54 protein-coding genes (1 of these 54 running past the window's edge) are annotated in these 57,503 nt (G+C 56.6%); 38 read left to right on the top strand and 16 right to left on the bottom strand.

Annotation, left to right across the window (positions count from 1 at the left end; genetic code table 11):
* Positions 1 to 225 carry the 3' portion of a hypothetical protein gene (locus INT33_RS13760; protein WP_193092163.1) on the top strand. The gene continues 105 nt to the left of window position 1, outside the view, so 225 of the gene's 330 nt are visible here — the last part of the coding sequence; its start codon lies beyond the left edge, outside the window; the stop codon is at positions 223 to 225.
* Positions 222 to 536 (top strand): hypothetical protein, encoded by a 315-nt coding sequence (locus INT33_RS13755; protein ID WP_193092162.1) that lies wholly within the window; start codon positions 222 to 224, stop codon positions 534 to 536. The genes INT33_RS13760 and INT33_RS13755 overlap by 4 nt, the downstream gene beginning before the upstream one ends.
* Here INT33_RS13755 and INT33_RS13750 read toward each other — a convergent pair.
* Positions 531 to 1,880 carry a tyrosine-type recombinase/integrase gene (locus INT33_RS13750; RefSeq protein WP_193092161.1) on the bottom strand — a complete coding sequence of 450 codons (1,350 nt, stop codon included), beginning with the start codon at positions 1,878 to 1,880 and terminating at the stop codon, positions 531 to 533. The genes INT33_RS13755 and INT33_RS13750 overlap by 6 nt on opposite strands.
* 701 nt (positions 1,881 to 2,581) lie before the next feature.
* Between INT33_RS13750 and acuR the strand changes: the two genes are divergently transcribed.
* Both acuR and acuI read left to right on the top strand, forming a co-directional pair.
* A complete protein-coding gene (gene acuR, locus INT33_RS13745; RefSeq protein WP_193092160.1) occupies positions 2,582 to 3,214 on the top strand; it encodes an acrylate utilization transcriptional regulator AcuR in 633 nt (210 codons plus the stop codon).
* A 45-nt stretch (positions 3,215 to 3,259) separates the two neighbouring features.
* A complete protein-coding gene (acuI, locus tag INT33_RS13740; protein ID WP_193092159.1) occupies positions 3,260 to 4,240 on the top strand; it encodes an acrylyl-CoA reductase (NADPH) in 981 nt (326 codons plus the stop codon).
* A 104-nt stretch (positions 4,241 to 4,344) separates the two neighbouring features.
* Here the strand turns inward: acuI and INT33_RS13735 are convergent, their stop codons facing one another.
* A complete protein-coding gene (locus tag INT33_RS13735) occupies positions 4,345 to 6,354 on the bottom strand; it encodes a sensor domain-containing diguanylate cyclase (RefSeq protein WP_193092158.1) in 2,010 nt (669 codons plus the stop codon).
* 1,085 nt (positions 6,355 to 7,439) lie between these two features.
* A complete protein-coding gene (locus INT33_RS21665; protein WP_456065590.1) occupies positions 7,440 to 7,616 on the bottom strand; it encodes a Pepco domain-containing protein in 177 nt (58 codons plus the stop codon).
* A 637-nt stretch (positions 7,617 to 8,253) separates the two neighbouring features.
* Between INT33_RS21665 and INT33_RS13730 the strand changes: the two genes are divergently transcribed.
* The 21 genes from INT33_RS13730 (at position 8,254) to INT33_RS13630 (ending at position 26,924) form a co-directional block, all read left to right on the top strand.
* Positions 8,254 to 8,922 carry a beta-ketoacyl synthase chain length factor gene (locus tag INT33_RS13730; protein ID WP_319643932.1) on the top strand — a complete coding sequence of 223 codons (669 nt, stop codon included), beginning with the start codon at positions 8,254 to 8,256 and terminating at the stop codon, positions 8,920 to 8,922.
* A complete protein-coding gene (locus INT33_RS13725) occupies positions 8,919 to 9,707 on the top strand; it encodes a lysophospholipid acyltransferase family protein (RefSeq protein ID WP_192539375.1) in 789 nt (262 codons plus the stop codon). Before INT33_RS13730 ends, INT33_RS13725 begins: the two co-directional genes overlap by 4 nt.
* Positions 9,679 to 9,954, top strand: a complete 276-nt coding sequence (locus INT33_RS13720) for a phosphopantetheine-binding protein (protein WP_192539376.1) — start codon at positions 9,679 to 9,681, stop codon at positions 9,952 to 9,954. Before INT33_RS13725 ends, INT33_RS13720 begins: the two co-directional genes overlap by 29 nt.
* Entirely contained in the window at positions 9,944 to 10,210 is a 267-nt protein-coding gene (locus INT33_RS13715; protein WP_192539377.1) for an acyl carrier protein, read from the top strand. Before INT33_RS13720 ends, INT33_RS13715 begins: the two co-directional genes overlap by 11 nt.
* 2 nt (positions 10,211 to 10,212) lie before the next feature.
* On the top strand, positions 10,213 to 10,737 hold the full coding sequence (locus INT33_RS13710) for a COG4648 family protein (protein ID WP_225736285.1): 525 nt from the start codon (positions 10,213 to 10,215) through the stop codon (positions 10,735 to 10,737).
* The gene (locus tag INT33_RS13705) at positions 10,698 to 12,431 is read left to right on the top strand and encodes an AMP-binding protein (RefSeq protein ID WP_226940195.1); all 1,734 of its coding nucleotides are present in this window, start codon (positions 10,698 to 10,700) and stop codon (positions 12,429 to 12,431) included. The genes INT33_RS13710 and INT33_RS13705 overlap by 40 nt, the downstream gene beginning before the upstream one ends.
* On the top strand, positions 12,424 to 13,179 hold the full coding sequence (locus INT33_RS13700) for a glycosyltransferase family 2 protein (protein ID WP_193092157.1): 756 nt from the start codon (positions 12,424 to 12,426) through the stop codon (positions 13,177 to 13,179). The genes INT33_RS13705 and INT33_RS13700 overlap by 8 nt, the downstream gene beginning before the upstream one ends.
* Positions 13,176 to 14,117: an LpxL/LpxP family acyltransferase gene (locus INT33_RS13695; RefSeq protein ID WP_192539916.1), complete on the top strand. Its 942-nt coding sequence runs from the start codon at positions 13,176 to 13,178 to the stop codon at positions 14,115 to 14,117. The genes INT33_RS13700 and INT33_RS13695 overlap by 4 nt, the downstream gene beginning before the upstream one ends.
* Positions 14,101 to 15,672 carry an HAL/PAL/TAL family ammonia-lyase gene (locus tag INT33_RS13690; RefSeq protein ID WP_226940194.1) on the top strand — a complete coding sequence of 524 codons (1,572 nt, stop codon included), beginning with the start codon at positions 14,101 to 14,103 and terminating at the stop codon, positions 15,670 to 15,672. Before INT33_RS13695 ends, INT33_RS13690 begins: the two co-directional genes overlap by 17 nt.
* Complete coding sequence (locus tag INT33_RS13685) at positions 15,662 to 16,102, top strand: acyl-CoA thioesterase (RefSeq protein ID WP_018917628.1); 441 nt, start codon at positions 15,662 to 15,664, stop codon at positions 16,100 to 16,102. Before INT33_RS13690 ends, INT33_RS13685 begins: the two co-directional genes overlap by 11 nt.
* Positions 16,099 to 16,677, top strand: coding sequence for a LolA-related protein (locus INT33_RS13680; RefSeq protein ID WP_193092156.1), 579 nt, complete (start codon positions 16,099 to 16,101; stop codon positions 16,675 to 16,677). The genes INT33_RS13685 and INT33_RS13680 overlap by 4 nt, the downstream gene beginning before the upstream one ends.
* Positions 16,674 to 18,971, top strand: coding sequence for an MMPL family transporter (locus INT33_RS13675; RefSeq protein WP_193092155.1), 2,298 nt, complete (start codon positions 16,674 to 16,676; stop codon positions 18,969 to 18,971). The genes INT33_RS13680 and INT33_RS13675 overlap by 4 nt, the downstream gene beginning before the upstream one ends.
* Entirely contained in the window at positions 18,971 to 20,287 is a 1,317-nt protein-coding gene (locus tag INT33_RS13670) for an NAD(P)/FAD-dependent oxidoreductase (RefSeq protein WP_226940193.1), read from the top strand. Before INT33_RS13675 ends, INT33_RS13670 begins: the two co-directional genes overlap by 1 nt.
* Positions 20,284 to 20,874 carry a DUF3261 domain-containing protein gene (locus tag INT33_RS13665; protein WP_193092154.1) on the top strand — a complete coding sequence of 197 codons (591 nt, stop codon included), beginning with the start codon at positions 20,284 to 20,286 and terminating at the stop codon, positions 20,872 to 20,874. The genes INT33_RS13670 and INT33_RS13665 overlap by 4 nt, the downstream gene beginning before the upstream one ends.
* Positions 20,875 to 20,885: 11 nt before the next feature.
* Positions 20,886 to 22,052 carry a beta-ketoacyl-ACP synthase gene (locus INT33_RS13660; RefSeq protein ID WP_192536549.1) on the top strand — a complete coding sequence of 389 codons (1,167 nt, stop codon included), beginning with the start codon at positions 20,886 to 20,888 and terminating at the stop codon, positions 22,050 to 22,052.
* Positions 22,045 to 22,539 carry an ApeP family dehydratase gene (locus INT33_RS13655; RefSeq protein WP_192536548.1) on the top strand — a complete coding sequence of 165 codons (495 nt, stop codon included), beginning with the start codon at positions 22,045 to 22,047 and terminating at the stop codon, positions 22,537 to 22,539. Before INT33_RS13660 ends, INT33_RS13655 begins: the two co-directional genes overlap by 8 nt.
* Positions 22,536 to 23,261 (top strand): 3-oxoacyl-ACP reductase FabG, encoded by a 726-nt coding sequence (fabG, locus tag INT33_RS13650; protein ID WP_192536547.1) that lies wholly within the window; start codon positions 22,536 to 22,538, stop codon positions 23,259 to 23,261. The genes INT33_RS13655 and fabG overlap by 4 nt, the downstream gene beginning before the upstream one ends.
* On the top strand, positions 23,261 to 24,520 hold the full coding sequence (locus tag INT33_RS13645; RefSeq protein WP_193092153.1) for a beta-ketoacyl-ACP synthase: 1,260 nt from the start codon (positions 23,261 to 23,263) through the stop codon (positions 24,518 to 24,520). The genes fabG and INT33_RS13645 overlap by 1 nt, the downstream gene beginning before the upstream one ends.
* A 73-nt stretch (positions 24,521 to 24,593) precedes the next feature.
* Complete coding sequence (locus tag INT33_RS13640; RefSeq protein WP_192536545.1) at positions 24,594 to 25,043, top strand: excinuclease ATPase subunit; 450 nt, start codon at positions 24,594 to 24,596, stop codon at positions 25,041 to 25,043.
* Positions 25,040 to 25,630 (top strand): 4'-phosphopantetheinyl transferase superfamily protein, encoded by a 591-nt coding sequence (locus INT33_RS13635; protein WP_192536544.1) that lies wholly within the window; start codon positions 25,040 to 25,042, stop codon positions 25,628 to 25,630. Before INT33_RS13640 ends, INT33_RS13635 begins: the two co-directional genes overlap by 4 nt.
* A gap of 148 nt (positions 25,631 to 25,778) precedes the next feature.
* On the top strand, positions 25,779 to 26,924 hold the full coding sequence (locus INT33_RS13630; RefSeq protein ID WP_319643931.1) for an MFS transporter: 1,146 nt from the start codon (positions 25,779 to 25,781) through the stop codon (positions 26,922 to 26,924).
* Positions 26,925 to 26,988: 64 nt separating this feature from the next.
* On the opposite strand, the gene INT33_RS13625 is transcribed toward INT33_RS13630, so the two are convergent.
* The 9 genes from INT33_RS13625 to INT33_RS13585 all read right to left on the bottom strand — a co-directional run bounded on the left by INT33_RS13625 (position 26,989) and on the right by INT33_RS13585 (position 39,240).
* Positions 26,989 to 27,768, bottom strand: a complete 780-nt coding sequence (locus tag INT33_RS13625; protein ID WP_018917656.1) for a sulfite exporter TauE/SafE family protein — start codon at positions 27,766 to 27,768, stop codon at positions 26,989 to 26,991.
* A gap of 40 nt (positions 27,769 to 27,808) precedes the next feature.
* Entirely contained in the window at positions 27,809 to 30,142 is a 2,334-nt protein-coding gene (locus tag INT33_RS13620; RefSeq protein WP_226940192.1) for an ATP-dependent DNA helicase, read from the bottom strand.
* A complete protein-coding gene (locus INT33_RS13615; RefSeq protein ID WP_192536542.1) occupies positions 30,139 to 31,830 on the bottom strand; it encodes a VRR-NUC domain-containing protein in 1,692 nt (563 codons plus the stop codon). Before INT33_RS13615 ends, INT33_RS13620 begins: the two co-directional genes overlap by 4 nt.
* 51 nt (positions 31,831 to 31,881) lie before the next feature.
* Entirely contained in the window at positions 31,882 to 32,256 is a 375-nt protein-coding gene (locus tag INT33_RS13610) for a hypothetical protein (RefSeq protein WP_192536541.1), read from the bottom strand.
* A 56-nt stretch (positions 32,257 to 32,312) separates the two neighbouring features.
* A complete protein-coding gene (locus INT33_RS13605) occupies positions 32,313 to 33,356 on the bottom strand; it encodes a histone deacetylase family protein (protein ID WP_192536540.1) in 1,044 nt (347 codons plus the stop codon).
* A 77-nt stretch (positions 33,357 to 33,433) separates the two neighbouring features.
* The gene (locus tag INT33_RS13600) at positions 33,434 to 33,715 is read right to left on the bottom strand and encodes a GIY-YIG nuclease family protein (RefSeq protein WP_192536539.1); all 282 of its coding nucleotides are present in this window, start codon (positions 33,713 to 33,715) and stop codon (positions 33,434 to 33,436) included.
* Positions 33,716 to 33,724: 9 nt separating this feature from the next.
* Positions 33,725 to 37,696 (bottom strand): sensor domain-containing phosphodiesterase, encoded by a 3,972-nt coding sequence (locus tag INT33_RS13595; protein ID WP_193092152.1) that lies wholly within the window; start codon positions 37,694 to 37,696, stop codon positions 33,725 to 33,727.
* A gap of 37 nt (positions 37,697 to 37,733) precedes the next feature.
* On the bottom strand, positions 37,734 to 38,723 hold the full coding sequence (locus tag INT33_RS13590; RefSeq protein WP_193092151.1) for a Bug family tripartite tricarboxylate transporter substrate binding protein: 990 nt from the start codon (positions 38,721 to 38,723) through the stop codon (positions 37,734 to 37,736).
* Between the two features lie 37 nt (positions 38,724 to 38,760).
* Complete coding sequence (locus INT33_RS13585) at positions 38,761 to 39,240, bottom strand: YchJ family protein (protein WP_192536536.1); 480 nt, start codon at positions 39,238 to 39,240, stop codon at positions 38,761 to 38,763.
* Positions 39,241 to 39,426: 186 nt separating this feature from the next.
* Between INT33_RS13585 and INT33_RS13580 the strand changes: the two genes are divergently transcribed.
* Positions 39,427 to 39,738 (top strand): hypothetical protein, encoded by a 312-nt coding sequence (locus INT33_RS13580; protein ID WP_193092150.1) that lies wholly within the window; start codon positions 39,427 to 39,429, stop codon positions 39,736 to 39,738.
* 248 nt (positions 39,739 to 39,986) lie between these two features.
* On the opposite strand, the gene argE is transcribed toward INT33_RS13580, so the two are convergent.
* The gene (gene argE / locus INT33_RS13575; protein WP_193092149.1) at positions 39,987 to 41,156 is read right to left on the bottom strand and encodes an acetylornithine deacetylase; all 1,170 of its coding nucleotides are present in this window, start codon (positions 41,154 to 41,156) and stop codon (positions 39,987 to 39,989) included.
* Positions 41,157 to 41,357: 201 nt separating this feature from the next.
* On the opposite strand from argE, the gene ugpB reads away from it, so the two are divergent.
* Positions 41,358 to 42,686 (top strand): sn-glycerol-3-phosphate ABC transporter substrate-binding protein UgpB, encoded by a 1,329-nt coding sequence (ugpB, locus tag INT33_RS13570; RefSeq protein WP_193092148.1) that lies wholly within the window; start codon positions 41,358 to 41,360, stop codon positions 42,684 to 42,686.
* Positions 42,687 to 42,720: 34 nt separating this feature from the next.
* Here the strand turns inward: ugpB and INT33_RS21365 are convergent, their stop codons facing one another.
* Positions 42,721 to 42,849 carry a hypothetical protein gene (locus tag INT33_RS21365; protein ID WP_264298940.1) on the bottom strand — a complete coding sequence of 43 codons (129 nt, stop codon included), beginning with the start codon at positions 42,847 to 42,849 and terminating at the stop codon, positions 42,721 to 42,723.
* Between INT33_RS21365 and ugpA the strand changes: the two genes are divergently transcribed.
* The 8 genes from ugpA to INT33_RS13530 all read left to right on the top strand — a co-directional run bounded on the left by ugpA (position 42,848) and on the right by INT33_RS13530 (position 49,670).
* Positions 42,848 to 43,732: a sn-glycerol-3-phosphate ABC transporter permease UgpA gene (ugpA, locus tag INT33_RS13565; RefSeq protein WP_193092147.1), complete on the top strand. Its 885-nt coding sequence runs from the start codon at positions 42,848 to 42,850 to the stop codon at positions 43,730 to 43,732. The genes INT33_RS21365 and ugpA overlap by 2 nt on opposite strands.
* A gap of 18 nt (positions 43,733 to 43,750) precedes the next feature.
* Positions 43,751 to 44,599, top strand: coding sequence for a sn-glycerol-3-phosphate ABC transporter permease UgpE (gene ugpE / locus INT33_RS13560; protein WP_192536531.1), 849 nt, complete (start codon positions 43,751 to 43,753; stop codon positions 44,597 to 44,599).
* Between the two features lies 1 nt (position 44,600).
* Positions 44,601 to 45,656 carry a sn-glycerol-3-phosphate import ATP-binding protein UgpC gene (locus INT33_RS13555; RefSeq protein ID WP_193092146.1) on the top strand — a complete coding sequence of 352 codons (1,056 nt, stop codon included), beginning with the start codon at positions 44,601 to 44,603 and terminating at the stop codon, positions 45,654 to 45,656.
* A 73-nt stretch (positions 45,657 to 45,729) separates the two neighbouring features.
* Positions 45,730 to 46,533 (top strand): inositol monophosphatase family protein, encoded by an 804-nt coding sequence (locus tag INT33_RS13550; protein WP_193092145.1) that lies wholly within the window; start codon positions 45,730 to 45,732, stop codon positions 46,531 to 46,533.
* Between the two features lie 221 nt (positions 46,534 to 46,754).
* Entirely contained in the window at positions 46,755 to 47,972 is a 1,218-nt protein-coding gene (locus INT33_RS13545) for an RNA polymerase sigma factor (RefSeq protein ID WP_193092144.1), read from the top strand.
* A 116-nt stretch (positions 47,973 to 48,088) separates the two neighbouring features.
* Complete coding sequence (locus tag INT33_RS13540) at positions 48,089 to 48,931, top strand: VOC family protein (protein WP_193092143.1); 843 nt, start codon at positions 48,089 to 48,091, stop codon at positions 48,929 to 48,931.
* Positions 48,928 to 49,305 carry a YciI family protein gene (locus INT33_RS13535; RefSeq protein WP_193092142.1) on the top strand — a complete coding sequence of 126 codons (378 nt, stop codon included), beginning with the start codon at positions 48,928 to 48,930 and terminating at the stop codon, positions 49,303 to 49,305. Before INT33_RS13540 ends, INT33_RS13535 begins: the two co-directional genes overlap by 4 nt.
* Positions 49,302 to 49,670: a DUF1428 domain-containing protein gene (locus tag INT33_RS13530; RefSeq protein ID WP_193092141.1), complete on the top strand. Its 369-nt coding sequence runs from the start codon at positions 49,302 to 49,304 to the stop codon at positions 49,668 to 49,670. The genes INT33_RS13535 and INT33_RS13530 overlap by 4 nt, the downstream gene beginning before the upstream one ends.
* Before the next feature lie 81 nt (positions 49,671 to 49,751).
* Here the strand turns inward: INT33_RS13530 and INT33_RS13525 are convergent, their stop codons facing one another.
* A complete protein-coding gene (locus tag INT33_RS13525) occupies positions 49,752 to 51,398 on the bottom strand; it encodes a bifunctional metallophosphatase/5'-nucleotidase (RefSeq protein ID WP_193092140.1) in 1,647 nt (548 codons plus the stop codon).
* Between the two features lie 173 nt (positions 51,399 to 51,571).
* A complete protein-coding gene (locus INT33_RS13520; RefSeq protein WP_193092139.1) occupies positions 51,572 to 52,252 on the bottom strand; it encodes an SDR family oxidoreductase in 681 nt (226 codons plus the stop codon).
* Between the two features lie 241 nt (positions 52,253 to 52,493).
* Between INT33_RS13520 and fdhF the strand changes: the two genes are divergently transcribed.
* From fdhF to INT33_RS13505, 3 genes are all read left to right on the top strand, one after another.
* Positions 52,494 to 55,460: a formate dehydrogenase subunit alpha gene (gene fdhF, locus INT33_RS13515; RefSeq protein WP_193092138.1), complete on the top strand. Its 2,967-nt coding sequence runs from the start codon at positions 52,494 to 52,496 to the stop codon at positions 55,458 to 55,460.
* Complete coding sequence (locus tag INT33_RS13510) at positions 55,460 to 55,993, top strand: DUF1641 domain-containing protein (protein WP_193092137.1); 534 nt, start codon at positions 55,460 to 55,462, stop codon at positions 55,991 to 55,993. The genes fdhF and INT33_RS13510 overlap by 1 nt, the downstream gene beginning before the upstream one ends.
* Before the next feature lie 93 nt (positions 55,994 to 56,086).
* Positions 56,087 to 57,166: an aldo/keto reductase gene (locus INT33_RS13505; protein ID WP_192536524.1), complete on the top strand. Its 1,080-nt coding sequence runs from the start codon at positions 56,087 to 56,089 to the stop codon at positions 57,164 to 57,166.
* Positions 57,167 to 57,503: the final 337 nt, after the last annotated feature.

The following is a 57,503-nucleotide window of genomic DNA, read 5'->3' as shown; positions in this document are numbered from 1 at the left end:
CTCTACCTAGATCGCCGCCGCCGGTTTAAACACCAGCTTACAGTCGAGCAGCTCGCCGACGGCACCCACAACGCAGAAGATGCCCGCGACTGGTTAGTGCGTGCCTGCAAAATCACCAGCCGCGCCGAGCTGGATAGCAACCAAGCGGCGTGCCAAACGTTTCGCATGATCCGCAACCGCTTCAACCGCTGGCGAGCCAAGCAAAAGGGAGATAAGAGCCAATGAGCACTGAAAATCGAGATATAGATAAAGAGTTAAAAGACGCCCTAGCACGCGCTCAAGCTGGCGTTGATCTAGCCATGATTGAGCTATCGGACGTCGTTGTATTTCCTCGACTGATTCCAGCCATGCCCGCGACAGCTCGAAAAGCTCGCAGCACTGGCCAGCTACTGGGTAGGCCTGGGCCTAAATTCGTGAAGCGTGGCCACCATGTCCGTTATCGCTTATCCGATGTATATGCATGGCTGGAATCAAGCGACAGCTATTCAAGCACCGCCGAAGCGTCAATGCACTGCGGTACATCCATCGCCTCATAATGGCTTGCTTATGACCTCTTCCCCCTGCCCGATCTGAGCGAATAACTGAACCGCGTTTCGCTTATGGTCGGGCTGGAGGTGAGCATAATATTTGATCGTGGTCTGTATATCCGTGTGAGCCATCAATTTGCTAACGGTAAGAAGATCCACCCCCGCCATCACCAATTGACTAGCAAAGTTATGGCGCAGCGTATAAAGCACCATCCCCTCATGTAATCCCGCCAGTTGTCGAACGCGCTTCCATGGCCCTCGCATAGCATCTTTACCTAGCCGCTTGCCAGTCACCGGCGAAGGGAAAACAAAACCGCTATTGGGCTGGCCGTGCTGCAGCCACCAGCTTTCCAACACCTGAAAGGCTTGATCCGAGAGCGGGAACGTTTGCGGCTCGGGCGATTGATGTGCTGTTTTTTCGATGATTTTTCGAATGCTTTTAAACTCAAAGTTAACGTGTGACCAACGCAGCCCAAACAAGTCACCTGGGCGGAAGCCTGTGTAATACATGAGCAATAACCATGGTGCCGCGTGGTCAACATAAGCGACTGAATCAAGGTCGGGTAAATATCGCCTGCCGTGGGCGCGGCTGCTTCGGCGCTGGGCACGCTTCTCTTCCTGGTAAGCATCAAGGCCCATAAAAAAGGCTTCACGCTCGCTGTTTTCGAGGTAGCGGCGGCCTTCATCGGCTTCAAGCTGGTCACTGGTAAGCGCTGGCTTTTGCAGCTTGATATCTTTTAACGGGTTTTTGCTGATAACGCCGCGCTTCGCTGCATGGTTAAGCAGTGTTTGTAGCGCGCCGTAGGAGCGTTTCAGAGTTTCGTAGGCCTGGGGTTTGATCGGCGGTGTTGAATCCGGGGCTCCCGATTCCTTTTGAGATTGCCAGCGCTCCACATCGCCCATGCTGAGAGTGTCCATTGGCTTATCCAGCCAATCGCCAAAGCTATTTTCGATACGTTTAAGGGTAGCGCCGCCATCCTTGCGCCGTTTCTGGTGGTCGGCATAATCAGTCTGAAGGTAAGATCTAAGCGTTTGTTGCTGTCGGTGTTCCGCTTCGGCTTTCGATTCCTCAATCACCGCGCGGGGATCACCGCCTTGAGCAACTATCGCTAAGGCATCGCGCGCGGCTTCACGCGCTTGGGCAGCGGTATAAACGCCGTACTTCCCAATCGTGAGAACGCGCTGTTTACCCGACTTAGCCCGGTAGTAGAGGCGAAACGATAACCCACGATTACCGTGGCGAACGTGATAGCCTGCCAGCTCGGTATCAAAGACATCATTTCCAGGTGGCGATTTGCTAAGCTCTGATAAAAAACGCGCGGTCAGCTTAGCCTTATCCGTGCTTTTGCCCACGAAAACTCCAAAGGTAAAAACTAGGTAGCATATAGGTAGCAAGGTGAGGATAAAGGCAGGCAAAGCCAGCAACAAGTAGAACGGCAAATAAGAACGTAAGCTATTGATTGTTAGAATATAGAGTTATCCACACTATTCTGGGGATATACCGAGTTATCTTATACACAGGCCTTCGGGAGGCAGAGGTCGTAGGTTCGAATCCTGCTATTCCGACCAAGAACACTATTAAAAACGGCCACTTAGCTATTTCAGCAAGTGGCCGTTTTTTGTTGAATTGGCTCTAGGTTCCATGGGTCACCAATTACGGCTACATCAGTTCTTGCTGAGCCATTTTCATGATAAATCAGCCACCCACCGAATCACTAAGGTTTAGGCATTTCTAGGGCCTTTATGGCTTATGCAGTTGGCTAGTAAGGGCTCACCAACCACATACCGAAAAACTTCCTGTATAGCGACAACACATCTGTAGACGCCATCTCTCCCGGAAGCTTTAATGCAGCTCTCAACGAATCGTACAGCTTGTCATTTGAGCCCCAATGAGCTGTACATACGCCAGAAATAGGTTCAACCACCACTTGAAGTGAAGGGTGGCCAGAGAGGAGCCAGCTGCAAGATACCATTTCATTAATGACGTCTGATGCATCACTCAACATAACCGGCCAGGGTTTTATTTTATAGACGATCAGTCTATATTGTTTTTTATGAACCCTTCATCTTCCATCAAGCGGCGTGGCCGTCCCCCTAAGCATTCACTAAACAATGTGGATGTCCGTGCTGCGCTTATCAGAAGCGGCATCGAAGTATTGACGGAACAGGGGTTTGCCAGTGCGGGTATCGATGGCATTCTCAAACGCGTTGGTGTGCCCAAAGGGTCTTTTTATTACTACTTCTCAAGTAAAGAGGCATTCGGTTACACCATTCTAGAGCATTATGGCGCCTATTTTGCCAAAAAACTGGACCGCCATTTGCTCAACGATACGCTGCCGCCTCTGTTACGCATCAGCGCCTTCGTGGAAGATGCTAAGAAAGGTATGCAGCGTCATAAATTTCAGCGCGGTTGTCTGGTCGGTAACTTAGGACAGGAAGTGAATGGTCTTCCCCAAGGTTATCGCACATGCCTGCAAGCGATACTGATCGATTGGCAACAACGCATAGCCGTGTGTTTGCGTGAAGCCCAGCGATTAGGAGCCATCCCTGCATCAGCAGACTGCGGCCGCCTAGCAGAAGCTTTTTGGATTGGCTGGGAAGGCGCTGTCATGCGTGCCCGGCTTGAAGTTCAAATACGCCCGCTGGATACCTTCCTTGATACTTTTTTGGATGGAATATCCAGGTAATTTTTTTATTAATTTATAGACGACCGTCTATAAAAGAGGTGAAGCATGTTTAAGGCAATTTTTATTGATAAGCCAGAAGATAAGCAACAGGCAGCGATCAGATCATTGGACGAGTCGTCGTTACCTGAAGGCGATGTTACCGTTAACGTGCATTGCAGCACGCTCAACTATAAAGATGCACTGGCCATTACAGGCAAAGGGCCTGTGGTGAAACAGTTTCCTATGGTGCCCGGTATTGATCTATCGGGGGTAGTCGAGCATTCCGCATCACCTGATTTCAAGCCCGGGGATACGGTGCTGCTGAACGGCTGGGGTGTGGGCGAAAAGCATTGGGGCGGGTTGGCCGAGAAGGCGCGCCTGGACAGCCGCTGGCTCATTCCACAGCCTTCAGCGTTTACGCCTTATCAGGCTATGGCCATTGGCACCGCAGGCTATACTGCGATGCTAGCGGTCATGGCACTTGAAGAACACGGTGTTAAGCCTGACCAAGGAGAAATCTTGGTAACAGGCGCCAGCGGCGGCGTGGGCAGCTACGCGATTACGCTGCTTGCTCGCTTGGGTTATCGCGTCGTTGCCTCTACGGGGCGTCAAGAGGAAGCGCCGTATCTTGTCGAGCTTGGGGCCGAAAATATCATAGACCGCCGTGAACTATCCGAGCCTGGACGCCCCATGGCCAAAGAGCGATGGGCAGGCGCCATTGACTCTGTGGGCAGTCATACTCTTGCGAATGTGTTGGCCACCACGAAGTATGGTGGCACCGTGGCCTGCTGTGGTTTAGCACAGGGGATGGATTTGCCCGCTAGCGTTGCACCCTTCATTTTACGCGGTGTCACCCTCGCGGGTATCGATAGCGTCATGAGACCTTTGGCTCACCGTGTAGAGGCTTGGCGGCGTTTAGGAGAGCTACTAAGCCCTCATCAATTAGAGGCTATCACTAGACCCATCAACTTAACGCAAGCCATCGGCGTCGCGGATGACCTGTTAGCGGGTAAAGTCAGGGGAAGAGTGGTCGTCCAAGTGGCCTAACCGCCCCATGAGGGAGGCATCCTGCATAGCGTTGATGGGCGGACCGCACGGCGTTTAGATGAGCGCCCTGTGGCCCGGCCGCTCACATAGGTGAGTGATGTCTGCTAGACGTCGACATCACTCTCGACCTTATTACGTCCACTTTGCTTTGCTCGATAGCTCGCGACGTCAGCACGACTGAGCACATCGTCGATCGTTGTATCCCCATGGCGGAAATGACTTACTCCAATACTGGCGGTGACTTGCCATTGACGTCCTTCCGCTTCGAGGAAGCTTGCCGCAATACTGGCACGTAAAGACTCGGCAATGGTCAGCGCACGTACTGGCGTACAGCCTGGCAGTAACACGGCGAATTCATCCCCGCCTTGGCGAGCTGCATAATCGCTGCTGCGAATTTCACTTTGTACGATGCTCGCGATCTGCTGAAGCATCTGATCACCTAAAGCATGCCCCCCTTGATCATTGACGGGCTTGAAATGATCTAAATCAAAAAGAATGATGGCTGTCGGTTTGTCCGTTGACTGCCATTGAATAAGTAACTCTTCGAGATGCCTTGTCAGGCCGCGACGATTGAGCAAACCAGTTAGAGAATCATGTTCTGCCTCCCAGCGCTTTTGAGCATAGTCGTGGTGGTGCTGTGTTATATCGCGTACCGTACCCACGGTCCCGATAAACTGATCATCAACTCGTACAGCCGCTGCCTGCACATCTAACCAGCACATGCCTTGGTTGACACTCAAGAAGCGGAATTGACGTGCAAAATCTGTTTGTTTTGCGAGACTGCGTAACCAAGCTGTCCGAACATCCTGGCGGTCATCCCGATGAATTTGGTCGCTCCAGTCTTGCAGGCTGCTAGGTACTTCATCACCTAAAAGCTCATGCAACGCGTCGTTGATAAATGTCAATTGACCACGCGGGTTGGTGACAAACATGCCTTGAGGAGAAGCGGATAACGTCCCTCTCAGTAGGGCTTCCCGCTCAGCTAAGTCATGTAAGCTCACCTGGCGCGCAGACTCCGTCGCGTTAATCACATCAATGACGCGACGAAGTTCATTCGTATTGGTCGGAATGTCCAATACAGAGCGGTGCCCATCTTGAAGCTCTTGTACCTGTCGAGCAAGATGCGCCAAGGGTCGTAACGCCAGCCAAATCACTCCCCACACTAGAGGTAAAACAAGAACGAGCACGCTCCAGACATAAGTGGTGATTTTTTTCATACCCGCAATAAGGGGGGCTTCGGCTTGGACTTGTGGCAGATGCACCCCGACAATCCAGTTTGCAGGCCAAATTTGTCGGTAGGCTACCAGTTGAGGCTCGCCTGATACCGAACGACCTAGACTCTCTCCTTCCCAGCCATCCAGCGCCTGCACTAAGACGGGTGAAATGTTATCGGGTAACGTTACGATGGCTTCTTGTTGGTGAGGGGCGTAAACGCGCTTACCCGTCGCGGTCGTGATAGTGACATAGCCGCCGTCGCCTAAACGAATTTGACCAAAATTGTTGAATAGTCGGCTTTGCTTAATATTAACCAACCCTCCTAAAAAGCCTGTATAGCGCCCCTCGTCATATAGGGGGACGAGCATAAGTACCAATGGTGTGCTGGTGATGCGTCCAATGAGGGGTTCACTGACATAAGGCATTTTAAAAGCATGCATAAACTGAGCATATTCACGGTCAGCGAAACTGTTACCGCTGCGCCCTCCGTCGATCGGCCATTCATCAACGACTTGGCTGCTCAGGTCAAAAATCAGCAGCGCTTCGAAGAGAGGCTCCTTCGTATAAGCATGCTGTTCAAGTAGAGCCCCCTCTCTAGGTAACGGAATCCGCTCTGCCAAGCGCTCAAGCTCCCTGAATCGTTCATTCACTTGAAAGGTAATCGAGTTGCTGATGAGTTCAGCCTCATAGCGAAGGTGTTGATGGTTCGTCTCATTGACCAGGAGCCGCCCCGCCTGCCAGCCGAACATTAATATAACAAGGCACAGCAAGCTCCACAGCACCACGGCACCAACGACTAAGCGTCCGCGTAACGTAGCAAAGGGAAACAAGATCAAGCGTACGAACGAGCGTTGAGAACGAAGTCTTGGAGAGGCTTCCCCATTAGATATCAATGTCATGAACGGCACCTAGCAAGCGAAGGTTCAACGCGGTCGCGTATCGCCTATTTTTCATCAAGAAGTGTAGCCATTTTAACAGTTGAAAAAATCTGAATGGAATGTGGTCAATATACAAACCGAAAGAGGCACAGCGCGCCTATTACAAGGCCATTCTGTACCTTGATTTTACAAACAACAGGTCAGACAGAAATACATAAGAGCGATGCCACCTCCTTTGACCTAGACTCCAGCAATGCAGAACTCTGGAAGGAATCGTTACACCAGTTGACCCGACCTTCTTCTGAGACAAAGCGGCTGCGTCTAGCCTTACTACTAGGTCAAGTCATACACAGCCCTGGGGCAACTGGTCACTTTTCTTTCTGGCATTAGACAGCGGTGGCCCTATCTGATGGTGACGCACAGTTGCATAATGCGGTGATTGCAACTCATTGAAACTGCCTGGGCAGACTCAGAATAAACACCCGTCTGACATCAATACTTTCATGCTTGGGCCGTTGATGAAGAAGGGCCCTTGAGCTCAGCTCATGAACATGAGGTAAGGCTTTAGGTAAGCAGTGTATTGAGCATAGAGGGGCCGCGATGCTAATCCTTGACTACACCAGCCAAGAAGTATGTAGATATTGTGTTGGTTCATTGATGGATCACTGGGCAGGCTAGCGTCTGGAAGACGTCGAGGCTGGGTTCATTTCGTTACTGGTTTGCACCGTCGTACTCATCGAACCCACCATTGAGGATGCAAACGCTGAAGTAAATCGGCAGACTCTTTGCTTGAGAGGGGTATCCCGGCCCCGAACGCACTCATAAACAGCTGAAGGTAACTGGCTCGCAGTGTGATGTGATCATGCCTGGCACACGTAAAGGGTCGCATTAATAGAATAAGGGGGTAGTTGTTTTTGATACTTCTAATAGTACTCAGCTGGGATCGTACGGATTTTAAAATTTTAGAAAAACCTGCAGCCACATCAGCATGGAAATAGGAGCCGATGACTCTGCCAATGGGGCAATTATATTTATGCTGCCCAAGAGATTAAACAGGAACTGAACCAAGACAAACTGCCGTATTCTTCTTGGTGGCTGATGAAATATCACCTTCTCTTAAATACCAGTTTCATCCCACCTTCTATACCGGCACTTGTTATAAAAAACCCACCTTCTGCACTGGCCGTGACGTGCAGCTCTATTGTTTCCAGTTCGTAATCACTTGACTGGCTAGCACTCATCAATGCAAACGCCTCCTCAACTCTAACTTTTAAATCAGCCAAGGCCTGAACAGGAATATTTTTAACGTGGGTAAGGACTTTGACTGATTTTGCTAGCCAAGAAGCCTTTAACTAAAAGTGTGTCCTGCTTAAATAGGCATAGCCAGATGGTCTATAGGCTATAGGCGCTCCTCGTCACATCAGGCTGTTTTAGTATAAGGCCTGGAGGTATCTACGAAACCCGAGGCGACTCATGTTTCGTTATTTTTAGCCTGAATTCAATTCAAGTAAACAACTGAAATTGACGCCTCTCCCCATATGCAAACATTCAAATAGAAGCGGGCATTAAGTCGTTTTATTCGTTCACGCTGAAATCCGCCCGAGATAAGAAGCTGTTACTAGCCTTGAATATATCCAGTGTCGATGCTTCATTTTCTCTTTATAAAAATATCGATTATTCTCACAAAATCGATCATTAGCGTTAGTGGCCTTGGGAACTTTGCTGTTCTGACCATGGATAGTACTGCAATATCAGCATCTTGATATTTCCAGCAAACCATTCTTTAGCTGGGCTCATATTGATCGCTTCGTATTGCTGTTGACGCCACCTCAATGGCACATACCATTTATGTAACCCTCTCTTTTCCAGCCTGTCTGATTAAGTTAAAGTAGCCGCCCTTTTGAGCGGGCTATCAGAGCAGTGTCTTTATCATTATTTATCGAAGACTGGCGGGGCTGGCTGCCTAAAGAGGCTGCGGCAACCGTTAAGCCAAGTCGTCTTATCTCTGCTCAGCCAGGTGGCGAACTGCCCGCCATGCTGCGGCGGCGACTCGATGATGCCGGTCGCGCCACCTGCGATATCCTACGAGAACTCGACCCCCTGGCTGATGCCCCTTTAGTGCATGCCTCGCGGCATGGCGATACGATGCATACGCTCGCCATGCTGGAAAGCCTGCAACGTGGCGAGCCGATTTCTCCTACCCGCTTCTCGATGTCAGTGCATAACGCCATTCTGGGCGTTCACTCCATTGCACGGTCGCATCATCGCCCTTTGCAGGCGTTGGGTGCCTGTGGTGATGAATTTGATGCGCTTATTTACGAGTCCCACGGGTATTTGATGGCGGGCTACCCTAGCGTCGTTGCCGTGTTCTCCGAAAGCTCGCTCCCTGCTGCTTATCAAGGCGTTACGGAGCACCCGGGTACGGCATGCGTGGTTGGCATGCGCTTTACCCTGAACCAGGGACGCGCCATTACGGTATCGAAACCAGGCCAAGGCACTTCCCCAACGCCGATCAACGTGCTGAACTGGCTAAACGGAGAGACCGCTTTCCTGGACGGCCGACAGCGCTGGCACCTGGAGCAGGAATGAGCATCAATCGATTGTACCGCGGCGTGGGCACCGCTGTTTCCTTTACAGCTTTCGGGGTCGGTGGGCTTTTCATTGGCCTGGTGATTGCGCCTCTGTTGAATCTCTGTGTGCGCGATACTGAACGGCGCCACCAACTGGCGCGACGCCTTATCCAAGCCTGCTTTCGCGGATTCATCAATTTGATGAAAGGCCTCGGCGTGCTTGATTACCGCTTCAGCAATCCCGAGCGCCTCAAGCGCCCTGGTTTGCTGGTGATTGCCAATCACCCGTCATTGATTGATGTGATTTTCGTGATCGCCTACACGACCCACGCCAACTGTATCGTGAAGGGCCGACTGGCCCGCAATCCGGTTACTCGCGGCCCTATTCGTGCCGCAGGCTATATCACCAACGATGACCCCGAGTCAGTGCTAGAGGCTGCCCGCCAGAGCCTACAAAGAGGTGATTCACTGGTCTTGTTTCCTGAAGGCACCCGCACTAGCCCCAAACGCCCGATCAAGTTTCGTCGCGGGGGCGCAAATATCGCCCTGCGCACCGGCACAGCGATTACCCCTGTCCTGATACGCTGTACGCCGACCACCCTTACCAAGCATGAACCCTGGTATCACATCCCGGCTACCAAGGTTTTAATGGAACTTAACGTGCTTGAAGACCTGGATGTCAACTCAGCTAGCCAACAGCCAACCGGCCAGCTCGCCAGGCAACTAACACAATGGCTGAGCGACCACTTCAACACAGAATTGGAACACTTCCATCATGACCGAAACCTGCAATCAGGCACTTGAACTCGAGCTCAAGCGTCTCATCATCGATACGCTTGAGCTCGAGGATATTACGCCAGCCGATATTGACCCAAGCGCCCCCCTGTTTGGCGAAGGACTCGGGCTTGACTCAATTGACGCGCTCGAGCTTGGGCTGGCCCTGCAAAAGCAGTATGGCATCAAGCTTGATTCCGAAGCCGACGAGACGCGACGCCACTTCGAAAGTCTGGCTGCGCTGCAAGCGCTCGTGGAGGCTCGCCGTGTCAACTGAAACCGCTGACCATCAGCGCGCAGAGATACTTGCTCACATTCGCAAGACACTGGTGGAGCTGTTCGAGATCAATGCCAGCGACATTGAGCCCGACGCCCGCCTCTATGAGGATCTGGATATCGACAGCATCGACGCGGTGGACCTCGTCGTCGAGCTCAAGCAGTTTACCGGACGACGTATCAAGCCCGAGGATTTCAAGTCGGTGCGCACGATCAACGATGTTGTCACTGCCGTCGAACAATTGATGCAGCGGTAACAATGTCCAGATACGCAAGCATGGCGCTCGCGCTGATATGGCCGCTACTGGTACTGCTTTTGCACGATGATATCGGCAGCTGGCCGTTACTGGTCATCGGTGCGGCACTACTCGCCTGGAGAATGCCTCAAGCGCGCTACCTGGCAGCCGCTGCGGCGGTCCTGCTGGTCGCCCTGGGCGGGTTGGGGCACGCGGAACTCGGCATGCGGGGCTACCCCATTGCCGTGAACGCGATCATGCTGGCTATCTTTCTCTCCAGCCTGTGGCGTGGCATGCCGATCATCGAGCGCTTGGCGCGTCTGCGTGAGCCCGAGCTGCCCGCTGCGGGGATACGTTATACCCGGCATGTTACCTGGGCATGGTGCGGCTTTTTTGTGCTCAACGGCGGCATTGCGTGCTGGACAGCACTGTATGCAAGCCTTGCTACCTGGACGTTATACAATGGCGCCATCAGCTATGGCCTGATCGCCATCATGTTTGCCGGTGAATGGCTGTTACGTCACCGGATGCGGAGTCGCCTGTCGTGACCTTTATCTCGCTTACTCAGTTACCCTGGCGTGCGGCTTTTGCCCGCCATGAGTCGCTGCCCAGCCACTGGGTGTGTGGCGCCTCCCTTGCGTCGCATATTGATGCATGGCACCACTGGCTGGCGGACAAACCCACCGGCCGCTGGCTGCTATGCCAACAGCAACCGGTAGCGTTCTGCGCCGCCCTGATCGCCTTGTGGGAAAGCGGCCGGGTCGCCGTACTGCCCGCCGATGATCGCCCCGAAACGCTCTCCCGGCTGGCAAGCGAAGTCGATGGCATCCTGCCCGATGCGCCCAAGCCGCAACTCCCGCAGAGCGCTGAAACACGCCCACGCGTTGCGCCTCTTGATCCGAGCGCTACCGCCGTTGTGCTATCCACCTCAGGCTCCACCGGCAACCCCGTTCAGTTAGCCAAGCGATTTGATCAGTTGGAGGCAGAGTTATCAGCCCACGCCAGGCTTTGGCCACTGGCAGACAGCGGGGTTATTTCCCAGGTCAGCCACCAGCATATTTACGGGCTGCTCACCGGCATACTGCATCCCTTGTGCACAGGCGCACCTTTTTGCGGTGGTAAAAGCCGGTATCCCGAAGCGCTGATGGCCCGTTTGCAGGAAGCCGATGCAGCAGGCCTGCATCCGGTCGTGGTCAGCTCCCCTGCGCAGCTGTCGCGCTTGCCTGAACACCTGCCCTGGCACGCCGCTAAGCCGCCTGCCCGCGTGTTCTCATCGGGTGCGCCCTTGGCACTGGAACATGCGCAGCTTACTGAACGCCTGTTACAGGCGCCGGTCATCGAGATCTATGGCAGCACCGAAACGGGCGGCATTGCCCAGCGTCGCCAAACACGCCGTATCAGCTGGCAGCCGCTGCCCGGCGTGGAGTTAGCATTTCAAGATGGCGGCCTGAGCCTGCGATCGCCGTATCTTGAGATGCCTCAGCAGTGGTGGCATCAGCCTGACCAGGTAGCGCCGGTAGATGACGGCTTCACGCTCCTGGGTCGAGCGGATCGTCTGGTCAAGATTGGCGGCAAGCGCGTTTCACTTGATCATGTGGAGCGCCTCCTTACGGCAGTGGAAGAGGTCAGCGAGGTACGCTGTGTCGACCTTGACCGCGCCGACAGCCGTCTGGGTGCGGTGGTCGTGCTGGATGAAGCATCTCTTCCGCACCAGCGTGAAGCTCGGCAACATTTGATCCAGCGTATGCGCAAATACCTTTTCGATCACCTGGAGCCTATTGCCGTGCCCCGTTATTGGCGCTTTGTCGAAACGCTGCCGAGCAATGCCCAGGGAAAGCTGGACCGCACGCTGATCAACCGCCTGTTTGCCGATCTGGACGATCCCAAAGTGCCGCGCTGGCTGGGCGAGCATCCTCTGGATGCCAACAGCTGCGTACTGACGCTGGAAGTTCCGGAGCGGCTGGTGTTTCTGGAAGGCCACTTCGATCAGTATCCGATCGTCCCGGGCGTGGTGATGGTGCAGTGGGCCATCCATTATGCCCACGATATCTTTGGCCACAGAGGTGTGTTTCTGGGTATCGAGCGCTTGAAGTTTACGCGCGCGCTGCTGCCCGGCACTCGCTTCACCCTAGAGCTGACCCGCCGCGAAGACGGTATCGCGTTTAGCATTGACTCCCAGGAAGGGCGTCACTGCGCCGGGCGGGTTCGCCTGCAAGCACCCAAGGGAGATCAGCATGGCTGAACCAAGGCCCTGTATCCTGATCCCTGTGTACAACCACCCAGCGACGATCACTCCGCTCTGCACGGAACTGGCAGCGCTTGAGATACCGCTGCTGCTGGTCGATGACGGCAGTGATCAGCAGTGCGCCGCCGTTCTGGATCGCCTGGCTGAACAGGGCCATCACCTGCTGCGTCTTGAGACTAACCAGGGCAAGGGGGCGGCGGTACGTGCCGGACTGCGCTACGCCGAGCAGCTGGGGTTCAGCCATGCACTTCAGGTCGATGCCGACGGCCAGCACGGGGTCGACGACCTGCCCGCGTTTCTCGCCACATTAAAGGTGGCTCAGGAAGCGCTGGTAGTGGGTTATCCGCGCTATGACGCCAGCGTTCCCCGAGTGCGCTTCTATGGCCGCTACGCCACTCATATCTGGGTGTGGATAAATACCTTATCGCTGGATATTCGCGACTCGATGTGCGGTGTCAGGCTCTACCCGGTGGTGCCGCTCAACCGAATGCTGGCCCGCCATCCCTGCGGCAATCGCATGACCTTCGATACCGAAGTGCTGGTGCGCTGGCACTGGGCACAAGGTGCCATGATGCACCGGCCGGTACGCGTGCACTACCCCCGCGATGGCATCAGTCATTTTGCCGCATGGCGCGACAACCGGCAGATATCGCTGATGCATACGCGCCTGTTTTTCGGCATGTTGTGGCGCCTGCCGCGCTTGCTCGCCAGGCGCTTTCAGCCACACCGCGAGGCGAGCCCATGAGCCATCACTGGGCGCGGATCGGCGAACGCGGCACGCTGCTGGGAATGACCCTGATGGTGGCTATACAGCGGCGCCTGGGTCGCTGGCCTTTTCGGCTGGCGCTATGGCCGGTGATGCTCTGGTATTTTCTCGTCCACACCACGGCGCGACGCGCTTCCCAGGCTTTTCTGCAACGCCTTTATCCCTCGCTCAAACAGCAGCCTTTCGCCCGTTGGTGGCAAAGCTATCGCCACTTTCTGGCCTTTGGCGAAACGCTGATGGACAAGGTCGAAGCGTGGAGCGGCAATATTGCCGACGAGCGCCTGGTGGGTAGCGGGGTCGAGCGCTTCACTCAAGCGATCGCTGGCGGTCAGGGCGGATTGATCCTTGTCGCCCACCACGGCAATCTTGACGTTGTGAATGCGCTGACCGAACGCCATACCAATCTCGACCTGACGGTCATGATGCACACCCGCAATGCGCGCAAGTTCAATGCCCTGCTTGAACGCGTCACGGGCAAGCCACGCCCACAGATTCTCGAAGTCAGCGAAGTTACCCCGGCCACTGCCCAGACGCTGGCTGAGCGCATTAACGCCGGTGGCTATGTGGTCATCGCCGCCGACCGCCTTCCCCTGTCAGGCGAGCGAACCCAGCCGCTTGATTTTCTCGGCGACCGGGCAAGCTTCCCGGAAGGCCCTTTCCGCCTGGCGACCTTGCTGCGCTGCCCACTCTATACGCTGGCCTGCGTGCGCGATGATGACCACTTCAGGATCGACTTTGAGCTTCTTGGCGACACCCAGAGCCTGCCTCGTCGTCAGCGTGAAACGTGGATTACCGAGACCATGCAGGCGCATGCCGACCACCTGGCCGAACGCGTTCGGCGGCACCCGCTGCAATGGTTCAATTTTTATCCCTTCTGGATAAATGACACTGGATACCTTCATGACGATACTGCGTGACCCGACGGCGGGCCCTTTTACCCGCGAGCCGCTTATTCTGGATGGATCGATGGTCAGCCTTGAAGAGGTGTTGGCGGTTGCCGAAGGTCGCCGCCGCGTCATTCTGTCGACAACCCCCGATTTTCGTAAGCGTATTGCCAAAGGCAATGCCTTTCTCGAGCGCCTGCTAGAGGAAGAGGGCGTTGTCTACGGCGTTACCACCGGTTATGGCGACTCCTGCACCCGCGAAGTCTCCGCCTCCGACCTGGAGCAACTGCCCCGCCAGCTGTACACCTTTCATGGCTGCGGGTTGGGCGAGGCGCTGTCGGTTGAAGCCGCGCGGGCAGTGATCATGGTACGCCTTGTCTCGCTTTGTCGCGGCGTATCCGGCGTCAGCGTCGAACTTCTCGAGCGCCTGACATGGTTGCTTGAACACGACGTGATACCGGTGATTCCTGAAGAAGGCTCTGTCGGGGCCAGCGGGGATCTCACACCGCTATCTTACCTGGCTGCCGTCTTGTGCGGTGAGCGGGACGTATTTCATGACGGCGAGCGACGGCCTACGGCTGAGGTGTTCGCCGAGCACGGGCTTACACCCTATCGCCTGAAGCCCAAGGAAGGTCTGGCACTGATGAACGGCACCGCGGTGATGACAGCGCTGAGCGTGTTCGCCTTCGCCCGCACCACTTATCTGGCGCGGCTGGCCACCCGTATCACAGCGCTTTCCGTGCATGCGCTGAACGGCAACCCCTACCACTTTGATGCCGAGCTGTTCGCCGCCAAACCGCATCCGGGGCAGAACAAGGTAGCCGAACGCCTGCGCGAGGATCTCCACGCGCCCGATACGCCGCGCAACTCATCGCGCCTTCAGGATCGCTACTCGACGCGCTGCGCCCCGCATGTGATCGGCGTAGTGGAAGATGCCCTGCCCTGGTGGCGCCAGTTTCTCGAGAACGAACTCAACAGCGCCAACGACAATCCGTTGATCGACGCCGAACAAGGCAAGGTCATGCACGGCGGCCACTTTTACGGCGGCCATGTCGCCTTCGCCATGGATAGCCTCAAGCAGGCCTGCGCCAACCTCGCGGATTTGCTCGACCGCCAACTGGCGCTGCTGGTGGATGCTCGTTTCAATCATGGGTTGCCCAGCAACCTGAGCGGCGCCGCCCCCGAGCGGGCCAGCCTTAATCATGGCTACAAGGCCGTGCAGATCGGCGCATCCGCATGGACCGCCGAGGCGCTGAAGCTGACCATGCCCGCCAGCGTTTTCTCGCGCTCCACCGAATGCCACAATCAGGACAAGGTCAGCATGGGCACGATTGCCGCCCGCGATGCGCTGCGTGTGCTCACCCTGGTAGAACAGGTCGCGGCCGCCACGCTGCACGCGGCCTGTCAGGGTGTTGAGCTACGCAGCCAGATAGGCGATACGCCACCGTTGCCCGACCGTCTGGCTGAATTTCTGACCGACTGCCGCCTGATCTTTCCGGCACTTGGCGAAGACCGCGCCCTGGAACACGAACTCCGCACCCTGTGTGACGTGATTCGCCAACGCCACTGGAGCCTATATGACGCTTGATGATGGCAAACTGCCCCGCTACGAGACCGAACTGACGATACCGTTTCACGATATCGACATGATGCAGGTGGCCTGGCACGGCCACTATGTGCGCTACCTGGAAATTGCCCGCTGCGCGCTGCTCGATGCGCTCGATTACAACTACCCCCAAATGCAGGCCTCAGGGTTTGCCTGGCCGGTGATCGATTTACGCCTGCGCTACGCGGCACCGGTGCTATTCGCTCAGCGAATCGCAATCGAAGCGCGCCTGAGCGAGTGGGAGAACCGCCTCAAGATCGACTACACCATTCGCGATGCACACACACGCAAACGCCTGACGCGCGCCTGGAGCGTTCAGGTAGCCGTCGGAATTGAAGACCGCGAAATGCGCCTGGAATCGCCCCCCGTTCTGCGGGAACGTCTGCTCGCCTGGCAGGAGGCCAATCAATGATGCGCGCCATTAACCAAGCAGCTTTTTGTGCTCTTGCCCTTTTTGCCCTCACCATGCTGGCCGCCAGCGCCACCGCGTGGGCGGCTCCTGACACTGACGAGCTTGCCGCACGCCTGGCCGACAATGCACCGCAGTGCGGGCGATTCGAGCAGACACGCTGGCTAGCCGACCTTGATAGTCAGTTGGAAAGCCGTGGAACCTTTGAACATCAAGACGCGGGGCTTGTCTGGCAAACGACCTCCCCCATCAATGACCGCGTGGTGCTGAGCGCAGACAACGACGAGCTGCCGATGGGTTTTCAGGCGGTCGCCCCGGTGCTTGGTGGCCTGCTTTCAGGCGACTGGCAGGCGTTGGAGAGATACTTCGCCATCGAACTCAGCGGCACTCAAGATGAGTGGCAAGCCAAGCTTACGCCCAGTGAAGCGAACATCGCCCAACGGCTTGACCATCTGCTGGTTCACGGCAACCAGCAGGTAGAGCGTGTCGAGATCGCGTTCACCAATGATGACCGCCTTGAGCTTGCCTTAAGCGGCGCGGATTGCGAGCGCCTTGAAGACGATAAGCACACACCGTGAGTGAAGCAACGCACCCCGGGCGCCTGGAGCGTCTGGCAGCTATCGGCTGGGCGGGGCTGCTGCTGGGCTGCGCCCTGCTCTTGGCTGGCCTGCTGAGCAAAGGCGCAGCGCTGGATACGCGCATCACCGCGCTGCTCCCGGAAACCCGGCAGGGAGCGCTGCTCGAACACGCCGAACAGCGCTTGACGCAAGCCTTCGAGGACCGCTTCGTGCTGCTGGTGCAGGGCGAAGCGCCGGCTCGGCTGGTTGCGGATTTCAAGGTCCGCCTTGAACAATCGGCCAGCGTTACGGCCTTTGACGATGACATTCTGCACACCCCCGACAGCGACTTGTCAGCGTACCGTTATCGGCTGCTATCGCCCTCGTTGGCCGCTGCCGATAACGACGCCTGGGTACAACGTGGTCTGCGACAGCTGTTCACGCCGGGAGGCGACGCGGACCCACGCCAGGACCCCTTTGGCCTGCTGGATGCTTGGCAGGACCAGCGCCTGGCGGGTCCTATTCGCCTGATCGACGGCCTGCCTGCCGTCAGGGATGAGAGTGGTAACTGGTTCATCGTAAGCGGCCAACTCACGGCCAGCCCCTACGATATGGCCATGCAGCAACGCCTTGTCACGGCGCTTGCGGAGTTTAGCGATGCTCATCCCGAAGCCGAACTGCTGAGAAGCGGGCTGGTGTTTCACGCCGCCGCCGGTGCCGAGCAGGCCAAGCGCGAAACCCTGACCATCGGCACCGGCTCGCTGCTGGGTATCGCCTTGCTGCTCTGGATCACCTTTCGGCGCGGCTCGATACTGGCCAGCCTGTTGCTGCCGGTGGCGTGTGGCGTTCTGTTTGCGCTGCCCTTGACCTGGCTATTGTTTGGTACGCTCAACCTGCTAACGCTGGCCTTTGGCGCTAGCTTGATCGGCATTGCGATAGATTACGCCCTGCATTTTCAATGCGCTCGCCAGCTGGCGCCCGAACAGCCGCTGGCCAGGCTTTGGCCAGGGCTATTACTCGGTCTGATATCAAGCCTCGTCGCCTATCTTGTCCAGCTTGCCACGCCGCTGCCGGGGCTGCGCCAGATGGCCACGTTCGTGGCGCTAGGCCTGATAGGTGCCTGGCTGACAGTGCGCCTTTGGCTGCCATGGTTCACCCCGCGCCCCCATGCCGCCACCGCGCGTATTGCCACGCGGCTGAACCGCCTGCGTTTACCGCTTCACGCGCCCAGGTATTGGGGGCTGCTCGCCCTGCTTGGGGTTCTCGCAGTGGTCATGATCGCCACGCGGCTGTCCGCTGACGATGATCTTCGCCAGCTCAATCCGTCACCTGCCGAGCTGATTACCGAGCAGCAACGCGTGCAGATACTGCTGGATAGCCCGACCGCCAGCCGCTATCTGCTTGTTACTGCCGAGCAGGAAGACGAACTATTGGAGCGCCTTGAAGCGCTGGACGCGGACCTTGCCGATTTAGAGGCGCAAGGGCACTTGACCCACTACCGCCACCTGGCTCAGGCGGTGCCCTCTAAAGCGACGCAAGACGCCAACCTTGAGCGTGTACGCCAGGCCTACCGTAACGCCCTGCCCGAGCTGATCGCCCAGGCGGGCCTTCCACCGGCCTTGCTAGAAACCGCGCAGCGCTCGCTTGAAAGCGTACCGCTGCTGACGATCACCACGTGGCTCGACACTCCGGTGGGGCAAGCCGATGCCATGCTCTGGCTAGACGCAGACGCCGATGACGAGCGTGCAGACATGGCGGCGCTGATAACGCTGGGCGATGCCGACAGTACTGCTCAACAGGCACTGACTCGCCTTGCTGCACCGGAATACGTTCTTTACCAGGACCGAGTGGCAACGTTATCCAGCCACTTGGCACAGCTCCGCGACCAGATCGCCCTGTGCCTGGCCATCGCCGTGGCGGGGCTTGCAATGATATTTGGCGTTCGCTATCGCGGGCGGGCCTGGCGCGTATTATTGCCGCCGCTGGGTGCTCTGCTGGCGACCCTGGCACTGTTGAGCGCACTCAATATCGGGTTGACGCTTTTCCATCTGCTGGGGTTGCTGCTGGTACTGGGTATCGGTCTTGATGCGGGCATCTTCAGCACGGAACACCCGGACAGCGCAGCCGTGTGGCTGGCCATTAGCCTGTCGTGTGCCTCGAGCCTTTTGGCCTTCGGCCTACTGGCGTTCAGTGCCACACCCGCGCTTCACTACCTGGGGCTGACCTGCCTCATTGGCCTTGCATCCGCGTGGGCGCTTGTGCCGTTTGCCAGGGCGGGCGCCCGGCCTCTCTCTTCTCGACAGGACACTCCCTGATGGCGACAGAAGCAACACAGCACATGAAAGCTCAGTCTTTAAAACCCCAGCGTTTGGGAACCCAAGACAGCACCGATGTGGCCATCATCGGTGCCGGCCCTTCCGGCGCAGCGGCGGCGGCCTGGCTTGCAAAGCGGGGTCTGGATGTACGGGTGATCGAGCGCAGCCGCTTTCCGCGCTTCTCCATCGGTGAAAGCTTATTGCCCCAGTGCATGGTGCATCTTGAGGCCTGTGGCCTGCTGGAGGCCGCCAAGGCCGGCGGATTTCAAATCAAGAACGGGGCGGCCTTTACCTGGCGGGATCGCTACGCGGCCATCGATTTTCGCGACAAGTTCAGCCCAGGCCCAGGCACCACGTGGCAAGTCGAACGCGCTGATTTTGACCAGCGCCTGATCGAAGGCGCGCGCCAGCTGGGCGCACAGGTTGAGTTTGATACCCGCGTTGAAGCCTTTGTCGCCGACCCCGAACGGCCCAGCCTTACGCTGGTCGATGCCAACGGTGAGCAGCGCTCGTTACACGCACGCTTTGTGCTCGATGCCAGTGGCTATGGTCGCGTCCTGGCGCGCCTCACCGGCCTTGCCCGCCCCTCGACGCTTGAGTCACGCTGTGCGCTGTTTACGCATATCGAGGATCGCATCGACTGTTCGCGTTACGACCGCGAGAAGATACTGATCGGCTTGCACCCTGAGCATCCCGGCATCTGGTACTGGCTGATTCCCTTCAAGAATGGACGGGCATCGGTCGGCGTCGTGGGTGACCGGGCAACGCTGGAGGCCGCCGGCGTCAATGACGATGAACGCCTGTGGCATTTCATCCGTGCCGAACCGATGCTCGCCGAACTGCTGGTCAATGCGAGCGCCACGCGTGACATTGGCCGCCTGGAAGGGTATTCAGCAGATGTCGAGCAGCTGCACGGCCCAGGTTTCGCCCTGCTGGGTAACGCGGGCGAATTTCTTGATCCGGTTTTCTCTTCAGGCGTGACTATCGCCCTGGATTCGGCTCTGCGTGCCGCTCCCCTGGTCGAGCGCCAGCTGGCCGGTGAACACATCGATTGGGATAGCCAGTTTGAGCAACCCCTACGACGCGGTGTCGCCACCTTCCGCGAATTTGTCGACGCCTGGTACGATGGCCGCTTACCGCGGATCATCTTCAATGACCAGCAGGTACCGCGCATACGCACCATGATCAGCTCAGTGCTCGCCGGCTACGCCTGGGATGAAGAAAACCCGTTCGTTGCCGCCAGCCGTCGACGGTTAAACAGCCTGGCAGAGGCCTGTACCGATATGCCCCGCCATAGCGCAGGAAAGGACGAATGACCATGACGTTATCGCGCTTCGTGTATCAGGCAGGATTGATTATCGCCGCCCTATTAGTGCTGGTCGGCTGTGCCGGACAGCCGGTGGCAACCGTGCCCAGCCTTGCGACACTGCCGGAGATGGAAACGCAGCGGCAGCGCCTGACGTTTGAACATGATGACCAGCGCCATGAGATGATTGGCGTTCTGCGCCACGACGACAAGGCGTTGCGCCTGGCCATACTAAGCCCACAAGGCCAGCGCCTGCTGACCCTGATACACGACGACAGCGGCAGCCGCTTTCTACAGGATGCGGCCTTTGAGCCGCCCTTTACCGCCGAGTGGCTGGCTAGCCGTTTGAGCTGGAACCTGTGGCCCGCGCCTGCTATTGACCAAGCCTTTGAGTCCAACGCCTGGTCACTGCAAGAAGATGAGACGGGCCGCACGATCCGCTATCGACAGCGCGTCGTCGCACGGATCAGCGGTAACCCGGCATGCACGTTAATTGACGACGTCGAGGCAGGTTACCGCCTGTATATCATGCCCCTTAGTGACAGTAACAGTAACAGTGACACCGACCAGACAGCCGCCCCATGTTTAACCCCTTGATAGCGTCTCAGATGCCTCCTTGTCGCCTCCTGCCACCGGCCCTGGTCTGTTCGATCGGTGACGATCTGGCAACCATTGCCGATGCCCTGTTCACTGGCCGTCGTGGGCTTGAGTATGACGACGTGTTTACCCCCGGGCGGCCTTTACCGCTAGGCCGAGTCACGACCTCCCTGCCCGATGCCCAGGCACTGCCGCCAGCGCACCGCTCGCGCAATAACCAGTTGCTGGCTGCCGCTTTGGCGCAACTGGCACCGACGCTTGAGGCTTTTCGCAAGCGGCACCCCCAGGCGCGTATCGGCGTGGTGCTCGGCACCAGTACCTCCGGCATCGGCGAAACCGAAACGGCGCTGGCTGAGCGTCAGCGAGAAGGCCACTGGCCCGACGACTTTCATTACCAGCGCCATGAAATTGGCTCGCCGGCCCGGTTCGTTGCCGAGTGGCTCGGCCTTGACGGGCCAGCCTACACGCTCTCTACCGCCTGTACGTCAAGTGCGCGCGCCCTGGCAAGCGCCAAACGCCTGCTGGCGAGCGGCGCGTGCGATGCGGTCATCGCCGGTGGGGCTGACAGTCTTTGCGGGTTGACCGTCAACGGGTTTGCCTCGCTTGAGGCGCTTAGCGACCGCCCGTCTCAGCCTTTCGCGGCCGAGCGTGACGGTATCAACCTTGGAGAAGCCGCCGCGCTGTTTCTGGTGACGGCGGAAACCGGCGGTATTCAGCTCAGTGGCTATGGTGAAAGCAGCGACGCTTACCATATTTCCGCCCCACGGCCAGATGGCCAAGGGGCCATTCAGGCGATGCAAGCGGCGCTTGCCATGGCCAAGCTGCCCGCCACGGCCATTGATTATCTCAACCTGCACGGCACCGCCACGCGCCAGAACGACAGCATGGAAGCCAAGGCAGTCGCAACGCTTTTCGGCAGTACGTTACCGTGCAGTTCAACGAAGGCCCTGACCGGGCACACACTGGGCGCCTGCGGCGCGCTCGAAGCGGCGTTCTGCTGGCTGACGCTCAATGAGGGCCGCCTGCCGCCCCAGGTTCACGATAGTGCCGTCGACCCAGAACTTGCGTTACTGAATTACGCCAAGACGACGACTCACCAAGGCCGTTGCGCGATCAGCAATGCCTTCGCGTTCGGGGGTAATAACATCGCCTTGTTGCTGGAACGTTTCAATGAATGATTCACTTATGCCCGCACGGCTTGACCTGCCCTGCGATATCGCGCCGTACGTGCCACACCGCCTGGGCATGTGCCTTCTGGATACGCTACTGGCCGTGGGTGACGAACATCTGCATGCCCGCGTCGTACCCCAACCCGACAACCTGTTCGCCACGCCAGACGGTATTCCCGGCTGGGTCGGGTTAGAGTGGCTTGCCCAGGCCGTTGCCGCGTGGGCCGGTGTGCAATCCGTGGCGTCAGGCGATACGCCGAAAATCGGCTTTCTACTCGGCACGCGCCGTTATCAGTGCCAGCAGCCGTTTTTCCCCTTCGATCAGCCAATACGCATCGAAGTGGAGCTCGATTTTCGGGCAGATAATGGCCTGGGCGCGTTTCAGGGGCGCTTGCTAGATGCTCAGCAACAGCTGATCGCTAACGCCACACTCAACGTGTTTCAGCCCGATTCGCAACAGGCGCTGGAAATGATGCAACAAGGGAGCACCCAATGACGAATACCATCCTGGTTACCGGTTCAAGCCGCGGTATCGGCCAAGCTATCGCTTTGCGCCTGGCGCGGGATGGCTTCGATATCGTCGTACATTGCCGCCAGCGTCAGGCAGAGGCAAAAGCCGTCGCAAACCAGATTCGTGATATGGGCCGCAATGCCCGCGTGCTGTGCTTTGATGTTGCCGACAGGGCCGCGGCGCAGCAGGCGCTGGATGCCGATATCGAAGCGCATGGCGCCTACTATGGCGTTGTCTGCAATGCAGGCATTACCGCCGACGGCGCCTTCCCCGCGCTCTCTGATGAGGATTGGGACAGCGTGATCCACACCAACCTTGATGGCTTCTACAACGTCGTGAAACCCCTCGTCATGCCAATGATTCGCCGCCGGGCACCCGGCCGCATCGTCGTGATGTCCTCGGTTTCAGGCATGATGGGCAACCGTGGCCAGGTCAACTACAGCGCTGCCAAGGCCGGGCTGATCGGCGCCATGAAAGCACTGGCCGTGGAGCTGGCTAAACGCCGCATTACGGTCAACTGCGTTGCCCCAGGGTTGATCGACACCGACATGACCGACGACCTGGTTACCGAGGAGGCGCTCAAGCTGATTCCCATGCGCCGCACCGGCACCAGCGAAGAAGTCGCGGCCACGGTGGGCTTTCTATGCTCAGGCGATGCCGGCTATATCACGCGGCAGGTGTTCGCCGTCAACGGAGGAATGTGCTGATGGCAAGCAATGCACAACGCCAGGACAGGCTGGGGCGCCGAGTGGTAGTGACCGGCATGGCCGGCTTCTCGCCTATCGGCAACGACTGGCCAAGCATAAAGGCACGCCTTGAGCGCTTGCAAAACGGCGTTATCCACATGGATGACTGGGAATGCTATGACGGCCTCAATACGCGCCTGGGTGCCCCGGTACGCGACTTCAACTTGCCTGCCCACTATCATCGTCGGGCGCTGCGCAGCATGGGTCGTGGCGCGCAGATGGCCACGCGTGCCAGTGAACTGGCCCTGGAAGATGCAGGCCTGCTGGACACGCCGCTCTTAGGCAGTGGCCAGATGGGGATCGCGTACGGCGCCTCCGCAGGGGAACCCGATGCCGTCGCCGACTTTGGCAATATGTTGATCAATAAGTCGACCGACGGCCTGAACGCCAACTCCTATATTCGCATGATGGCCCACACCGCACCGGTCAATATCGGCGTTTTTCTCGGGGTGCGCGGACGGATCTATACCACCTCAAGTGCCTGCACGTCTGGCAGCCAGGGCATCGGCTATGCTTACGAAGCCATTCGCTTTGGACGCCAGACCGCCATGATCGCGGGCGGCTGCGAGGAGCTTTCGGCTTCCGAGGCGGCCGTCTTCGATACGCTATTTGCCACCAGCACGCTCAATGACGCGCCGCACACCTCGCCGCGCCCCTTTGACGCCGAACGCGACGGCCTGGTGATCGGAGAAGGGGCAGGCACGCTGATTCTTGAGGAGCTGGAGCACGCCCAGGCTCGGGGAGCCACCATTCACGCCGAGCTTGTGGGCTTTGGCACCAACAGCGATGGCCGCCACGTTACCCAGCCGGATGCCAGTGTCATGGAGCAGGCGATACGCCAGGCACTGGAGGATGCAAATTTGCAGCCCGAGCAGATTGGTTATGTCAGCGCCCACGGCACGGCCACCGAGCGGGGCGATATTGCCGAGAGCCATGCGACACACGCGGTGTTCGGCTCAAACCTGCCGATTAGCGCTTTCAAAAGCTTCACCGGCCACACGCTGGGCGCCTGCGGCGCGCTGGAAGCCTGGGTGGCCATCAAGATGATGCAGGAAGGCTGGTTTCACGGCACCGCCAATCTTGACCGCCTTGATGACGCCTGTGCAGAACTCGATTATTTGAACGGCTCAGGACGAGACATGCAGTGTGACTACGTCATGAGCAATAACTTTGCTTTTGGAGGCATCAACACCTCGTTGATCTTCCGTCGCTGGTCCTGATGTCAGCATCCTGCTCAGGGCCACTCACACTACCTGCTCTCAGGTACTTAAACCCAGCAAGAAGGAACGCTAAATGAGCCGAGGAATAATGTTAATGGGAGTGCTGCTAGGCGCTCTACTCGTAAGCACGACGAGCCATGCGCGCGACACGACACACATGCTCTCCATTGAGGACGCATTGAACACGCCCGACGCCAGAGCACGGCTCGATTCCAATATTCAATTTATCTTTGGCGACACCCCGCACGGCGAGATCACCGCCGAGTATGGTCCTGCGGTCACAAATAAAAAGACCAATGCCTTCAACAAGTCTGATGTAGAAGCCTGCGAGTGGGTCATGCTCTCGGCGCTGCTCAGCTTGCAAGACCGTGTCAGGGAAGAAGGCGGCAATGCGGTTGTTAATATTGAAAGTTTCTATGACCGCCGCCCGATGTCCTCAACCAGTGAGTACGAGTGCCATGCGGGCGCCATCATGGCCGGTGTCGTGCTGCGAGGTGATGTTGTCACGTTAGCCGACGAATGATCGCCTATCTGGACATTGTGTTGGCCCAAGCCCCCGCTCACAGCAGCGGGGCTTGTTTATCGGCGCTGGGCAGAGAGCTTCTCTCCAGGCTTGCCGACGCGCGTGGCTACCACTGCCCCGTTAGTGAGTGGTCTCCCAGAGGCGGCGGCGCGCCATGGCACCCAGCGCTTCCACCGCCCTGGAAAGCATGTCTCTCCCACCGCGATGGGCGCGTCATTGCAGGTATTTCCACGGCACCGATGGGCATCGACATCGAGCATGCTCGCCTGCGCCATGAGAAACGCTTACCCGAGCTGGTGGCGTGCCTGCCTGAGGCCGACGTACGCCGCAAGATACATCAGTCTGCGGTACCTCTGGACGCCTTTTACCGCGCATGGACCCTCCACGAAGCGCTTTACAAGCTGGATAGCCTGTCCGGCACGCCTTCAAGCCATGTATTGAGCACCCGTCTTGAGCGGCTAGCCGCTGGGGGCGATGTTCATGCCTGGCAATGGCAGCAACAAGGCTGGACCATCAGCCTTTGCACACAGGCGAGTTCGCTTGTAATTCGCGCCCTTCCCCATATCCCTTTTATAAAACACTGCTAACGGACTTGTCGCCGCTTACCCTTCACCATCCATTACTTCCTGGCGGAAAATAGTAGCTTGCTAACGACAGTGCTATCATCGGAGCCTTTGTCATTTCGATGTTTATCCAGGGAAGTTCACCATCAGCCGTTTAGCCCATACCAAAGCCGTGCTGCTGTTTGCCAGCACCATGACCGTGATGTCGGGGGCGATTATCGCGCCTGCCCTGCCGGGTATCAGCCGCCATTTTTCCGAGCATCCGCAGGTGCTGATTCAACTGATCCTGACGCTGCCCGCGCTGATGATTACGCTGTTCAGCCCGCTGATGGGCTATCTGGCCGACCGGTTTGGGCGCAAGCCGTTGCTGCTGTTGATGCTGAGCATTTACGGGCTGGCGGGTGGCGCGGGCTTTCTGATCGATAGCGTCGAGCTCTTGTTGGCCTCAAGGGCGCTGATGGGCGTGGCCGTGGCGGGCATCCTGAGTATCAGCACCACGCTGGTAGGCGACTACCTGGAAGGCTCCGAGCGGATACGCTTTCTGGGGTTGCAGAGTAGCTGCATGGCGCTCGGCGGGGTGGTGTTCATCAACCTGGGCGGCCTGCTTTCCGACTGGAGCTGGCGCGGGCCTTTCTTGCTCTACCTGACCGGCGTGCTGCTGCTGCCTTACGCCTGGGCGATGCTTAGAGAGCCCCATTCACAAGCTGGCGCCAGCGCCATTCACGCAGAAGAGCCGGTCAAGGTCGACTTCGGCCGCACGGCGCTGGCCTACTTCACGGGCATGCTGGCCATGATGCTGTTCTACATGTTTCCGGCTCAGCTCCCCTTTTTACTCTCTGAACAGGGCGAGATCAGCGGCTTGGCCATCGGCGTCGCACTTTCCACCGCCGCATTGACGGCTAGCGTCGTGTCATTCTGCTACGGCTACTACAAACCCTTTTTATCGGTGATCACGATCTATGTGGCCGGGTTTGTGTTAGCCGCTGCAGGCTTTCTGGTCGTCGGACTTACGCACAGCTATGCCATGGCAATTGCGGGCGCGGCCGTCTCCGGCTTGGGCCTGGGCGCCTTTATGCCCAACACCACCGCCTGGCTGATGCGCATTACGCCGCAGCGAGTGCGTGGCCGCGTGTTTGGAGGCTTTACCGCAACCTTCTTCTTCGGCCAGTTTATCTCGCCGATTGCGGTCGCCCCTGCGGTTATCTGGCTGGACTCCTTACGCAACGTCTACACGGGCATGACCGTGCTCTGCTGCGTGTTGGCCGTGATATTGGCTATTCTAGGCAAGACGCTGTTACGCGCTGATAGCAAGCTCTAAAAGCGGTAGCAACGTTCTTTATGCCAAGCTGCTCTCATTCCCCACCGTCCTGATGACCTACTCATCAGGACGGCGAAAATACCAGCCCAATAATGCTGACAAAGATCAGCACCGCGCCCAGCACCCGGAAAAACACCGCCGTATCGGCTTTGACGATATAGCGGTGTGCCCGCTCGCCCAGCAGATGACCGGCAAGCGCACAGGGCAATAGCCACAGCTGGTGAATCAACTGTAGATCCACGCCGGCAAACAGAAACGAGATCATCTTGATCACGACCAGAATAAACCACAGCACGAACATGGTATCGCGCAGCTGTTCCTTGACGACATGCGAGGCAAACACGGCCACGATCAGCGGCGCACCAATCAGCGACGTACCGCTGACATAACCACCCAGCGCCAGCAGCACATAGTCGACATACTTGTTGTTGCTCTTGAAGGGCTTATTGAGCACATAGCCGATGGCGTAGACCAGCACGATGCCGAAAATAATGCCGGTCATGATATTGGCAGGCAGCGTTAACAGCCCCACTACCCCAATCAGCTTGGGGATGATCATGACTTTCAGAGCTTTGCGTAAATAGCCCCAATCAATATTGCTCTCAACAGAAGCGTTGCCGTTCTCCCGCTTTAATTGGCGGTTGCCCTGCCAGGCAATCCAGCTGGAGAAGATCAGTAGGTGAACGGCGATAATCGGCAGGAAAAGCAGCGGGTCATTAACAACCAGTAATAGGAATGGCAACGCCAGCACCGCGCCGCCAAACCCCAGGCTGGTTCTGACAAAACCGCTCCAGGCAAAGATCAAACCGATCAACGCATACTGGTACCACAACAAATCCGCCATTCACTTGCTTCCCTGGTTATCAAGCTGGTTATAAAGCTAGTTATAAAAAACTGTATTGCCTGCCTATCGCCCACCAGCTGGGTAACAGCGCCTGCACGCTGGTGTGGGCAAAACGATCATCCATTAATACCACAACCCCCTCATCAGAGGGGCTGCGGATTACCCGCCCGGCGGCCTGTACCACCTTGATCATCCCCGGAATACGGTAGGTGTAGTCATCGCCTTTGCCAAACCGTGCCGTCAGGCGCGCTTTGAGGGCTTCGTTGAAAGCGTTAAACGGGGGTAGACCCAGCGTTGCGATAAACGCTCCAATCAGCCGGTCGCCGGGCAGGTCCACCCCTTCAGCAAAGGCGCCGCCCAATACCGCAAAGCCGATGCCACGGCCGCCCGGCGTAAAACGCTGCAAGAATGCTTCGCGCTCGGCTTCACGCATGCCCGGCGTTTGGGCAAACACGGGGACGTCAGGGTGCTGTTGGCAGAACCGCTTAAGCGCGGCTTCGAGGTAGGTAAAGCTACTGAAAAACGCTAGATAATGGCCCGGCGCCTGCTCATATTGCTGGGCCATTTCGGCCACCATTGGCGCAAGCGACGCCTCCCGGTCGCGAAAGCGGGTCGAAATATCTCGGCGAATGCGCACTTCAAGCTGGCGGGCTACAAAAGGTGAGCAAACCTCACGCCACACCGTGTTTATCGGCAGACCCAGCAGATCGCGGTAGTAGTGGGCCGGTGTCAAGGTGGCTGAGAACAGCACGGCGCTATGCGCGGCCTTGAAGCGCGGCGCTAAAAAGTCCGCCGGTATCAGATTACGCAGGCCGATTAGCGCCTTCCCTCGGCCTTTTAAGGTGAGATCACACAGCGAGTGATCGCCGAAATTCTCCGCCAGGCGGCAAAACGCTAACGCCTCAAACAGTAGCTCCTGGAGTTCAAAAGAGGCATCTTCGGGATGCTCGCCCAAGTGATTGGTGATCGAGGCGGCAGCGTTCTGAAGGGCGCCCACCAGCTTATCGGGCAGCGTCTCAAGCAGGTGATAGTCTGCCCGTCCCGTATCATCCGGCTTACTGTCAGCAACGTCTTTCACCACCGCCTGCCACTGCCGGCCAAGGCTTGCCAGTGAGCGGCCAAGGGCTTTCGGGGCGCTGCGTTTTACGCGGTTGAAGCGCTGCTGATCAAGCTCGGCGCTGTACATGCCGCGTGCCCGCTCCACCAGGTTATGTGCTTCATCCACTAGAAGCCCCACCCGCCAATCATCGGCCTGGGCCAGGCCATGAAGCAGCGCATGGCGATCAAACCAGTGGTTAACGTCGCCCACGATGACATCCGCCCAGCGCGCCAATTCCTGGCCCAGGTAATACGGGCAAATGCTGTGAGCAAGCGCCACCTTGCGCAGCGCGTCGCGGTCCCACCAGCTTTCAGCCACGGCGGCCTGGCGCGCAGCGGGTAGCCGGTCATAAAAGCCCGCGGCCAGTGGGCAGGCCTCGCCGTGGCAGGCGGTTCCCGGGTACTCGCAGGCTTTCTCCCGCGCGATCAGTTCAAGTACGCGGGGCGCCTTGCCGCATGGGTTGTCATCCGCTTCGGCCTGGAGGCGCAACTGTGCCAGGGCATCCAGCGCCAAACGCCGCCCCGGGGTCTTCATGGTCAGAAAGGCGATGCGGTCAAGGCGCTGGCGGGGCATGGCGGTGAGCATGGGAAACAGTGTGGCCAGCGTCTTGCCGATCCCGGTAGGCGCCTGAGCCAGCAGGCAACGACCGGTGCTGGCGGCTTTGTAAACATCTTCGGCCAACTCGCGCTGGCCAGGGCGAAACGTAGTATGAGGAAATTGAAGGTCGTTTAACGTCGCATCGCGATTTTTACGATGCGCCGCTTCCTGCTCGGCCCAGGCAATAAAGCGCTCGCACTGGGTGGTAAAGAACGCCTCAAGCTCGGCTGCCCGCGCTTTTTGACTCAGCAAGGTCTCTTTTTCGGTGGCGATATCCAGATACACCAGCGTGAGCGTCACTTCATCCAGGCCGCGCGCTTTGCATAACAGGGCGCCGTAGATTTTTACCTGTGCCCAGTGCAGCGCGCGCTGGTTATCGGCCATGCGCTCAAGGTTGCCGCGATAGGTCTTGACCTCTTCCAGACGGTTTTCGGCAGGCGCATACCCATCGGCGCGCCCAGTGACGGTCAAGCTTTTATAGGTACCGGAAAGCGGCATTTCGGCAAGGTAGTCATCGCCCCGGCGGCTGGCGACCAGGGTATGCCCGGCAATACCTTCCTGGGCGCTGGGTGACGGGGTGAAGCGGTGGTCCAGATCACCTTCCCGGGCGGTGAAGTCACACAGCGCACGAACGGCAACCCGATACTCTGCGGCGCTACTCATCGCGTCCTTGGTCATAACGCCGCTGGCGAGTCAGCCAGCCACTGCACGTAGCACACCGCAACCGGGATATGTTGCTGATGAAAAAACGCCAGCCAGCGGCGCTGGTTATCCTGCAGCCGGTCACCGGGGCCTTTTACCTCAATAAGCCGATAGCGGGGTTCACTGGGTGGCGCGTTGGGCAGAAACTGGATCAAGTCAGGCAGCCCTGCTCGGTTAGCCTTTATGTCCTGTAAGAACCGCTCAAAACAGACTTTTAAATGAGTAGCGGGCAGGCACTCAAGCGCCAGCGCTAAAAGCGTTTCATCCAGCAACGGCCAGTGCACAAAGGGTGACGCCAGGCCGTGCTTCTCCTGCCAGGTTGTATGAATTTCCCGCCGGTAGCTACCATCCTCCAACCGGGCCAGGCACTCATCGAATAGCCCACGCCGCCGGTCGACGAAATCTTCACGATGTAGATCGGCAGGGCCGCTATGAAACGGATGAAAAAAGGCCCCCGGTAGCGGAGCAAAGATGGCAGGCCAGCAGAGCAGGCCAAACAACCCGGTGATTAAGGTATTTTCCGCGTAATAAACCGGCGCGTCAGGTGAGCTGACATGCTGGGCGACAGCACGCTCCACCGACTGAGGGCCGGGAAGCATTAGCTCCCAGCGCGTATAGGCTGGCTCGCGCACGGGCGGCTGCGCGTCAATTTTCAGCTTCTTGCGCAGCCGGGGCAGTAACCGGGCGAGCGCCTGGGCTTCGGTTTCATTAGGTGTCAGGCTTTGCGCGTTCATCGCCAAGTCAAACGCTTCCTGATACCTGCCCAGGCGCTCTAATACGCGCAGCTGGCGGATACGCGCTTCGCTACTCTCGGCTTGGGCATACAGTAAAACGGCCTGCTCGGCTTGGCCGCTGCGCTCCGCTTCACGCCCCAGTTGCAGCAGCAAACGGGCACGGCGGGTAGCAAGCCAGGCGTTATCGGGTTTGGGCGGCAGCTCAAGGCTCAAGTGCTCAACGGGTTCGCCATCATCCAGACGCTGGCGCAGGCGGTGTAGCGCCAAATAGGCATCCACTTCTTCACGCTGTTGAAAAGCACGCGAGGTAGGGGTGAACGGCACGTTTTCAAACCGCTGTAAGCCAAGCTCAGTGAGTACGAACTCGGCCCAGTCCTGGCGCAGGTTGCCAAAGAACATCAGCCGCAGCCGGTCGCAGATATCCATCACCTTAAGGCGCACGATGTTATCCGATGCCGTTGGCCACCACTCGGTTAACGGTTTTATCTCGGTGAGCTGAGGTGTTAGCGTGGCCTGAAGCACCGCCTTGCCAGCGGATGAGGGGAGCCCGGCGTCGCGCATGGGCGTTGCCAGTGCTGAGCGCAGCTCGGCCAAGCGCAGCTGATGAAACAGCTCTTCCCCACTGAGCGCCGGAGCGTCAGTTACCCAGCCAAGCGCTACCAGTGGGGCAAGTGCCGTAGCGGTATCGCCTATTTCGGCGTAGTTGAGTTTGGATACTCGAAATAGCTCGCCCTTGCGCATCACCATGCGCACAAGCAACGCCTGCGAGGCACGGGGTAGTGTCGCAAAGCGGTTCAGAAAGGCAAGTTCATCCGGCGCCAGCAGATCAGCATGGCGTTCGCCCACCCAGGCCAACACGAAGCGAAAATTGGTCAGGTAGTAGAAGGGATCATCAAGCGAGGCGGTAACAACGGCAGGAGCACTGTTCATCCATCCATTGTATCAGCGTATAACCACACGCCACCAGCTTTCCAGCGGGGGCTAGCCCACGCGGTGCTGCATCAATACTTCAAGTGCTTGATCCGCCTGCTTTTGCGAAGCGTCTACCGGTTCCGACGATGTAGTCGTGCGGCTTCTGGCGATGGCTTTCGGCCCACCACCCACCAACACGTACCATTCGGCCTCGGTCAGGTAGCGCTGGCACCAGCGGCCCAGGCCATCGGCCACCACTTCCCGGCTTTGCTCGCCACCGCGAAAGCCGTGGGCCAGGTAAAGCAGGTCCTGGCGAGCGGTGCGCGCACGCGCATTGCCGCCGTGCACCTTGGAAAGCGGGCAGCGCCGGTCGTAGGCCGCGTTGGTCAAGGCGTAAAGCCAACGCTCCAATTCATGTGCCTGAATACCGCCGTAAACTGCCACGCCTGCGCTCCCTGCCCGTTAATGGGGCATTAGCCTGCCCGAATAACGGGCGGCTGTCATCTATCCTGCGAGTTTTCCCGCTCAAAACCTTGTAATACATTGACTACGTTGACACCTATTTCTTCTACCGCATAGCCCCCTTCCATCAAAAGGGTAGTGGGCAGGCCGGCTGCTGCCAAGCGTTGGCCCAGGGCAATAAAGTCCTCGCTCTTGAAAGTGAACGCGCTGATCGGGTCGCCCTCGAAGATATCCACGCCTAGCGAGACAATCAAAAGCTCACACTCATGCGTTTTAATGGCCGCTAGCGCCTGCTCCAAACGCTGCATCCAGTCGGCGGCGCTAGTGCCCGGCGCCATGGGGTAGTTGAGGTTGAACCCCTCCCCTTCGCCCATACCGGTTTCGTCGGCGTAGCCCAGGTAGTAGGGAAAGGTTACGTCCGGGTCGCCGTGTAGCGAAGCAAACAGCACATCGCTGCGTGAATAGAAAATTTGTTGAGTGCCGTTGCCGTGATGAAAATCCACATCCAGCACTGCCACGCGGCGCTTGCCTGCATCCAGCGCGTACTGGGCGGCGATCGCCGCGTTATTGAAAAAGCAGTAACCACCAAACTGATCAAACGCGGCGTGATGCCCTGGCGGCCGACACAGCGCAAAACTGGGCTCCTGGGTTTCAAGCGTATGCGATATGGCGCCTAATGCGGCATCCTTGCTTCCCATGGCAGCACTGAAAGTGCCTTCAGAAATCGAGGTTTCCGCCGCCAGGGCATAATAGCCCAGCTGTCCGCTAATCGAGCGGGGAATGTGGTCTCCGCGCATAGACCGGGCAGGCCAGATGTTGGGTATCGCTTCCCCCTGATGACCGGCAACCTGCCACGCTTGCCAGCAGGTTTCCAGAAAGCGTACGTAGCCCGCATCGTGAACGGCGCGTACCGGCTCAAGGCCATAGGCATCGGGGTTACACACTTCAAAGCCAGCCTGACGAATATGCTTAAGCACCAGATCAATACGCTCAGGACACTCGAAAGGTCTGACGAGCGCCCCATCATGAAGCTCCGTACGCGCCTGGCGTAAGCGGCTATCCTCAGAAAAAAACGTCAGCATGCTGGCTCCTGAATCAGTGGCGGCTAAGCGTCTAAAGCGGGCAGGACTCGCTTTAGCGCCGCTATTTAGCGTATATGTTAATCCACTTCTATTGCATGCGGCCAACACATTGCCCAGCGGCGTTTTTGAACAGGGGTTTGCTGCTTCAACTGATACTCTGCCCGGCTTGCCGCAGCCCTATCTTCAAACGGCTGGGCGCCAAGCAGTGCCGTTGGTGGGTTAGCGCGAGTATAGCGCGCCCCTTTACCCGTGCAGTGGGCCCGGTAGCGTTTGGCAATATTATTGGTGATGCCCACATAAGTTCCCCGCTGGCACTCCAACAAATAGACATACCAAGGGCTTGATGAGGATAACGACATCCCTACTCCTTAACGGGATAGATTGTTAACGAACGTTTTAAGCGCTTCTATGGGCATCGGCCTGGCCAATATGTAGCCCTGGAATATATCGCACTGATAGCTCAAAAGACGCTGGTACTGCTCTTCAGTTTCCACCCCTTCAGCCACCACTTTAAGCCCCAGGTGATGCGCCATAGAGATAATTCCTTGCACAATCGCCGAATCATCTTCGCTGTTAGTAAGCTCATGAATAAAGCTGCGGTCGATTTTCACCGTGCTAATGGGCAAATCCTTGAGGTAACTAAGGCTTGAATAGCCTGTTCCAAAGTCATCAATAGAGACCTCAATGTGCATACTGCGCAGCGCATGCAGCGTGTCAATCGCGCCTTCCGTGTTATCCATTAAAATGCCTTCCGTCAGCTCCAGACTTAACTGCTCGGCAGGCAGGCAGGTGGTTAAGAGGGTTTGACGTAGCGTGGCAAGAAAGCTTGAACGCTGAAACTGTAACGGCGACAGATTAACTGCGGCGCGTATTTCACCCAGCCCCTGCTTAGCCAGTGAGTGCATATCCAAGCAGGCGCGCTGGAGTACCCATTCGCTAATCGGAATAATCTGGCCCGTCGTTTCAGCCAAAGGAATAAACCGGGCCGGCGAAATAAAGCCTTTTTCAGGATGCTCCCAGCGCAGCAGCGCCTCAACGCCCACTAGTTTATTTTCCCGATCCATCAGCGGCTGGTAGTGCAGTGAGAACTCCTCACGTTCAATGGCTTCTTGGAGATCGTTGCGCAACACCATGCGTTCACTGACCGTGTCGGTAAACGCGTGGATATACCATTCGTAAGCGTTACGCCCTTGCTGTTTGGCCTTATACATAGCCATATCCGCCTGCTGAATCAGCGTTTGCGGCTGAAGCGTGTCCTCCTGGCTAATAGCAATGCCGATACTCGCGGTCAGATAAAGCTCATGGGGCTCAATACGGTAAGGGCGTGCCAGCATCGGCAGTAACCGCTCAACCAGATCGACGACTTCAGACTCATAATTAATCGATGTCTGTAAAATAACGAACTCATCGCCGCCCATTCGGGCAACGGTATCATCAGGCCCTACTGCGCTGGAGAGTCTTCGGGCAACCTCAACCAGGACTTGATCGCCAACCGCGTGTCCCAGGTTATCGTTGATCGGTTTGAAGTCATCTAAATCGACAAACAGTACGGCCAGCCGCTTTTTATGTTGGCGAAGGAGAGAAAACTGCTTAAACAATGTTTCTTCAAAAAGCGTGCGGTTAGGCAGACGGGTCAGGTCATCGTGGGAAGCGTGATAGGCCAGCCGCGCTTCATAAGCCTTATGCTTGGAAATATCATGCTGCACGCCGACAAAGTGTGTAACGCGCCCATCTTGGTCACGTACCGGTGCGATGTATAAATCGTTCCAGAACGGCGTGCCATCCTTACGGTAGTTGCATATCGTCACGTTGACTTCGCGGTGCTCTTCGATACAGCTACGAATATGCTGAATAACCTCAGGCTCGCTTCCAGCTCCCTGAAGGAACCGGCAGTTCTTGCCGATGATCTCTTCCTGGCTGTATCCCGTCATGACGGTAAATGCTTGGTTGGCATAGATAATGGGAAAATCAGGCTGTTCGGCATCGGCAATTAAAATGCCGTTGACGCTCGCCTCCACGCTGCGTTCCAGGGTGCGTAACCGAGACTCCTTTTCACGCGCGGCGGTCACTTCCTGGGCAATCGCATGCACGCCTTTAACGGTATTATTCACCATCATGGGCAGGTGAATAATATCCAGCAAATGGAGATGACCCGCGCGGTCCTTGAGCGTCAGCTCATAGCGGTTAATCCCACCTTGCATAGCCGTTTCGATATAGGCTTCTACGCGCGTCACTTCCTGTTCGGCGATAAAAAAGGTGAACGGCTTACCCAGTATTTCTTCAACCGAATAGCCGGTCAGTGACGCGCAGGTAGCGTTGGCCGTAACAAAACAGCCGTTCGCATCCAGCGTAAAGACTGCATCGGGGTGATGGGTAAACAAGGAGCGGTAACGCTGCTCGCTCTCCTCCAGCGAACGCCGCACCTGAAAACGCTCGACGGCTAGCGCCATCAGGCCGGCGGCTTTCTCAATTTGCGCCGTGTCGGCCCCGCTTGGCGTACTGGGCTGCGGGTAGTAAACCCCAAAAGTGCCCGCTAGTTGGCCATCTCCGCCATATACGGGGCTCGACCAACAGGAAGCCAGACCCGCTTCTTTGGCCACGCCATGATAGCCACGCCAGCGCTCGTCCTCGGCAATATTGGCGCATATTACGGTGGTTCCTTGGTAAGCCGCGCTACCACAGGCACCGTTATTGGCGCTGATCAAGATGCGCTGTATCGCGCTCCGATAAGACGCAGGCAGCCGACCACCGGCGGCAAATTCCAGATGGGTGCCCGCCTCGTTCACTAGCATGACCGAACACATCGCCTGGGGTAGCTCACGCTCCAGCATGCGGCACAGGCTTTCCAGCGTTTCCTTTAGCGGCTGCTCCTTGGCGATCATGCGCTGAATTGACTGCTGGTCTTCCAGCGACTGACGCGTCTGGGCAAGCTCGCGAGCCCGCGAAACGCTAACGCTAACAACGCCAAGGCTGAACGCCAATAAACCACTAAGCAGCAGACTCCCTAGCGCCACCGCAAACGACAAAAGGTTTAGCTGATGCCAGTTGAACTGGCTGCCAGGATAAGCATAAAGCTCCATGTTAATGCCACCGGGCAAGCCAATATAGCGTGATGCCAGGGCAAGTTCAGGCGTTTCCATACGGTCAGCTGAGAAGCCAGCGGGGTGCAATTTTATAAGCGTTGTAGCATCACGGTTCACCCTGATCTGGAAAGGCCCCACTTCCAAGCGCAGCTCGTTTTCCAGAAGGGTCGCCAGATCAAAACTGGCAAACAGATAGTGGCCGTTGGCGGCAACGGGGATAACAAATATGGCCTCATGGGGCCGACGGGTATTCGCCATTAGCAGCCGCGGGCGCTCTAGGGGAATTTGCATCCAGGCACGCGTATATTCCTCCTCCAGCTGCTGGCGCAACCATCGCTCCATTTCAGCGGTTCGGCCTACTCCCCAGCTCCAGGTCAGCGCTTGCTGATCAACCAGCGCAATGGCGCTAATACTCGGCGTATCACGCAGATAATTTTGCGCATCATTTTCCAGCAGGTCTAAATCCCAGTATGGCCCCATGGCATTTAAGCGTTCGCCCATGCGCTGCATCAGGCGCAAACGATCATGGGTAGCCCTCTCGATATTTAGCTGCACGTTATCCAATAGATAGGCGGCCTGCTGTTGTAGCGAGGCTTGTTGATAGCTATTCATCAACAGCCAAATAAAACAGCTTATTGTAACGCCCCAGAGCGAAGCCGCGACGGTCACCCGCCCCGGGTTTAAACGTTGCGCCTTGCCGCGCAAACCGGCGGCCAGCATGGCGGTACCTAAAAAGCAGGTAAACACGAGCGCTGTCATGGGCGAAGATGCAAACAGCGGGGTCGCATCGTTTAGCCCAAGCCATATTTTTCCCACTACAAAAAGACCAAGCCCCCATAGGCTAAGCCCACCGGCCACCCACAGCCAGCGTCGCCAGGAAGTAGCAAGCCCCACCAAAAAGCACACCGCGACCAGCAAAAGAAATGTCGCTGACAAGCTGGTAATACGCGGCCCATTACTTAGCCATGAGTCGCCCCCGCCTCCTTCCAGACGATTATGGATCAAGGTGTAGATGATCATTAATAGCAGCGCGAACGCGCTGATAATCCGGGCTTTCGTCCAGCCTTGTAACGACGCCAGTAGCGCAATACCGACCAACAGCGTGACCAATGCTCCATCGGGCACTAGCGTGGCAAAAAATGGCCGTGTAGGTACGCTGATGCCCACCACTACCCCTACCGTCCCCATGCAAATCAAGGTTGCCGATATCATCAGCAGCAGGGTTTCCAGCGCTAAATGGCGCGTATTAATCGGCATGTCTCTGCGCCTCTTCAGGCATTAATGTTTACAGTGCTTACTGCTCGAAGTGTACTCGCTCTGTTAGCGGTACCAGCTTATGAAATTGCTCATTTAAATACCCGCCATAAGTATCAGGCGCCCGGTAATCAATTAATGAGCCATACTCATGCGTAATTCGGTAGCGCAATGGCACGCTGGCGAGTGCATGCGCTAACGCATCTGCCAAAATGGCAAGGGTTTGAGGCGGCGTGCCTGCCGGTGCAAAAATGCCTCGATCAGTGGTGTGAACCAGATCAATACCCTGCTCACGAAGCGTTGAAACGTCAGGTAGCCCAGGCAGTCGTTCACTCCCTGCCACCGCCAGAGGAACCAAGATACCCGAGGCAAAAAGAAAGCCCGCCGCGGGTAGATTAAGCATGGCAAAATCAATTTCCTGAGCTAGTAAGGCTTCCACCTGAGACGCCGTATCAGGAAAACGAACCAGCTGTACGTCTGAAAGCGAGATACCGCTTTGTTCAAAAAACTGCAGCCAGAATAGATGGTCAGTGGAGTTAGAAATTACTCCAAACATGAGAGGTTTTGACGACGCATCAATTAACGCTTCAATATCGCTGGCCTGTTGGGCCGCATGCCCTGCATACGTAGCCGGAATATTGACCGTGCGCACAAGCAGTGACACGGGCGCAAAATCAGCATGGGAAAATGAGGCTAGCCCCGCCAGGTAAGCAAGGTCGATTGTTTGATGACTGCCGAGCAGGGTATAACCATCGGGCGCAGCATTTCTAACATACTGCGAGCCCCGCATAGCGCCCCGGCCAGGCATATTAACCACAAGAACAGGCTGGCCTAGATAGGTCTGTGCCGTTTCAAAAACATCTCGAAACAGCACATCGGTTGCCCCGCCCACCCCAAAGGGAATGACTACCGTAATTTCGCGTTGCGGGAAGTGATCGTCGGCAACAGCCAACGCCATCGTCAGTAGAAAACTGCTTAAAACGCCTATTTTAAAGCAATAACGCACACCTACCCTACAACTATACGCCATGCTCCCATCCCCTTATTTTTTTTTAGTTAACGCATAGCTACTCTTTGCAACATAGCTTTAATTTCCGACCGCTACCACAAAAGCAGGAATCATTACGGCGCGGCTTGAGCCGCATCACTTTCGGAGTACCATCCATGTACCACCAGCGGCTCTGCTCAAACACAAAGCGAGAGTTCTCCTCCAGCCTATGCCAGCGGGCGCGCTCTTTGAAATAAGCGAAAAATTGAATATAGCCAACATCGGCCTGAGAAGGACCCTCTTTAAAATCAGGTACTTTTTTAATAATTGATAAACCTTTCCACTGCGTGTAGGGGTCAGGCGAAAGATCAACGGGTCGTGTACTCACATGCCAAGTCGCTAGCAGGTAATCACACAAATTGAGCGCAAAGGCGCTATAGCGCGAGCGCATTAGTGCTTCCGGGGTAGGGGCAAGCTCGCCATTGTGGTAACGGGCACAGCATAAGTCAGTCGACAATCCTGTACCGCAGGGGCAACTTTTTTCAGTTAGAGAAATCATAGAAAGGCTCATATATCACGGTCACTTAAGCCTAACCGATAATTCTTAAAACCGTCCTACACATAGTCTATGTTTTAGTTCGATTTTGGCCCCATGTTAAGCGTATAGTGGCTGAGCAAGATTTTTTTGACTTACGGAGTACGAAACACGACCCCAATAATCTTTCCAAATGCAGCGGAGGTTCTCATGAAGGTTTATAAACCGGAATGGCAGTGCACGTTTAGCGTAAACGAAAGCGCAGAAGAATCAGCTAACTGGAAAGAGCGAGTCGCCTGGCGGCTTCGTGCAATGGCCGACCGTTTAGACGGTGTCGGCCGTACGTTTAAGGTTAATTGCAATGTGACCCCTCAGGTAAGCCGTGAGGAGGTAGATACCTGCCTTGGTAAAGGGTTTGAAGTCACCCAGCAGCTCTTGACTCAATTGGCGCACCAGCAGGCCTGCGAAGACGTCATGCGCGATGTTAAAGCCAATCTTTTCGAAGAGCACTCCTCGCGCTAGCTCCTTGCATATATACAGAAGATTTAAAAACACTCGCCCAGGCGAGTGTTTTTGTGACGGCACTCAACTTAATCCCCCTTCCTGGCAGTAGTGCCGGGCAGCCCTACGCGAGGGCGCTGTGAATACCTCCCTGTACGCTACTTTCGCCGTCCTTGGCGAAAGACCCTCGCTACGGGCTACCCGACACCGCATCGTCTTATCTACCCCCACTCTTTACTCCTCACTCCTCACTCCTCACTCCTAACTATTCACTCCTCGAACGGCACTTCCAGGGCACGCCCCATCCGGCTCATAAAGTCCGTGCACGCCTCAAGCTCGCTTTTTTCGATGTACTCATCAGGCTGATGCGCCTGGGCGATGCTGCCCGGTCCCAGAATAATGGTTTGTAATCCCTGGCCTTGAAACTGCCCCGCTTCGGTGGCGTAGGCTACTGCGTGGTTGCAGCAGGCATCGGGCAGGTGGTCTTTGGCCAAGCGCAACACTGCGTGATTATCTCGGTCGGCCAGCCCCGGCACTGTCACATTCAGTGGTTCGGTCACAATTTCCACTTGCTTGCCACGTGCCTTTAGCTCGGCACTTAACGTGTCGGCATACGTCTCAAAACGAGCGAACACCTCTTCGAACGTCTCGGTGGGTAGATGACGAATCTCCCACTCAAACTGACACTCCCGCGCCATAATGTTGATCGCGGTGCCACCCTTGATCCTGCCAACGTGCAAACTGGTGTGGGGTACGTTGAACGCTTCATCGACACACCCTTCATCCACCAGGACGGTCATGGTGTCTTCAATAAAGGTGACCAGGCGTGCCGCCACATGAATCGCCGATGTGCCCTGATTGACCTGACTACTATGCGCCTCGCGCCCGATGACCGTCGTGCGCAGGTTAGTTGCGCCTTTTTGGGCGACCACCGGCTGCATGCTGGTCGGCTCACCGACAATCACATGCGCCGTGGTGGAGTAGCGCTCATAGAAGCGCTTGATCAACGCAGGCGCCCCCACACAGCCAATCTCCTCGTCGTAGGAAAAGCCAAAATAGATAGGCTGCTGCAAAGGCGCTTTCATCCACGTGGGCACCATGGCGAGTGCACAGGCAATAAATCCCTTCATATCGCAGGTGCCACGCCCGTAAAGCTTACCGTCCTGGCCGTCATGCAAGCCAAAAGGATCGGTCGACCAGGGCTGGCCTTCCACCGGCACCACGTCGGTATGGCCGGAAAGCATCACCCCACCTGGCGCGTCGGGGCCTACGCGGGCGATCAGGTTCGCCTTGGTACCGCAGGGGCTCATTACCCGCTCAGAGGCAATGCCATACTCTTCAAGATAGCCTTCGACAAACTCGATCAGCGCCAGGTTGGAGCCCCGGGAGGTGGTATCGAAGGAGACCAGTTTAGTCAATAGCGCTATTGCGTCACTCATATGATTCTCGCTGGTTATACACTTCGTCTAACCCTATCACCGGCTTCCTCGTGCGCCTACTGCCAAAGTTGAACGTGGTCATACCCAGTTAACTTAGCAGTCATCAAAATGTCATCTACACTGACTACTGTTCAGTGCATCCAAAAACCTTAACAAACGCACTGTGCCACCTGGCTTATGTCAGGCTCAAAAGGAGCTCTTATGTCTCGTTTTATGTTACGCGCGTTATCTGCCGGTATCGCTGCGGCTACTCTGAGTGTTTCTGCCCACGCCGCTACCGAGATCACCTGGTGGCACTCCATGGGCGGCGAGCTGGGCGAGCGCTTGAGCGCGCTTGCTGAAGACTTCAATGCCACCCAGGATGAGTATCGTGTCACGCCTTCCTACCGGGGCGAATACGAACAGACCATGGTTAACACCATTGCCGCCTTCCGCGCAGGCGAGCAGCCTCACATCGTACAGATTTACGAAGTGGGCACCGGCACCATGATGGCCGCCCAAGGCGCTATCTACCCTGTTTATGAGCTGATGGAAGAGCACGGCAACACGTTTGACCCGGCCGATTATCTGCCCGTGGTGACCGGTTACTACACCGACACCAACGGTAACATGCTCTCTATGCCGTTCAACTCGTCCACACCGATTCTTTACTACAACAAGGACGTCTTCGAAGCCGCTGGCCTCGACCCTGAAACGCCGCCGACCACTTGGCAAGAAATGGGTGAGATGGGCCAGCAGATTGTCGATGAAGGCGCGGCCTCTTGTGGCTTCACCATGGCCTACGCGGCCAACTGGGTGGGCCTTGAGAACTTCTCGGCATTGCACAATCAGTCCATCGGCACTAAAGAAAACGGCTTCGGCGGTCTGGATACCGAGTTTGCCTTTAACGGCGACGTACAGGCACGCTTCTGGGATCAGTTGAAAGAGTGGTCTGATAGCGGCGTCTACAGCTACGCAGGCCCAGCAAACGGCCCGGACGCGGCACCTTCGTTCTATGCAAGCGACTGCGCGATGTACATGAACTCGTCCGCGTCACGCGCCGACGTGTTGGCTAACTCCGACTTCGACGTGGGCTTTGGCATGCTGCCTGTTTATGACGACGTAGACGGCGCACCGCAGAACTCGATCATCGGTGGCGCGACTCTGTGGGTGCTTTCCGGCCACGAAGACGACGAGTACACCGGCGTTGCCGAATTCCTTGAGTACCTGTCGCTTCCCGAAGTGCAGGCCGAGTGGCACCAGGGCACCGGCTACCTGCCGATTACCACCGCCGCTTATGAGCTGAGTCAGGAGCAGGGTTACTACGATGAGAACCCAGGCGCGGATATCGCTATCGAGCAGATCAACCTGAACGAGCCGACGGAAAACTCCAAAGGCCTGCGTTTTGGCAACTATCCGCAAGTACGCATGATTCTGGACGAAGAGTTCCAGGCCGTGCTGGCTGGCACCAAGGACGGTCAGCAGGCGCTGGATGACGCGGCACGCCGCGGCAACCAGATCCTGCGCGACTTCGAGGCTGCCAATAACTAAGCGCTTCTCGTTACTTGTAAACAAACCCCGGCTTTTATCGCCGGGGTTTGTTATAGGAGCCATCCCATACGCCCAGCTCACCGGGGCCTATGGGATGGCTTACTTCCTGGCAGCTGACCACTGCGGCCAGCCGCACCAACGCCCGTACGACAGGATGTGCCATGCAGACCAAACGTTCCACCTATCAAAATCGGTGGCTCCCTTTCTTACTGTTAGCACCACAGCTGGCGATTACGCTGGTGTTTTTTATCTGGCCGGCAAGCCAGGCGGTTAAATCCAGCTTCGAGCGTACCGATGCGTTCGGCTTTAAAACAACGTTTGTCGGCATGGAGAACTATGCACGCATTCTGGCCGACCCCAGCTACCTGAATGCGCTGGGGCGCACCGCGATTTTTTCCATCTCGGTGACGGTGCTTTCCATGAGCCTGGCGCTTTTACTCGCCGTTTGCGTTAACCGTGTGCTGCGTAGCGCCAAGTTTTACACCACGCTTTTGGTATGGCCCTACGCGGTTGCTCCAGTGGTAGCGGGCGTGCTGTGGTGGTTTTTGTTCAACCCCACCATCGGCCTTCTGCCGCATCTGCTCGACTGGTTCGGTATCAGTTGGAACCACCGCGTTTCAGGCACCCAGGCAATGATATTGATCACCATTGCCGCGGCCTGGAAGCAGATCTCCTATAACTTTTTGTTTTTCCTGGCAGGGCTTCAATCTGTGCCGCAGTCGCTCATGGAGGCAGCGGCTATTGATGGCGCGGGCCCCTTCAAGCGCTTCTGGACCATCGTGCTCCCGCTTCTATCACCCACCACCTTCTTTTTGCTGATCATCAACATCAACTACGTGATGTTCGACACCTTCGGGGTGATTGATGCCACTACCGCGGGCGGGCCAGGCCAAGCCACCATGACGCTGGTCTACAAGGTCTACACCGACGGTGTCGCGGGATTGAATATTGGCTCCTCATCCGCTCAGTCGGTCATGCTGATGGGCATCGTGATTATCCTGACGTTTATCCAGTTCCGGTACGTGGAACGCCGGGTCAACTACTAGTGCGTTAAGGAAATAAACATGGTTGAAAGAAGACCTTTTCTCAATATTCTGACCCACCTGGTGCTGATTGCAGGCGTGCTGGTGGTGGCATTTCCGGTGTACGTGGCATTTATCGCCTCAACCCACGAATCCAGCGCCTTTGTGCGCGGGGTGTTGCCGCTGCTCCCCGGCGACAACATGTTTGCATCCTACCGGCAGATGCTCAGCTCCGGCTGGCAGGTGGGCGGCACACCGCCGGTCTGGCTGATGCTGGGTAACTCGCTGATCATGGCGCTGACGATTGCGATCGGCAAGATCGCCATTTCGATTATCTCCGCCTTTGCGATTGTCTATTTCCGCTTCCCGTTTCGCATGCTGGCGTTCTGGATCATCTTCATCACCCTGATGCTGCCGGTCGAAGTTCGCATCATCCCCACCTACGCGGTCGTTGCCAACCTGGGCATGCTGAACTCCTATGCGGGGCTAACGCTTCCACTGATTGCCTCCGCCACCGCGACCTTCCTGTTCCGCCAGTTCTTCATGACTGTGCCTGAAGAGCTGATGGAAGCCAGCCGAGTGGATGGCGCCGGCCCGATGAAGTTCTTCAAGGACATATTGCTGCCGATATCGATCACCAATATCGCCGCGCTGTTCGTGATCATGTTTATTTACGGCTGGGTGCAATACCTGTGGCCACTGCTGGTCACCACCGACGAAGACTTCTACACCATTGTGCTGGGTATCAAGCGCCTGATGGCCTCGTCCGACCGGGTGCCCGCCTGGAATCTCATCATGGCGACCGTCACGCTTGCCATGCTGCCGCCGGTATTAGTAGTGCTGTTTATGCAAAAACTGTTCGTGAAAGGCCTGACCGAGACGGAGAAATAAGATGGCTAGCATTACCTTGGAAGGGCTTAGAAAAACCTACTCAGGCGACGTCCATGCCGTTAAAGGCATCGACCTTGCGATTGAAGACGGCGAGTTCGTGGTGCTGGTAGGCCCTTCGGGCTGCGGTAAATCCACGCTGTTACGCATGGTGGCCGGGCTTGAAACGATTACCGACGGTACGCTCAAGATTGGCGACCGAGTCGTCAACAATCTCGAACCCGCAGAGCGCGATATCGCCATGGTGTTTCAGAACTACGCGCTCTACCCGCACATGACGGTGTACAACAACCTCGCGTATGGGCTGAAAAACCGCGGCTTTAAAAAACCCGAGATCGAAGAACGGGTGCGCAAAGCGGCCAAAATGCTCGAAATTGAGGATTTTCTTGCGCGCAAACCGCGCAAGCTCTCCGGCGGCCAGCGCCAGCGCGTCGCCATGGGTCGGGCGTTGGTACGTGAGCCCGCAGCCTTTTTGTTCGACGAACCGCTCTCTAACCTGGATGCCAAGCTGCGCGTGCAAATGCGCGTGGAGATCAAGCAGCTTCAGCGCCGCTTGAAGACCACCAGCCTCTACGTGACCCACGACCAGTTAGAAGCGATGACGCTGGGTGATCGTCTGGTGGTGCTTAGCGCTGGCAAAATCGAACAGGTGGGCACGCCCATGGAGATCTACGCGCGCCCTGCATCGATGTTCGTGGCGGGTTTTATCGGTTCGCCTGCGATGAACATGGTACCGCTTGAATACCTGCAAACGCGCGGCACCCATGACCTGTTAAACGATCTTCCCGCCGAGACCGACACGGTCGGCATTCGCCCGGACGATATGCGCCTTTCGCCACCCGATACACCGCACCTGGTGGTCGACTCCACGCTTGAACTGTTTGAAGCGGCGGGCGCCGAAAGCCATCTTTACGTGCGGCTCGCCGACAGCGACCAGCCCACCGTGATTCGGGTAAGCGGCCAGCCCCCGGTCAAGGAGGGCGAAACGCTACGCTTTTATGTCACCCGCGAAGCGCTGCATCCGTTTAACAGCGCAACCGGCCTGCGCACGGGGGATTAGATGGCGACTATCAGGGCGGCTTGTTAAGCAATTACGACCGGGGTTGTTAACTTATCTCTAAAAGGCTATCTGTATGCATGAGGACACACACTTATTAGCGGATACCGTTAAGAAAGCTGCCAGGGAAGCTGGCGCGCTGCTGGCCAAAGGCTACTCAGGGATTGATCGAGTTACTTTCGAGCGTAAAGGCGCCTCGGATTTTGTAACTCACTATGATCAGTCAGCGGAGCGGTTAATTATTGACTACATACGCCAGCATTTCCCTGCGGTTGGCTTTTTGGGGGAAGAGAGTGGCGCCTCACCCGCTCACAATAGCAATGTGACCGTCATTATTGATCCGCTGGATGGCACCAACAATTTTCTCCATGGCGTGCCGTTTTTCTCCGTCTCTATTGCGGTAGAGCAAAACAACGAACTGATCATGGGGGCGGTTTACCACCCGTTGCTGGATGAACTTATCTGGGCTGAAAAAGGCCAAGGCGCCTATTTAAATGACTACCGTTTAATATGCCCAAGCGCCTGTCCACTGACAGAAATGCTGGTGGCAACCTGCCTACCCTATCATGGAAAAGGCGATTGCGACCTCAGCATACGCCAGCAGGCTGCCATCATGCCGCACGTATCGGGCATCCGAAGTCCGGGCTCTGCCGCTTTGGAAATTGCTTACGTCGCGTTAGGCCGCTTTGATGCCTTCTGGTCGCAAGGCGCTAAACTTGAATGGTGGGATGTGGCCGCTGGCATTCTGATAGCACAGGAAGTTGGCTTGATGGTGACCGACATACAGGGGCAAGCGGAGGCATCCTGTTTAAGGCAGAGCCTACTGATCGCCCCTTCCCAAAGCCATCAACAGCTTCTTGCCTTGCTCAACGAGGCGTAATCTACTCCTCATCTGCTAACCTGGCTTTACCATTACTTCCAAAGTGCAGCTCTCAAGAAACAGAAAAACTAGCCAGCGCGCAGAAGTTTGCTTCGACCTTTTACGAAGACCCTAAATAAAAACAGTACGAAAAAGGGCTTCTATGGGCTAGGTTTGAAAAGCAGTATTAATTCCTCTCGGGCCTAGCGCCCCCGTTTATAGAGGCAAATGGGTCTTCTACCATGCGTGCTCACCCTTCCTTACTTGACGCTCTTTATCGCACCCATGCCAGACGTGCTCAGGCAACTCTGATCCGTCTGCTGGGCGATTTCGAGCTTGCCGAAGAAGCCGTGCAAGATGCCTTTGTCGCCGCTGCTCAACAGTGGCCTGTTAAAGGGACGCCCGATAATCCTCAGGCCTGGCTGATTCGCACCGGCTATCACTGCGGGATTAATCAAATTCGTCAACGCAGTACCGCACGCCGTCGAGCCCACCTGCTATTACCGAGTGAGGAAACACAGGAGTTCGACGATGCCGCGATCCAGGATGACTCGCTGCGGCTGCTGTTTACCTGCTGCCACCCAAGCTTGAGCCTAGAAGCACGCCTTGCGCTGACGCTGCGCGAAATGTGCGGGTTAACCACTGAGCAGGTTGCCAGCGCCCTATTAATCAAACCTTCAACCGTGGCACAGCGCATCGTACGGGCAAAACGCAAGATTCGCGATGCGCATATTCCCTATGCGGTACCTGCGTCGGAGACATTGCCCCAACGCTTGCCGGACGTCCTCCAGATTATCTACCTGGTCTTCAACGAAGGTTATTCAAGCAGTAGCGGTGCGTCGGTGGTCGATATCAGTCTGACCCGCGAAGCGCTACGTCTGGGTGAGGAACTGGCAGCGCTACTGCCACAGGGAGAAGTCTTTGGGCTGATGGCACTTATGCTGCTTACCAATGCCCGCCGGGATGCGCGCCAGGATAACCAAGGCGAGCTCGTCACGCTGGAGGCGCAGGATAGAGGCCTATGGCACCAGGCGGAAATTTGTACGGGTATCGAGTGGCTCGAACACGCACTAGCCCTCACCCCTCTTGGCTTTTATACCCTTCAAGCCTCAATTGCCGCCGTACACGCCCAAGCCCTTCGCCCCGAACATACCGACTGGGCGCGGATTGTCAGGCTGTATGACGCTTTATGCCGCTATTATCCATCGCCTGTTCTGACCTTGAATCGCGCGGTGGCCGTTGCCATGCATGACTCTCCAGCAACTGGGTTGAGCCTGCTCGATGAGCTAGCTCATCATCCTCAACTCTCTCGTTATTATCTATTACATGCGGCCCAAGCAGATTTGCTACGTCGGCAGGGTAACGATGACGCCGCGCGCGATGCCTACCAAAAGGCCCTGACATTAACTACTCAAGAGCCGGAAAAACGCTTTTTGCTCAGCAAATTGGCCGAACTTTAATCAGCGCTATAAAAAATATTACCAAAAGGTTATGAAAAATAGTTCGCAGGCCTGTCGATTTGGGGGCACGTCAAACGACTAGAGGGTGTCGACCATCACAATAAAAGAGACTCTCAATGAAATTCATGCTGATACGGCGTGCCGACGCCACGACCGAAAATGGTGCGCTACCGTCGCAGGAAATGCTTGCCGCCATGGCCGATTACAACGAGCGCATGATGCAGGCAGGCGTACTCGTGAGCGGCAACGGCTTACACCCGACAAGCGATGGCTGCCTGATCCAGTTCCATAACGGAACTCCCACTATCCTCCCCGGCCCTCTGTCTCCAGCCAGTGAACGTATTGCTGGTTATAGCGTGCTGGAGGCACCTTCTCTTGATGTCGCTTTGGGGTGGGCACAGCAGTGGCCAACCCTGGATGCCGACGGCAACGTGACCCTTGAGTTAAGGCGCTACTTCACGCTTGAGGAATTTGAGCCGGGTGCGGGCCTGGATAAGCATCACAGCCATGCCCGCGTACCCGATGTCATGAATGTGCATGTCGCCTTCCCTGGCACCTGCCGGGAGGCCATGCGGTTCTATTCTGACGTGCTCGGCGGCCAGATAGAGTGTTTGATGACCTACGCGGAAACCCCAGCGGCAGAGCATGTATCACCTTCTCTGCATGACCGCATCATCCACGCTTCGCTGAACCTGCGTGGTCGTCGCTTGATGGGCGCCGACATGACGCCTGAACAGTACATGCCACCACAAGGCGTGCAGATTCAGCTGGAGTATCAGGAGATCGAGCAAGCCTCCCTAACCTTTGCACGCCTCACCGAAGGCGGAGAGGTAATCATGCCTTTTGAATCAACGTTCTGGTCTGCGGGATTTGGCATGGCCACTGACTGCTTTGGCGTGCAGTGGATGATCAATGTGTCGGCGGATAGTTGTCTTTCTACTGAAGGAGAGACGCCATGAAATACGCGGCCTTAGTGTATTACCAAGAGCAGCTCATCAATGCCATGAGCGAGCAGGCGTGGCATGACCTTAATCAGGAGTGTATTGCGGGCGTCGAGCGTTTAAGCGCTCAAGGCAATTACCTGGCCGGTGAAGCGCTGCAACCGATAGACACCGCGACCACTGTACGTGTACGCGATGGCGAGACAGTAATTACCGACGGGCCGTTTGCGGAAACCAAAGAACAGCTGGCCGGTTTTTACCTGCTCGAAGCACGTGACTTGAACGAGGCGCTACAGCTAGCCAGCCGCATCCCACCTGCGAGACTCGGCAGCATTGAAGTACGCCCCATTCGAGAACTCCCACCCAAAACCCAGCCAGGAGAATCATCATGAGCACTACTACTCAACGCTATATTGATGGCTTCGTTGCGGCCGTGCCCACGGCCAATAAAGAAATCTTCATTGAGCACGCCCGTGATGCTGCCGTGGTTTTCAAAGAGTATGGCGCCCTGCGGGTAGTTGAGTGCTGGGGTGAGGATATCCCTGAAGGGGAAGTCACCTCTTATTCCATGGCCGTTAAGCGTAAGGATAACGAAACCATTATCTTCTCATGGATCGAATGGACCTCCCGCGCCGTGCGCGACGAGGCGATGCCCAAGGTCATGGAAGACCCTCGCTTACAGCCGGACGTCAACCCCATGCCGTTTGATGGCAAGCGAGCGATATTCGGCAGTTTTGCCACGCTTATAGACGAGTGAGTGACCAGGCTTCTGCCTGGTGTTCACTACTCTGAATAAGGGCCGCCTCTACGTAACGTCCAGGCGGCCCTTTATTCACATTTAATGTTGGCGAGCCTGGTCAGTGATACGCCCTTCAACCTGATAATCCACGTCACCTAACGAAACCATATGGTCACGTAGCATTTCCCAATCGGTATTACCGACGATGGTGCTGCGCCCATTTTCATAGGCGGCTTCTAGCGCGGTATGGCTATCGCCACCGGCTGCAGTAAAGTGATTGGTGGCAATGGTGTAGGTACTTTCAGGGTCTACCGACTGCAAGGTGCCGTTCTGCGTTACCTTCAGGCTCACAACGCGCTCACCGACGGGCTGGCGGCTGTCATATACCAGCTCGGTACCTTCGGACACTTGCAGAAAACCGCCGCTTTCATCAGGGGTGTTTGCCAGCCCGATCTCGAACGTTTCCAGAAGCTCCGCGCCCGTCACGCTTACCAGCGCCAAGCGATTGCCAAACGGCTGCACGGCAACCAGCTCGCCCACACTCACATCACCTTGTGCGATGGGCTCACGAATACCGCCGCTATTTTGAATGGCCAGCACGGTCTCCGGATTCACTCGTCGGGCGGCGGCAAGCTGACCATCGGCAATCAGATTGCCAAGCGCCGTTTCATCGGCACGTACGCTTTGCTCATCGCCATTGCCGTGGCGAGGGTTGGGAAGCGGCGTATTCAGGTGAGCGCCCACTTGGGTATCGCGCACTGCTTCAATTCGTGCGGTGTAAGGCTCAAGCATCTCAAGCGCTTGGGCATCGGGCTCGAAATCATCGGTGGTCAGCAGTTCGCCACTGGCATCCTGCACCACGCCCTTGTCATCAAAGGTGACCTGCATGACGCCCAGGTACTTGCCGTACTCGTTCGCCTGGCCAATAACGGTGGGCGCTTTAGGCTCGCCCAAATCGTTTTCATCCACCGTAACGGGCGACTCCAAGCGCGTATGGCTGTGCCCACCGATGATCACGTCCACCCCTTCCACATGCTGGGCAAGCAATAGGTCGTTGCCCATACTTGGGTCGCTGTCAAAACCCAGGTGAGTAAGCGCGACGATCTTGTTAACGCCTTGAGCTTCAAACGCTTCCACCATCGCCTCGGCCGCCGCCCGGTAATCGCCAAGGGTGACGTTACCGGGGCTGGAGACGGTCTCGCTGCCTTGCGTGCTTAGTCCGAAAATACCGATTCGCTCGCCACCTTGCTCTACCACAATGCCGTCGTACAGGTGGCCAGGCTTAGGCTGCTGTTCGGGCTCGACGCTGATCGAATCACCGAGTAGATCGGCAAACTCGGGTGAGGTAGAGAAATCCAGGTTCGCGCCCAGAATGGGGAAGTCAGCGGCGGTGAAGAAAGCCGCCAATGCCTGATGGCCCTCTTCCGGGTCGCCCAGGTCGAACTCATGGTTACCCGGCACGAACGCGTCATAGCCCATCAGGTTCATGAACTCGACGGCGTCCTGGCCCTGGTATTCGGTGAAATAGAGCGTACCCGAAAAAATATCCCCGGCGTCCAGCAATAGGCCATCACCGAAGCGCTCACGGGCTTCAGCCAAGGCGGTGATCAGTTGAGGGTAGCTGTCGGTACGCCCGTGCAGGTCGTTGGTGTGAAAAATGGTCAGCGTATAGGGCGCGGCATACGCCGTGGCGCTAAACAGCCCAGTCGCTATCCCTAGCGCAATACCGTGAGAAATAAAACGCATCAGCATGGTTCCTTTTATAAAGTGTTGTAGCAGAACGATAGCGTGCCCTAGACGCCTGACAAATGGATGACGGCGTTATCGCACACCACTGTAGCGCACTCATCTTACTTAGCGGTATGCGATGGCAAAATAGCCTACTTCCGCCTGTTGATAGAAAAACGTCTTACTCAACACTACCACGGCAGTAATTCCCCATTGCTGTGCCAAAAGCTGCCGCTGTTTTCCTGCGTCAGCGTTTTGATACAGGCAGCAATGCCTGTGGCGGCTTCCTGAGGGCTGATCATCCCGCCGAAGTTAACCATGCGCGTTTTTACATAGCCTGGGTGTATTTGCGCCACGGCAATACCGCGTGGCTTAAGGTCCATAGCCAGGGATTTTCCAAACGCGTTTAGCGCCGCCTTGGATGCGCGGTAACCGTAGCGCCCACCGGAGTCGTTATCGGCAATCGATCCCATACGGCTGGTGATGTTGGCAATCTTACTGCCGTCCTGCATCAACGGTAGCAACGCTTCACATACCCGTAGGGGCGCATAGGCATTGATTTCCATCTGCTCACGGATGCTGTCGAAATCCAGCTGGCCTAACGATTCATCGCGCAAGAGGCCGGCGTTGTTGATCAATAATTCCAGCCGTTGGCCATCAAGCGCCTGTGCCAAACGCTCAACCTCCTCGGGCCGGGTCACGTCGATACCTTCAATAATGCGGTCAGCCACGCGCTCAAGCTCGTCTGATGATTGGCGGCAAACGCCGATCACCTGCCAATCTTCATCTCTGTAGTGGGCTGCCAGTGCCAGCCCTACGCCTCGGTTGGCGCCGGTAATCAGTACGGTGGGTTGGGTCTGTGTGTTTTCCACGTTTTTTCTCCAAGCGCTGTTGGGGTAAATGCTGTTGGGATAAATAAACGCCGCTGGCTATAAACGTAGCGTGCTGGCTTTGAAAGAGAAGCTTAAAACCCGTGCTTAACTTAGGTTTAAAACCAAAAACTGAGCTTGTACAAGCTCAAGGCGCTTAACTACCTTTGAAGCAAGACGTTAAAACCCGCGAAGAGGAGGCAGCGTCAGGATAAAAACAAGGGGCCCATGGAGGAGTACCCACATGAACCGACCGTGCACGATTACGTTTGATGATAAAAAATTAACCGGCAACGCCGATGAGCCACTGATCGATTTTCTGGAAAACCATGGCATCTCCTTGCCCAATGTTTGCTACCACCCTTCTCTAGGCGCTATTGAAACGTGCGATACCTGCTGGGTCGAGGTTAACGGCGAAATGCAACGTGGCTGTGCGCTGCGTACCGAAGAAGGCCTTAATATTTCAAGCCGCAGCGCCCAAGCCACGGCCGCCCGTCATGAAGGCATGGACCGCCTGCTGGCCAAACACGAGCTTTACTGCACCGTATGCGAGAATAATAACGGCGACTGCCGTGTGCATAACGCCTTGGTCGAGATGGACATTCCCATCCAGCGCTATGAATTCCAGCCCAAGCCCCATCCAAAAGATACCTCCAGCCCGTTTTATACCTACGACCCAGACCAATGCATTCTATGCGGCCAGTGTGTCGAGGCGTGCCAGAATGTCGAGGTCAACGAGACGTTAAGCATTGATTACGCCAGTGAGAATCCGCGCGTACTGTGGGATGGCGGCAAGGAGATCAACGACTCAAGCTGCGTTCACTGTGGCCACTGCGTCACGGTCTGCCCGTGTAATGCGCTGCAGGAAAACACTATGTATGGGCAGACAGGTCCGCTTACCGCCCTGCCCTGGTCGCTTAAGCGACCGATGATCGAAGTCGTCAAAGAGGTCGAAAATACCACCAGCGCCAAACCCATCACCGGTATTTCAGAGCTTGATGCCACCTGGCGCCAGCCGGGCATCAAACGTACTAAAACGGTATGCACCTACTGTGGTGTTGGCTGCTCGTTTGAGATGTGGACCCGTGATCGCAAAATTCTCAAGGTTCAGCCCACCCCAGACGCCCCGGCTAACGGTATTTCCACCTGCATCAAGGGCAAATTTGCCTGGGACTTCGTTAACAGTGAAAAACGCCTCTCGACGCCGCTGATTCGGGAAAACGGTCAGTTTCGTGAAGCCAGCTGGGACGAAGCGCTGGATATGGTGGCGCGCCGGTTGTTAAACGTGCGTGATATCCACGGCCCACAGAGCGTTGGCTTTATCGGTTCCAGTAAAGCCAGTAACGAAGAGGCTTACCTGACGCAGAAGATTGCCCGGCTGATCATTGGCACCAATAGCGTGGATAACTCATCCCGCTACTGCCAGAACCCGGCCACCAAAGGGCTTTTCCGCACCGTGGGCTATGGTGGCGATGCCGGTACCATCAAGGATATCGAACAGGCGGAGGTGGTCGTACTGGTAGGCAGTAACACCGCCGAAAACCATCCGGTGATTGCCTCGCGAATCAAGTCTTCGCAGAAGCTGCACGGCCAAAAGCTGGTAGTGTTCGACCCACGCAAACACGAAATGGCCGAGCGGGCGAATCTGTTTATGCGCCCTAATACCAGCACCGACCTGATCTGGGCCTCGGCACTGTCGCGCTATATGTTCGATAACGACCTGGCTGACCATAAATTCCTTGAGCGCTGGGTCAATAACGTCGATGAGTACCGTGAATCATTGGCCCCGTTTACCCTCGATTTTGCCGAGCAGAAAACCGGCATTCCCAAGCAGCAGCTGATTGAAGCCGCGGAGTTAATCGGCCGGGCAAAAAGTGTCTGCCTTTTATGGGCCATGGGAATTACGCAGCATAGCCACGGCTCGGATACCAGCACCGCGCTTTCCAACCTGCTGCTGGTCACGGGTAACTACGGCAAACCGGGTACTGGCGGCTACCCCATGCGCGGCCATAACAATGTGCAGGGCGCCAGCGACTTTGGCTGCCTGCGCAATATGTACCCAGGCTATGAAAAGGTTACCAACGAGGATGCCCGCACGCGGTGGTCCAAAGGCTGGGGCGTCAAGCCTGAACAGCTTTCTGATGAAATCGGTTACGGCAACTTCCTGATGGTGCAAGCCGCCGCCGAGGACAAGCTCAAGGCCATGTATATCATTGGCGAGGAAACGGCCTTTTCCGACGCCGATACCCATAATGTCCACTCCGCGTTTGAAAGCCTCGACTTTATGGTCGTGCAGGATATGTTTTTAAGCCGTACCGCTGAGTTTGCTGACGTGGTGCTGCCCGCCTGCCCCAGCGTCGAGAAAGAGGGCACGTTTGTGAATACCGAGCGACGCATTCAGCGCTTTTATCAAGTGCTCGAACCGCTGGGCGATAGCCGTCCCGACTGGCGTATCCTGACAGACCTTGCCGCGCGCATGGGCCACGATTGGGGCTACGCACACCCTTCAGAGATCATGGCGGAGTGCGCATCGATATCTCCCATGTTCGCGGGGGTCAGCTACGAGCGCCTGGAAGGCTGGAAGTCGCTGCAATGGCCGGTTGCCGAAGACGGTACCGATACGCCGCTACTATATACCGAGGGTTTTCACACCGCGGATGGTAAGGCCAACCTGTTTGTTCTTGAGTGGAAAGAGCCTTTTGAAGCCGCCGATGAAGAATATGATCTCATGCTCAATAACGGCCGCCTGCTGGAGCACTTTCAAGGCTCTAACCAGACCGGGCGTTCACAAGGCATCTGGGATCAGGTGCCCGGCAGTTTTGTCGAGGTAAGCCCGGAGCTTGCGGCCGAGCGTAATATTCAAGACGGTACCTGGGTGCGTATTACGTCACGCCGGGATAGCCGTGAGTTTCCCGCCCTAGTGACCGAGCGCGTTGCGGGCAAGGGGCTCTACCTGCCGATTCACTTTGGCAAACCGGGCGTTAATGCGTTAACCGGCGAGCATACTGACCCAGACGTGCAAACCCCTGCCTACAAGGAAACGGCCGTTAAGCTTGAAGTGCTCGACAAGCGCAGTGAATCACCCCTTCCCAGCACCAACTACCGCTTTGGGAAGCGCACACCTAATGAGGGCGTCGCCGTCGAGGTGAAGTGGGCTAACGAGGACTATACGTTGCCGCCTGCCCAGCAAACCAATCCGAGGAAAATGTAATGGCCGAACGAATTTCCTACGACGTACCGCCACCCAACATCGGCCCGGATGCCCAGGAAGAGCTCGATAGGCTTGTACAAACGCTGCATGAGCATGGTCTGCTTCGGTTTGCCAATGATGTGGTTGCGTCTAATCATGAGCTGATGCGTATTGTGGTAGACGGCTTAAATAAACCAGGCTCGCTTAATGCCATTCAAAATCTTTCGGTGATCGCAATGACGCTCTCGGCACTGCCACCTGAGCGTTTTTATCAAGTGATGTTTGCGCTCAAAGAGGGAATTGAGCAGGTTGGCAACCACCGCCATGATAAAGCAGAGCGCGATTCCCAGCAGGATAAGAGCAAACACACGCGTCAGGACAAAGAGGACAGCGCTCCCGGCATGACCGGCCTTTATCGCATGCTTAACGATGACGAGCTGTGGTATGCCATCAAACCGATTCTGGCGGGGCTGCGGGCTTTTTCCGAGCGGCTCGACCGGCCCGTAGACAAACCGGTAACGGATTTCACCGGCAAGCCTACCGAAGGGCCTTAAACACATTTTGACATAAGCGAATGAGTTTCTAGGCTTACAGAGGCATGTAGCGAACGTCGCTCTACTCTTTCGATGAACAAGGAAGCTATCGAGATGAAATATCGCCCGCTAGGCAATTCAGGCTTATTGGTATCCGAAATCGTGTTGGGAACCGTCCCCTTTGGCGGTAGCGGAGGCTTTGAAAAAGCGGCAAGCGTCGATGTCAAAGGTGCCCAGCGCCAGGTTGATCTTGCCTACGACGCTGGGGTCAACTTAATCGATACTGCTGACCTTTACTCAATGGGAGAAGCGGAGGAGATCGTAGGTAAAGCGCTGGGCGACAAGCGCGATGAGATAATCCTGGCCTCTAAAGCGCGCAGCCCAATGGGCGACAACCCCAACCACAGCGGCTTCTCTCGATATCATTTGATTCGCGCCTGCGAGGCCAGTTTAAAGCGTCTGAACACGGATCATATCGACCTTTACCAGATCCATAACTGGGATGGCGTTACTCCCGTTGAAGAGATGCTGTACGCGCTGGATCACTTGGTGCAAAGCGGCAAAATCCGCTACTACGGCACCTCCAACTTTACCGGCTGGCAGATGATGAAGACCATCGGCAAGGCCGAACTGCATAATTTGGTCAAACCCATTAGCCAGCAGATTTACTACACGCCGGAATCTCGCGAGGCCGAGTATGAGCTGATGCCGCTGGCCATCGATCAAAATATTGGCACGCTGGTATGGGCGCCGCTGGGAGAAGGCCTGTTCAATGGCAAGGTGCGCCGTGGTCAGAAAGCGCCTGAAGGCACTCGCCAAGGCAACGGTTGGCCCGAGCCCTATGTGCATAACATGGAACGCGCCTACGATATTATCGAGCTGCTGGCGGAGATTGGTGACACGCATAATGCCTCTATTCCGCGCACTTGCCTTGCCTGGCTGAAAGACCGCCCCGGCGTGACCTCGCTGATTGTCGGCGCGCGTAACGAAGACCATCTGAAGGATGATCTGGCCGCCGCCGAGCTAACCCTAAGCCAGGAAGAGATTGATCGCCTAGAAGCCGCTACACGCCCGGCCCCGCTTTATCCTTACTGGCACCGTGTTGTGGCTGGCATGGACCGCATCGACAAGGCCGAACAGCCGTTTATCGATAATTACCGCAAAACCATCGATAAACGGGACGACGAGCGCTAAACGCAAACTACCGACGGAGATGCTCCGCCGGTAGTGGTTCGTTACTACGTTAAAAACATGCTAAAAAGTCGGTATGGAATTACCCATACCGACTAAAGATCGAAGTAAACATAAACCGCTAAAGAACCGCTGCGCTACTTAGAAGTGATAGCGGGCTCCCAATGCGTAATACAGGTCATCTTCGTAGTTGTTAACGGCATCTAGATTCGCGTCGTTAAGCTCAAGGAACATATCGAAATTTTTGCTCAGATTATACATAGGGAAGCTCTGAAAAAGTCACTGCCATCAGCGATAATACGGCTATCGTCAACTGCATAGGATTCAGTGCTGCCATGGA

It is taken from the genome of Halomonas colorata, assembly GCF_014897985.1.
GTDB classification, from domain to species: Bacteria; Pseudomonadota; Gammaproteobacteria; order Pseudomonadales; family Halomonadaceae; genus Vreelandella; species Vreelandella colorata.
The sequence above is the reverse complement of the archived record's forward strand: the minus strand, read 5'-3'. Positions and strand labels throughout refer to the sequence as shown.

Excerpts from the sequence above, each read along its gene's own strand:
- INT33_RS13755 (WP_193092162.1), top strand. The coding sequence starts at position 222 with ATGAGCACTGAAAATCGAGATATAGATAAAGAGTTAAAAGACGCCCTA.
- acuR (WP_193092160.1), top strand. The coding sequence starts at position 2,582 with ATGAACCCTTCATCTTCCATCAAGCGGCGTGGCCGTCCCCCTAAGCAT.
- acuI (WP_193092159.1), top strand. The coding sequence starts at position 3,260 with ATGTTTAAGGCAATTTTTATTGATAAGCCAGAAGATAAGCAACAGGCA.
- INT33_RS13735 (WP_193092158.1), bottom strand. The coding sequence starts at position 6,354 with ATGACATTGATATCTAATGGGGAAGCCTCTCCAAGACTTCGTTCTCAA.
- INT33_RS13725 (WP_192539375.1), top strand. The coding sequence starts at position 8,919 with ATGAGCATCAATCGATTGTACCGCGGCGTGGGCACCGCTGTTTCCTTT.
- INT33_RS13720 (WP_192539376.1), top strand. The coding sequence starts at position 9,679 with ATGACCGAAACCTGCAATCAGGCACTTGAACTCGAGCTCAAGCGTCTC.
- INT33_RS13710 (WP_225736285.1), top strand. The coding sequence starts at position 10,213 with ATGTCCAGATACGCAAGCATGGCGCTCGCGCTGATATGGCCGCTACTG.
- INT33_RS13705 (WP_226940195.1), top strand. The coding sequence starts at position 10,698 with ATGGCTGTTACGTCACCGGATGCGGAGTCGCCTGTCGTGACCTTTATC.
- INT33_RS13700 (WP_193092157.1), top strand. The coding sequence starts at position 12,424 with ATGGCTGAACCAAGGCCCTGTATCCTGATCCCTGTGTACAACCACCCA.
- INT33_RS13695 (WP_192539916.1), top strand. The coding sequence starts at position 13,176 with ATGAGCCATCACTGGGCGCGGATCGGCGAACGCGGCACGCTGCTGGGA.
- INT33_RS13690 (WP_226940194.1), top strand. The coding sequence starts at position 14,101 with ATGACGATACTGCGTGACCCGACGGCGGGCCCTTTTACCCGCGAGCCG.
- INT33_RS13685 (WP_018917628.1), top strand. The coding sequence starts at position 15,662 with ATGACGCTTGATGATGGCAAACTGCCCCGCTACGAGACCGAACTGACG.
- INT33_RS13680 (WP_193092156.1), top strand. The coding sequence starts at position 16,099 with ATGATGCGCGCCATTAACCAAGCAGCTTTTTGTGCTCTTGCCCTTTTT.
- INT33_RS13670 (WP_226940193.1), top strand. The coding sequence starts at position 18,971 with ATGGCGACAGAAGCAACACAGCACATGAAAGCTCAGTCTTTAAAACCC.
- INT33_RS13665 (WP_193092154.1), top strand. The coding sequence starts at position 20,284 with ATGACCATGACGTTATCGCGCTTCGTGTATCAGGCAGGATTGATTATC.
- INT33_RS13660 (WP_192536549.1), top strand. The coding sequence starts at position 20,886 with ATGCCTCCTTGTCGCCTCCTGCCACCGGCCCTGGTCTGTTCGATCGGT.
- INT33_RS13655 (WP_192536548.1), top strand. The coding sequence starts at position 22,045 with ATGAATGATTCACTTATGCCCGCACGGCTTGACCTGCCCTGCGATATC.
- fabG (WP_192536547.1), top strand. The coding sequence starts at position 22,536 with ATGACGAATACCATCCTGGTTACCGGTTCAAGCCGCGGTATCGGCCAA.
- INT33_RS13645 (WP_193092153.1), top strand. The coding sequence starts at position 23,261 with ATGGCAAGCAATGCACAACGCCAGGACAGGCTGGGGCGCCGAGTGGTA.
- INT33_RS13640 (WP_192536545.1), top strand. The coding sequence starts at position 24,594 with ATGAGCCGAGGAATAATGTTAATGGGAGTGCTGCTAGGCGCTCTACTC.
- INT33_RS13635 (WP_192536544.1), top strand. The coding sequence starts at position 25,040 with ATGATCGCCTATCTGGACATTGTGTTGGCCCAAGCCCCCGCTCACAGC.
- INT33_RS13625 (WP_018917656.1), bottom strand. The coding sequence starts at position 27,768 with ATGGCGGATTTGTTGTGGTACCAGTATGCGTTGATCGGTTTGATCTTT.
- INT33_RS13620 (WP_226940192.1), bottom strand. The coding sequence starts at position 30,142 with ATGACCAAGGACGCGATGAGTAGCGCCGCAGAGTATCGGGTTGCCGTT.
- INT33_RS13615 (WP_192536542.1), bottom strand. The coding sequence starts at position 31,830 with ATGAACAGTGCTCCTGCCGTTGTTACCGCCTCGCTTGATGATCCCTTC.
- INT33_RS13605 (WP_192536540.1), bottom strand. The coding sequence starts at position 33,356 with ATGCTGACGTTTTTTTCTGAGGATAGCCGCTTACGCCAGGCGCGTACG.
- INT33_RS13600 (WP_192536539.1), bottom strand. The coding sequence starts at position 33,715 with ATGTCGTTATCCTCATCAAGCCCTTGGTATGTCTATTTGTTGGAGTGC.
- INT33_RS13595 (WP_193092152.1), bottom strand. The coding sequence starts at position 37,696 with ATGCCGATTAATACGCGCCATTTAGCGCTGGAAACCCTGCTGCTGATG.
- INT33_RS13590 (WP_193092151.1), bottom strand. The coding sequence starts at position 38,723 with ATGGCGTATAGTTGTAGGGTAGGTGTGCGTTATTGCTTTAAAATAGGC.
- INT33_RS13585 (WP_192536536.1), bottom strand. The coding sequence starts at position 39,240 with ATGATTTCTCTAACTGAAAAAAGTTGCCCCTGCGGTACAGGATTGTCG.
- INT33_RS13580 (WP_193092150.1), top strand. The coding sequence starts at position 39,427 with ATGAAGGTTTATAAACCGGAATGGCAGTGCACGTTTAGCGTAAACGAA.
- argE (WP_193092149.1), bottom strand. The coding sequence starts at position 41,156 with ATGAGTGACGCAATAGCGCTATTGACTAAACTGGTCTCCTTCGATACC.
- ugpB (WP_193092148.1), top strand. The coding sequence starts at position 41,358 with ATGTCTCGTTTTATGTTACGCGCGTTATCTGCCGGTATCGCTGCGGCT.
- ugpA (WP_193092147.1), top strand. The coding sequence starts at position 42,848 with ATGCAGACCAAACGTTCCACCTATCAAAATCGGTGGCTCCCTTTCTTA.
- INT33_RS21365 (WP_264298940.1), bottom strand. The coding sequence starts at position 42,849 with ATGGCACATCCTGTCGTACGGGCGTTGGTGCGGCTGGCCGCAGTGGTC.
- ugpE (WP_192536531.1), top strand. The coding sequence starts at position 43,751 with ATGGTTGAAAGAAGACCTTTTCTCAATATTCTGACCCACCTGGTGCTG.
- INT33_RS13555 (WP_193092146.1), top strand. The coding sequence starts at position 44,601 with ATGGCTAGCATTACCTTGGAAGGGCTTAGAAAAACCTACTCAGGCGAC.
- INT33_RS13550 (WP_193092145.1), top strand. The coding sequence starts at position 45,730 with ATGCATGAGGACACACACTTATTAGCGGATACCGTTAAGAAAGCTGCC.
- INT33_RS13545 (WP_193092144.1), top strand. The coding sequence starts at position 46,755 with ATGCGTGCTCACCCTTCCTTACTTGACGCTCTTTATCGCACCCATGCC.
- INT33_RS13540 (WP_193092143.1), top strand. The coding sequence starts at position 48,089 with ATGAAATTCATGCTGATACGGCGTGCCGACGCCACGACCGAAAATGGT.
- INT33_RS13535 (WP_193092142.1), top strand. The coding sequence starts at position 48,928 with ATGAAATACGCGGCCTTAGTGTATTACCAAGAGCAGCTCATCAATGCC.
- INT33_RS13530 (WP_193092141.1), top strand. The coding sequence starts at position 49,302 with ATGAGCACTACTACTCAACGCTATATTGATGGCTTCGTTGCGGCCGTG.
- INT33_RS13525 (WP_193092140.1), bottom strand. The coding sequence starts at position 51,398 with ATGCGTTTTATTTCTCACGGTATTGCGCTAGGGATAGCGACTGGGCTG.
- fdhF (WP_193092138.1), top strand. The coding sequence starts at position 52,494 with ATGAACCGACCGTGCACGATTACGTTTGATGATAAAAAATTAACCGGC.
- INT33_RS13510 (WP_193092137.1), top strand. The coding sequence starts at position 55,460 with ATGGCCGAACGAATTTCCTACGACGTACCGCCACCCAACATCGGCCCG.
- INT33_RS13505 (WP_192536524.1), top strand. The coding sequence starts at position 56,087 with ATGAAATATCGCCCGCTAGGCAATTCAGGCTTATTGGTATCCGAAATC.